The organism is Hymenobacter edaphi, from assembly GCF_003258365.1.
In the GTDB taxonomy this organism is placed as follows: Bacteria; Bacteroidota; Bacteroidia; order Cytophagales; family Hymenobacteraceae; genus Solirubrum; species Solirubrum edaphi.
This window is the reverse complement of the sequence record NZ_QHKM01000005.1, coordinates 226,241-283,911: the sequence shown is the minus strand read 5'-3', so window position 1 is coordinate 283,911 and position 57,671 is coordinate 226,241. Positions and strand designations below refer to the sequence as shown.

The following is a 57,671-nucleotide window of genomic DNA, read 5'->3' as shown; positions in this document are numbered from 1 at the left end:
CTCGTTGTCGGAGAACTTCGAGTGGTACACGCCCAGGCGCGAGCCAAACACCCGCATCAAGCGAGTCACAATCTGGGCCGTGAGGGCAATTTCGGGCAGCAGGTAGAGCACCTGCCCGCCGCCTTCCAGCGCCGAGCGGATCAGGTCGATATAGATTTCCGTCTTGCCCGCGCCCGTCACGCCGTGCAACAGCGTGATGTCCTTCTGCCCAAACGAGTCCATGATCTGGTCGCGAGCTGCGGTCTGGGCTTCGCTGAGCTGGAAGGGCATCTGATTCCGGTCGTTTTCATCGAGCGGAAAGCGCGACACAATCTGGTCGAACTGCTCCAGCACGCCGTTTTTGATGAGCGTGTTGACGGCCGAGGGCGAGAGGTGCGGGCTGCTGGTCAGCGCCGCTTTCTCAATACCGCCGTGGTTGAGGTGCTCGTTTTGGTACACCGGCACGCGCTGAATGTAGCGCATCAGCACGTCGAGCTGCTTGGGCTTCGCGGCCAAGCCTTCGAACAAGCCTTCCAGCGCCGCCTCGGCCACGAAATGGTGGGCCAGGCGCACTTTCTTCACCACCTTAGGCGCGTACTTATCGGCAATATGCTCGAACAGAAAGATAACGTCCTTCTGAATCAGCGACTTGATGACCTTGTGGAAGGAGTTGATTTCCAGGATTTCGCCGACCTCCGAAAACGTCAGCGCCTTGCCTTCCACCTTGTCCTCACCCGCGCCCAGCGCGGCCACGATTTTCTCTTCCTGCTCCGTCAGCGGGTAGGGCGTGCCTTCGGAGAGGTACTGCGGGTGCAGCTGCACCCGGGACTCCGAACTGAGCTTCAGGGCCGAGGGCAGGGCCGCGTTGATGACCTCGCCGAGGGTGCAGAGGTAGTAGTCGGCAATCCAGCGGAACAGCTTCAGCTGGGGCTGCGTCACCACCGGCGCGTCGTCGATAAACTCCAGGATGTACTTGGCCTGATAGTCCTTGGGCGGCGTCTCGTGCACCGCCGCCACGATGCAGCTCAGCGTCTTCTTGGCCCCGAACTGCACCAGCACCCGCCCGCCGATGACGACCTGGTCGTTCAGCTCGAAGGGCACGCGGTAGGTGTAGAGCTTGGGCAGCGGCAGGGGCAGCACCACGTCGGCAAACAACGTGACGCGGTCCGCAGGCGCGGCGCTGGGCTCGTCGGCAGGAAGGGCAAAGAGGTGAGTCTGGGACACGGTAGGGCAGGCGGCGAACCACAAAGATAGACCGCAGATGGCAGTGATGATCCGCTGATAACAGGGATACCCGGCAGTCAGTTACCGCATGAAAGCATGGCTATTTCAGCATGTTGCAACGGGTCAGGTCGTTGTAACCTCTTGTAGACCCGCGCCATAGCGCGGGCCTCGTGGTTACGTCTCCGTTCGCGTCGTTGAGGCGAGTAACGTTTTGGAGGAGCCGTCCAGCGTCACCGTTCAACGAAGCCCGCGCTATGGCACGGGCCTACGACGCGCAGGTTCGCGGGTTTATTCCGGTAGCTTGGCCGCCTGCAGCTGCGCCAGGGCCTCGGCCACGCTTGTTACCGGCCGCTGGCAAGCGTGATTGTAGCACACGTAGATGGTAGTCTGCCCACCGACGGCCCCGCGGCCCTGCAGCAGCGGCAACTCGCTCTGCGCGGTGGTGCCCGCCAGCACAGCATTGGGCAGCAAGTGGCGGCTCAGTTCCCGCCGAAATTCCTCCGCCTCCGGCCCGACAATAGCCACTTCGGCTAGGGGGGCGAGCAAACTCAGGTACAACGACGCCCAGCCGGCCAGGTGCTGGGGCTCTTTCACGGTCAGATCCTGCGCGGCGGCCAGCATAGCGGCGGCCCGCTCGCGCCACTGCGCTACGTCGAGCAGGGTGCCCAGGCGCAGCAGGTTGTGGGCCATGATGGAGTTGGAGCTGGGAATTACGTTGTCGAATAGCTCCTTTTTGCGCGCAATCAGCGCCTCGGCAGTGGCGTCGGTGTAGAAGAAGTGGGGCTCGGTCGGGTCGTGGAAGTTCCGGAGCACGTACTCGGTCAGCTCCCGGGCGCGCTGCAGCCAGCTCTCGGTGAAGGTGGCTTCGTAGAGCGCCGTGTACGCGTCGATGAGCAGGGCGTAGTCTTCCAGGAACGCCGGGATGGTAGCGCGGCCATGCTTGGTAGTGCGCCACAGCCCGCCGCCGGCCCGGCGCAGGTTCTGCTCGATGAATTCGGCGTTCTGCAAGGCCAGCTGCAGGTAGTCGGGCTGGTGGAAGGCACGGTAGGCGTCCACCAGGCCGCGCAGCAGCAGGGCATTCCAGCCGGTCAGGATTTTATCGTCGAGGCCGGGGCGCACGCGCTGGCTGCGGTAGGAGAGGAGCTGCTCACGCCAGCCCTGCACCAGCTCGGCCACCACGCCGGGCGTGAGCTGGTGGGCCTGGGCAAAGTCGTGGTCGGAGTGGCGGCGGTGCAGGATGTTGCGGCCGTGCTCCCAGTTGCCCACGGCCGTGCAGTGGTAGTAGTCGGCGGCCAGCGGGGCTTCGTCGCCCAGGGCCGCGCGCAGCTCGTCGAGGGTGAAGACGTAGAACTTGCCCTCTTCGCCCTCACTGTCGGCGTCGAGCGAGGCGTAGAAGCCGCCCTCGGGGCTGGTCAGCTCCCGCCGCAGCCAGGCCACGGTCTGGGCCACCACGTCGCGGTACAGCTCGTCCTGGCTGAGTTGATAGGCTTCGGCGTACAGACTGAGCAGCTGCCCGTTGTCGTAGGCCATCTTCTCGAAGTGGGGCACCAGCCACTCGGCATCCACGGAGTAGCGCGCAAAACCGCCGCCAACCTGGTCGTAGATGCCGCCCCAGGCCATTTCGCGCAGCGTCAGCTCGGTCTGGCGGCGTGCGGCGTGGTTGCCGGTCAGCGCGTGGGCGCGCAGCAGAAAGCGCCAGATGACGGGCATAGCAAACTTCGGGGCCTTGCCGGTGCCGCCCAGCGTGGTATCAAAGCGTTTTTCCAGGCTGCCCAGCAGCTTCTGCCACTGGCGGCGCGACAACCCCGCGGCCGCCGTCTGCACACCGTACTTCTCCAGGTCGCTGGCCCGCAGCACCCGCGCAAAATCCTCCGCCGACTTGTCAAGCGCCGGCCGGTGCTCCGCCGAGGCGTAGGCGTTGGACACCTGCTGCAGCAGCTCAAACCACTGCCGCGGCGGAAAGTAGGTGCCCCCGTAGAAAGGCTTGGCTTCGGGCGTCAGAAACACGTTCAGCGGCCACCCTCCGCCGACGCCCATGGCCTGCACGGCGTCCATGTAGACCTGGTCCACATCAGGCCGCTCCTCCCGGTCCACCTTGATGCACACAAACCGCTCGTTCATCACCCGCGCAATCTGCTCGTGTTCAAACGACTCGCGCTCCATCACGTGGCACCAGTGACAGGCCGCGTACCCGATGCTGACCAGAATCGGCTTCTGCTCGGCGCGGGCCCGGCTCAGTGCCTCCTCTCCCCAGGGAAACCAGTCGACGGGGTTGTGCGCGTGCTGCAGCAGGTAGGGGCTGGATTCGTGAGCGAGGCGGTTGGGCTGGGCGGTAGTAGTCATGAGCAGCGGGGCAAGGCAGATAAGGCAAAGCTGGTACGAGCAATGCCGTAAAAACAGTAAACCCGGCCGCGTGGGGCCGGGTTTGACTGATTAGCTGGCGGCGGGCTCGTCGGGCTTGCGGCGCGGCGGGCGGCTGTGTTTTTTCGGCGCGGCCGGGGCCGCTTCGGCGGCTGGTGCTGCTGGCGCCGGTTCCGGCGCGGCCGGAGCCGGAGCCGGAGTCGAGGCCGCTTTAGCGGCCGGCTTGCGGCGCGGGGCTGCTTTCCGCCGAGGAGCCGGGGCCGTCGTGGCCGATTCCGCGGAGGCGGGTTCGGCCGCCACGGGCTCGGGAAGAGCAGGCAACGCCGGCGGCTCGGGGGCCTCAGGCAGCGGCAAGGCAGCCACGGTGGCATCCACAGCCGACGTGGCTTTGCTGGGTTTGCGCGGGCTGCGGCTGGGGCGCGGGCGCTTGGCCGGTGGCGTGCCGGCGCCGGGCGCCGGGCCTTCAGCCGTTTCCGGGGCCGCTGAAGCTGCGTCCTGCGGGGCTCCAGTAGTCGGCGCTGCCTCCGCGGGCGCTACGACTGCCGGTTCCGCCGTGGGCTCTACCAATATCGGCTCGGCAAAGGTCGGCTCCGCAACAATCGGCTTCTCAACGGCCGCCATTTCTGCGGGCACGGGAACAACGACTGCTTCCGGCTCCGCAGCCGGACCCGGCGTGAGAACGGGTAGCTCCGGCGAAGGAACTGCCGGCTGATCAGCGTATAGCGCAGGTTTTTTTCGCTTCGAGCGGTTACGCCGCTTGGCGGCGGAAGAGAGGGTAGGGGCATCGGCCGCGGGCAGCTCTACCGGCGGCAGCGGCGGCTCCGGTTCCAGCAGCTCAGCCGCGTCGAATGCCGGCTCCACTGCTGCTACCGCTTCGGGTACCGTAGCCGGGGCAGTAGCCGCACTTTCCGGGGCAGGCAGCAGCTCGGCCGATTCGGCCTGCGCACTCGTGCTGAAGGCCGCGTCAGCGCCCTCAACGCCAGCTGCCGCGGCTTCTTCCGCTGCCGAGCGGTTCTTTTTCTTGTGCTTACGGCCGCCGCGCTTGCGTTTGCGGCGTTTGCCGGCGCCCGGCTCACCCGGCAGGGCGGCCTCGGCTTCGTTGCCGCTTACTGCCTCGTCGATGTCCTCGTCATCCGCTTCGTCGTCGGCTTCCTCCGCCGACAGGATTTCCGCCCAGGTCGGCTCGGCTACTTTCGGCGGCACTTCCTCCGTGGGTTCCACCGCCTTCGGGGCGGCGGGCCGCAGGGCGGCGTCTTCGTAGCCCACGTCGATGCGTTCCTCCCCGTCGTCCACATCCTCCGATTGCGCCGGCGGCAGCGGGGTCGGCAGCGCGTTGAGCCGGTCCTGCACGTCGAGCAGCTCCAGGCGCACGTCCACGTGTTGGCGCAACAGCAGCTCAAGGCGGCGCTGGGTTTGCTCCAGGAACTCGCGGTGTTCCGGCGCGCCCTCGTGCAGCGGCCGGTGGTTCAGCGCCCGCTGAATGCCCTTCCATTCCTGCGCAAACTGCTTGAAGCTCGGCTCGAAGTAGACTCCGGTGAATTTCTCCCACACGTACTGCTCCGCCGCGTTGGAGGGATGAATCATGTCGTCCCCGTAAAAGCGGTAGTCGCGCAGATCATCCAGCAGCAGCTCGTAGGCCGGGAAGTAAGAGGCGCCGGGCAGCAGCTCGCTCAGGTAGTGGCAGGCCACCCGCAGCACCGATTTGCTGACCGCGTTCAGCGGCAGCGTATCCTTCAGGTGCCGCACGGGGCTCACCGTCAGCACCAGCCGCAGCTGCGGGTTCTGCTGCCGCAGCAGGGCATACGCCTCCGTCACGGCCGATACGATTTCCTCCGCCGTCAGCAGCTCCTTCTCGAAGCGGTCGGCGGGCACCTTGTGGCAGTTGTTGACCACCTCACCGGTGTCGCGCAGCCGGTAGGCGAAGGCCGTGCCCAGCGTCCACACCAGCACGTCGGCGCGGCGGGCAAAGGCGGCCGTTTCGCGCACGGTTTCCTCGATGCGCTCCAGCAGGGCCGGAGGGGAGTCGGCGCCTACGCTGGCGTGCAGGTCATAGCTCTGCCAGCGGCCCCGGGCTTCCACCAGGTGCTGCTGCCAGTCGGTGTCCTCACCGGCCACGGCGCGGAGCAGCCGCGCGGCGGCCAGCGGGTTGAAAACAGTACCGAACGGGTTGACCAGCGTCCGGACCTTGTGGCCGGCCAGCTGGTCCCCGATGACGTCGGAGAAACACGACCCGATGGTGAGTACCCGCGCCCCCTGGGAGAGGGGCTGCGCGGCGGGTCGAAGGGATAATTCAGTGCGAAACATTAGCAAAAACAGTCCTGGCGGCGGCAACCCGGCAGCCAACCTACGCAACGGCAGGCGGAAGGCCAAATGCGGCGCCGACGCGGCCAAGGGCCAGCGGCACCGCCGGGGCGGGTTGCAGATAAAGCAGCGTACGCGCTTCCGCCTACGCAAGCTAAGGCTTATAAGACAAAAAAAGCCCTGCCGGGGAAGGCAGGGCTTTTCGAAGGCGTACAAATAGCCGCTGATTACTCAGCAACCACGTTTACGCGGATTTTGTGCTTCACCTCGCGGTGCAGGTCGATGCTGGCAGTGTACTCGCCTACGCTCGAGGGGTCCGAGTCAAGGCTGATGCGCTTGCGGTCTACGTCGAAGCCTTTGGCTTTCAGCGCTTCGGCAATCTGCAGCGTGGTCACGCGGCCGAAGATCTTGCCCGAATCACCCACCTTGGCGGGGATGTCGATGCTCAGGTCACCGATGCGGTCGGCCAGGCCTTGCGCGTCACCTTTGATCTTGTCAGCCTTGTGCGACGCCTGGCGTACGTTTTCAGCTACGATTTTCTTGTTGGTCTTGTCGGCTACTACGGCCAGACCCTGGGGCAACAGGTAATTGCGGCCGTAGCCGGGCTTTACCGTTACGACGTCGTTCTTATAGCCCAGGCCTTTTACGTCGTCTTTCAGGATAACTTCCATCTTGCGGAGTCGTCGTTAAGGGTAATGGACTATTTCAGCTGGTCAGCCACGTAGGGCATCAGGGCCAGGTGACGGGCTTTTGCCACGGCCTGAGCCACTTTGCGCTGGAATTTCAGGCTGGTGCCCGTGATGCGGCGGGGCAGAATGCGGCCCTGCTCGTTCACGAACTTCAGCAGGAAGTCCGGGTTTTTGTAGTCGACGTAGCGGATGCCAGCTTTCTTGAAGCGGCAGTACTTGGTGCGCTGCTCCTGCTTGTGGATGCGTTCGTTAGCGAGGCTCATCGGTTACTGGGCTACGGCTTCGGTTTGCTTTGCTTTCTGCGAGTTCAGTTCGCCCTTGCGGCGACGCTCGTTGTAAGCCACGGCGTGCTTGTCGAGCACCGTGGTCAGGAAGCGGATTACCCGCTCGTCGCGGCGGTAAGCCAGTTCCAGCACGTCGATTGCGCCAGCCGGAGCGGTGAATTCTACCAGGTAGTAGTACCCGGTCGATTTTTTCTGAATCGGGTAGGCCAGCTTGCGCAAGCCCCAGTTTTCCGTATTCAGGAGGTCGGCGCCATTTTCCTTAAGCACCTGCGTGAACTTCTCGATCGTCTCTTGAACCTGCGCGTCGTTGAGGACGGGCGTCAGTACGAAGACGGTCTCATAGTTTCTGTTAGCCATTGCGGAACAGAGAAAAAGTAAGTGAGACGATGAATGAGCCGGCAAAGGTAAGGCTTTTACCAATTCGACCGACCGGTTGCCAAGAAATATTTCCCTGAACTGGTTTGGCAAGCAATTGACTTTCAACCCGCAATCTGCGCTTCGCGTAGGGAGGAGCATGACGAAAGCAAGCCGGAGAATTGATGAGCAGTTGGATGTTTCGGAGTTGGTTCCGCCTGCACGCAGCAGCATTTGTTATTATAATAAGGTGTATAATAGGTTTTTTTAGAATCGTTCTAAGTAGATGGAATAGGCCGAAAATTAGCCAGCCTGGTTTGTTCTCTGGCGTTCCTAGGCTACATTTGTGGCCCTAAAGCACGCTGCTTTTACGTTTTTCCAGCACGTTTTGCAATGAGTAGCTACCGACTACGCTCTTTTTCACACTGGCTTCTTGCTCTGTTCCTGACGTTTACTGCCGTCGGCCAAGTGGCCGCGCAGGATGCCGCCACGGTGAGCAAAGAAGGTGTGACGCCCGGGGCCACGGCCGCTGCTGCCCCCGCGGCAGCCGCTGGCAGCGCCGCCGGAGCTGGCAGCGCCGAGGCCATAGCCGCCGGTGACGCCCTGTTTAAAGGCAACTGCGCCCAGTGCCACGCCGTCAACGACGTGGTCGTTGGTCCGGCCCTGTCCGGCATCGACAAGCGCCGCCCGCTGCCCTGGATCATCAAATGGGTGAAGAACTCCAGCAAGATGGTAGCCAGCGGCGACGAGTACGCGGTGAAAATCTTCAACGAGTACCAGAAGCAGCAGATGCCCAGCTTCGCGCTGAGCGACGCCGAAATCACCTCCATCGTGGCTTACGTGAAGTCGGAGGAAGGCAAGGGCGGCGGTGCTACTGCAAAGACTGACGGCGGCACGCCTGCCGTTGATGGCCAAGCACCGACTACTGGTGACGACGCCGCTTCCGGCAAGTACGTCAACGTGGTGCTCATCGTCCTTATTGTGGTGCTAATTGTGCTGGTGGTAACGCTGGTTATCATCGCCAACATCATGAAGGACGTGCTGCGGGGCCGCAAGGACCTCGACGGCCGCGACGTGGAAATTCTGGACCAGAAAACCGACTGGATGGGTGTCCTCAAGTCGGGCTGGTTCAAAGGCATCGTGGGCACGCTGTTCGTGCTGGTTGTCCTTTACGAATCCATCCAGGGCATTATGGCCGTGGGCCTGACCCAGGGCTACCAGCCCGCGCAGCCCATTGCCTTCTCGCACAAGCTGCACGCCGGGGAGCACCAGATCAACTGCGCCTACTGCCACACCTCGGTGTACAAGAGCAAGTCGGCTAACATTCCGTCGGCTAACATCTGTATGAACTGCCACTCGCAGATCAAGACGACCTCGCCGGAAATCAAGAAAATCTACCGCGCTATTCAGCGGCAGCAGCCGATCCAGTGGGTGCGTATCCACAACCTGCCGGACCTGGCTTACTTCAACCACTCGCAGCACACGCAAGTTGGTGGCATCGAATGCCAGACCTGCCACGGTCCGATCCAGAACATGGACGTGGTGTACCAGTACTCGGCCCTGACCATGGGCTGGTGCATCAACTGCCACCGCGAGACGCCGCTCAACACCAAGGGCAACGGCTACTACGACAACCTGGTGAAGCTGCACAACGAGGCTAACGCCGGCGCTCCGTTCACCGTGTCGTCGAACGGCGGCACCGAATGCTCGAAGTGCCACTACTAATAGGTTGATTGGAACTCAGGAGGCGCTGGCCTAGCTCGGCGCCTCCCGTTCCGCTTTCACGTCGAAACAGAGAAAAACTTGGGCCCTGTGACGGCCGCTTATACGTCACCGCGCAGTCCCTAAGTACCCATACACACATGCAAGAGTCGCCTAAGTACTGGAAGGGAATCGAGGAGCTCGAAAACTCGCCGGAGTTTCTGCATAACGCCCTGAGCGAGTTCGGCATCCCCATGAAGGAGAGCCGTCCCTCGTCGGACGATACGGTAGCTCCGCGCCGCGACTTCCTCAAGCTGATGGGCTTCGGCCTGGCTGCTGCTACGCTGGCCAGCTGCGAGGCGCCGGTGCGCAAAGCCATTCCGTACCTGAACAAGCCCGAAGAGGTTGATCCGGGTATTGCCAACTTCTACGCCTCGACCTACTTCACCGGTCAGGACTACAACAGCGTGCTGGTGAAGACGCGCGAAGGCCGTCCGATCAAGCTCGAAGGCAACCCCGAGTCACCGGTTACGCGCGGTGGTCTTTCGGCCCGCGCCCAAGCCTCGGTGCTGAGCCTCTACGACGGCGCCCGCCTGCAGTCGTTTGCCATCAACGGCAAGGCGGCTGACAAGGATAAAGTCGACCAGGAAATCCGCACGCGTCTGGCTTCGGCCGGCCGCATTGCCATCGTGTCGCACACGATTATCAGCCCGAGCACCAAGCGCGCCATTGCCGACTTCGCGGGCCGCTTTGCGGGCGTGGAGCACGTGCAGTACGACGCCAACTCGGTGTCGGCCCTGCTGCGCGCCAATGGTGGTGTAGTGCCGGGTTACGACTTCAGCAAGGCTTCGGTTATCGTGAGCCTGGGTGCCGACTTCCTCGGCACCTGGATTTCGCCGGTAGAGTACGCCGCGCAGTACATCGTGAACCGCAAGGTTTCGTCGGAGAAGCGCAGCATGTCGCGCCACATCCAGTTCGAGACGAACATGTCGCTGACGGGTTCCAACGCCGACGTACGCGCCGCGGTTAAACCCTCGCAGATGGGCACCATCGCCCAGCAGCTGTACAACGCAGTGGTGAGCGGCACCATGCCCGCCAAGCCGGCCGATCCGAAAAAGGATATCATGGCCAACGCGCTGTACCTGGCTGCCTCGGAACTGAAAGCGGCCGGCAACGGCGGTCTGGTGGTTTCGGGCTCGAACGACGCCAACGTACAGGCTCTGGTAGCCGCCATCAACGCTTCGCTGGGCACGGCCGCCATCAACGCCGCCGCTCCCTCGTACGTGCGTCAGGGCGACGACCAGCGCATGGCCAACTTCGTGAATGGTATCGGCAACTACGGCGCCGTTATCTTCTACCACGCCAACCCGGTGTACGACCACCCGATGGGTGACAAAGTCGCCGCAGCGCTGGCCAACAAAGGCCTGGTGTCGATTTCGTTCAACCACACGGCCGACGAAACCGGCGCGCTCTGCCAGTACCAGTGCCCCGACCACCACTGGATGGAGTCGTGGAACGACTACGAACCCAAGCGTGGCTCGCTGAGCCTCTCGCAGCCGGTAATCACGCCGCTGTTCAAGACTCGTCAGGCGCAGGAAAGCCTGCTGACCTGGGCCGGCAACCCCAACACCTACTACAACTACCTGCGCAACAACTGGCGCGGTATCCTGGGCGGTAACTTCCAGGCCGGTTGGGACAAGGCCGTGCACGACGGTGTAGCTACGGGTACGCTGCTGCCGGCTCCGGCCGCGCAGTTGGCCCCGGCTGGTCAGGCTACGGCTCCGACGGCCAAAACCGGCGGTATCGAGCTGGCCATCTACGAGAAAGTAGGCCTCGGCGACGGTTCGGAAGCCAACAACCCCTGGCTGCAGGAACTGCCCGACCCGGTATCGAAAGCTACCTGGGGCAACTACGTGACGGTGCCGCGCGCCATGGCCAAAGAGAAAGGCTGGGAGCAGGGCGACGTGGTGAAAGTAACCGCCAACGGCAAATCGGTGGAGTTGCCGGTGCTGATCCAGCCGGGTCAGGCGCAGGGCACCATCGGCATTGCCCTCGGCTACGGCCGCACCAAAGCGGGCATGGTGGCCGACAAAGTAGGCGCCAACGCCTTCCCGCTGGTGTCGCTGGCCGACAACGCTCTGAACTACGTTGCTACGGCGACGATTGAAGCCACCGGTTCGCGCGAGCCGCTGGCCCAGACGCAGACCCACCACACCATCATGGACCGCAAGCCGGTGGTGCAGGTCGCAACGCTGGAGCAGTACATTAAGAACCCCAAGGAGGTAACCGAGTACGACAAGATTGCCACGCCGGAAGGCCTGGAGAAACCCAGCAAGGTTTCGCTGTGGCAGGACTACGAGTACAAGAACCACCACTGGGCCATGGCCATCGACCTGAACTCGTGCATTGGCTGCGGCTCGTGCGTGGTAGGGTGCCAGGTGGAAAACAACATTCCGGTGGTCGGCAAGCAGGAGGTTATCAACCGCCGCGAGATGCACTGGATGCGTATCGACCGCTACTACAGCTCGGAAACCCACAAAGACTCCTTTGAGGACAAGGGCAAGCTGTCGACTTACGCCCTGATGGAAGACCCCTCGGACAACCCGCAGGTTATCTTCCAGCCGATGATGTGCCAGCACTGCAACCACGCCCCCTGCGAAACGGTGTGCCCGGTACTGGCTACCACCCACAGCACCGAAGGTCTGAACCAGATGACCTACAACCGCTGCGTGGGCACCCGCTACTGCGCCAACAACTGCCCGTACAAAGTGCGTCGCTTCAACTGGTTCTCGTACTACTCCAACGAGAAGTTCGAAAGCGTGAACGGCCATATGTTCACCGACCTGGGCCGCATGGTGCTGAACCCCGACGTGATGGTGCGCGCCCGCGGCGTTATCGAGAAGTGTTCGATGTGCGTGCAGCGCATTCAGCTCGGCAAGCTCGAAGCCAAAAAGCAGAAGCGTCGCCCGGTCGACGGCGAGGTGGTAACCGCCTGCGCCCAGTCTTGCCCGACGCAGGCCATCGTGTTCGGCGACCTGAAAGACCCGAACTCGCGCGTAGCCCAGATCTGGCGCCGCGAAGACGGCGAGCGGGGCTTCAAAGTCCTCGATGCCGTGAATACGCAGCCCAACGTTACGTACCTGACCAAGATCCGTAACAGCGCCACCAGCGAGTTTTTCGCGCCTGAGGTGGAGAAAGCCGAGAAAAAGGCCGAGCCCCACAACGCCTAAGTCAACACGAACCAATTAACCAACCAATATGCAGCACGTTTCGCCTGTACGCATACCGCTCGTAACCAGCGGGAAGACGTACCACGACGTCACCGAGGACGTGTGCCGCCAGGTGGAGGCCAAGCCGAACATCCGCTGGATGGCCGCCTTGAGCGTCGCCCTGTTTTTCCTTGGTGTATTCCTCTACTCGGTATACCGCACGCTGTGGTACGGCATCGGGGAATGGGGTCTGAACAAAACCGTTGACTGGGCCTGGGACATCACCAACTTCGTGTGGTGGGTCGGTATCGGCCACGCCGGTACTCTGATTTCGGCCGTACTGCTGCTGTTCCGCCAGAAGTGGCGGACCTCCATCAACCGCGCGGCCGAAGCCATGACCATCTTCGCCGTAATCTGCGCGGCCATGTTCCCGGTACTGCACATGGGCCGCCCCTGGCTCGCATTCTGGGTGCTGCCGCTGCAAAACACGTTCGGCTCGCTGTGGGTGAACTTCAATTCGCCGCTGCTCTGGGACGTATTCGCTATTTCGACCTACTTCTCGGTGTCGCTGGTGTTCTGGTACACCGGTCTGGTGCCCGACTTTGCTACCATTCGTGACCGTGCCAAGGGCCCCATCGCCCGCCGCGCCTACGCCCTGCTGAGCTTCGGCTGGAAGGGCGGTGCCAAGCACTGGTCGCGCTACGAAACGGTGTCGCTGATTCTGGCTGGTGTTTCGACGCCGCTGGTACTGTCGGTACACACCATCGTATCGATGGACTTTGCTACCTCGGTGGTACCGGGCTGGCACACGACCATCTTCCCGCCCTACTTCGTGGCCGGCGCTATCTTCTCCGGCTTCGCCATGGTACTCACGCTGATGCTCATCACCCGCGTGGTATTCAAGCTGGAAGATTACATCACGCTCGAGCACATCGCGCTGATGAACAAAATCATGATGATTACGGGCTCCATCGTGGGTGTGGCCTACATCACGGAGTTCTTTATCGCCTGGTACTCGCAGGTGGAGTTTGAACAGTACGCCTTCATCAACCGCGCCACGGGACCCTACTGGTGGGCTTACTGGTCGATGATGACCTGCAACGTGATTTCGCCCCAGCTGGTGTGGATCCGCCGCGTGCGCTACAGCATTCCGATGACCTTCATTCTGTCGATCATCGTGAACATCGGGATGTGGTTCGAACGCTTCGTAATCATCGTAACGTCGCTGCACCGCGACTACCTGCCGTCGAGCTGGGCTATGTTCTCGCCCTCCATCATCGACATCGGCATCTACGTGGGTACGCTGGGTCTGTTCTTCACCCTGTTCCTGCTCTTCGCCAAGTTCTTCCCCGTGATTAACATGGCCGAAGTAAAATCGATCCTGAAATACGGTGTGGACAACGGTCCGACCTACGGTGGCCCCAACACGGGCGCCCAACAGTCGGCCTACCGCCCCACCGGCGCTCCTGCCTCCGCCCCCGTAAACTACAACAAGCATGACTAAGCGTTACGCGCTCGGCATCTTCGAGGACGAAGACGTGCTCCTGCACGCCATTGAGAACGTCCGTGCTGCCGGCGTAAAAATCTACGACGTTTTCTCGCCCTACCCGGTGCACGGCATCGACGACGCGCTGGGTATCGAACGCTCCCGTCTGCCGATTGCCGCCTTCTTCTATGGCATGTGCGGCCTGTCGTTTGCGCTGTGGATGCAGATTTACATGCTGGGGTTTGACTGGCCGATGATTATCGGTGGCAAGCCCCACATTGGTCTGCCCGCGTTCATTCCGGTGTCCTTCGAGCTGACGGTACTCTTCTGCTGCCACGGCATGGTGATTACCTTCTACACCATCAGCGGCCTCTATCCCCGGATGAAAGTGCCGGTGATGGATGTGCGCTCGACCGACGACAAGTTTGTCATGGCCATCGAGCTCAAGGAAGATTCCGATCTGGGCAACCTGACCCAGCTGCTGCGTGCCAACGGGGCTTCCGAAGTGAACGAGAAAGAAATGACCAAAGAATAATGACGCACTCCTTTAAATACGGCGTCCAGGCTTCGGCCATTCTGTTTGCTTCGGTGCTGACTACGGCCTGCAACGACGCCAACAACCCCGGTCTGGAATACGCGCCGCAGATGTACGAGTCGCTCCCGTACGACCCGCTGCGCCAAGTTGATGCCAACACGGTGAACCCGATGGGTATCAACGAGCGCACCCCGGCGGTGGGCACGGTGCCCCGCGGTAAGCTCAACTACTTCTCGCACGTCGGCAAGGACAGCGTGGGTATTGCGGAGCGCGTGCTTCGCAATCCGCTGCGCTACACCAAGGCCAACCTTGAAGAAGGCAAAGTCCTCTACACCCGTAACTGCCAGCACTGCCACGGTGAGCAGGGCGACGGTCAGGGCCCGGTAGGGGTGAAGTTCAAAGGCGTTCCGAACTACGCCACGGGGGCTTACGCCACCATGAACGATGGTCACATCTACCACGTCATCCAGTGGGGCAAAGGCCGCATGATGCCGCACGGCTCGCAGGTCAACCCCGAGGAGCGGTGGAAGATTGCCATGTACGTTCGCGTGTTGCAGAAGGGCAAAGGCCCCGATGGCGTGAGTGAACTGGCACAATCGGACCTCCAACCTTCGGAGAAAACCAATCCTGAAAACACCGCTCCGCTCGGTCAGGCGCAAGCCGACAAGGCTTCGGAAACCCCGGGCCAGGGCGACCAGGCTCGTAACGGCTCGGCTCAGTAATTATGGCAGCAACGCATCATCATCATGAGCCGATTTCGGCGGAGTTCCTGGAGCTGTCCGCTTCGGCTCGTCGTCGGTTCATCCTGTTCATCGTCGCCGGGGTCGTATTGATGGCCATCGGTCTGATTGCCTCGGCCATGGGTTGGGGCGCGGGTCACCACGAAGTAGCCGGCGCGGCCCACGGAGCCGCCGCTGAGCACGGCGCCGGGGCTTCGGCCCACGGTGGGGAGCATGCCCCCATCTGGCTGCGCCGCCTGTTTGCTTCGCTCTGGCAGAGCAACGTGTTCTTCCTCGGCATCTCGGCCGTCGGCACGGTGTTCGTCGCTATTCACACGGTAGCCTACGCCGGCTGGTCCATCATGGTCCGCCGCATTGCCGAAGCCTTCAGCGCCTGGATTCTGCCCGGTGGCGTTATCATGCTGATTGTCTTCTTCGCCAGCGGCCACAACCTGTTTCACTGGCGTACCGAAGGCATCATGGATCCGGCCTCGCCGAACTACGACGCTATCATCGCCGGTAAAGCCGGCTTCCTGAACCTGGGCTTCTACGTAGCCCGCATGGTGATTTTCATCGCCATCTGGTGGTTCTTCTCCAAGCGCCTGCGCGACCTGTCGCTGCAGGAAGACCAGATCGGTGGTACCGGTTTCTGGGACAAGAGCATCAACGTATCGGCCATGTTCCTGGTGCTCTACGCCGTGTCGTCGTCGATGTCGGCCTGGGACTGGGTGATGTCGATTGACACGCACTGGTTCTCGACCATGTTCGGCTGGTACGTCTTCGCTTCGTGGTGGGTATCGGGCATTGCCGGCATCCTGCTGACGGCCATCTACCTGAAGCAAGCCGGTTACCTGCGCTTCCTGAACGCCAACCACCTGCACGATCTGGGCAAGCTGATGTTCGGCTTCAGCATCTTCTGGACCTACGTATGGTTCTCGCAATTCATGCTGATTTGGTACGCCAACCTGCCGGAAGAAGCTGTGTACTTCAACCAGCGCCTCGGCGGTTTTGATGGCAAGTACACCTGGCTGTTCTTCTTCAACCTGATCATCAACTTCGCCTTCCCCTTCCTGGTGCTGATGACCCGCGACGCCAAGCGTCAGATGATCATGCTCAAGATTGTGGCGACGGCGGTGCTGATCGGCCACTGGTTGGACTTCTACATGATGATCATGCCCGGAACGCTTCAGGGCGACAGCGGGTTTATCATCGAGATTGGCACGGGCCTCGTGTTCCTCGGCGGCTTCCTGCTGCTGATGACCAAGCGCCTGTCGCAAGCTTCGCTGGTACCGGTAAATCACCCCTTCGTGGAGGAAAGCGTGCATCACACCACGTAAGCTTCGCGCTGTTCGGACGACTGACTTTCACAACGTACAACTAATGATTGCTCTCGGTATCCTGCTGGCGCTGGTGCTTCTGCTGGTCGTTTTCGGCCTCCTGTTCCGGCTCCAGATTCTCACTTCCATTTTCTCGGGTAGCTACGTGCGCCAAATTGGCCTCAGCAACCGGGTAAATGCCATCTTGATGTTGGTATTCATGGTGGTCGGTATGGCGGCTTTCGCCTACTCCTTCATCGCCAACTTCGACAAAATGAACCCGCCGATTGCGTCGGTGCATGGTCTCCACACGGAGCGCATGTTCTGGATTACGATGATCATCATTGGCATCGTGTTCGTGTTGACGCAAGTGGCCCTGTTCGTGTACTCGTACAAGTACCAGTACCGCGAAGGCCGCCGCGCCTTCTTTTACTCGCACAACAACAAGATCGAAGTTATCTGGACGGTTATTCCGGCCATCGTAATGGCAGGTCTGGTGTTCGGCGGCTGGAAGGAGTGGACCAACATCATGGGTCCGGCCCCGGCCAACTCGGTCGAGCTCGAAATCATGGGCAAGCAGTTCAACTTCCTCGTGCGCTACCCCGGCCGCGACGGTAAGCTGGGCCCGATCAACTACCGCCTGATCGACGCGACCAACGAATTCGGTTTCAACCTGAACGATCAGCGTAGCCTCGACGACTTCACCGCCGGTGAGGTGCACGTACCGAAAGGCGTGCCGGTGCTGCTGCACATTCGTTCGCGCGACGTGCTGCACGCGGTGTACTCGCCCCACTTCCGGGTGCAGATGTACGCCGTGCCGGGCATGCCGACCAAGTTCTGGTTTATCCCGACCAAGACGACCGACGAAATGCGGGCGCAGACGGGCAACCCGAACTTCAACTACGAAATTGCCTGTAACCAGATCTGCGGCCGTGGTCACTTCGCTATGAAGTCGACCATCATCGTGGAAGAACCGGACGACTACGTAGCTTGGTACGCCCAGCAGAAGTCGTTTGCTGAACAGAACCCCGACGTACTGGCGGCCTTCAAGAACAAGAAGACGCCGGTGATTGAAGAGGTGCCCGCCGCTACCACGGCTGCGCCTGCTGCGACGGAAAAGGCTCAGGCCGCCCTCTAACGTAACCTAACGCACGCTTTTCTGATGGCTGCAACTAATATTCCGACGGGCGGGGCCCACGCGCAGGAAGCGCCGCACGTGCAACACCACGCCGCCGGTGACCACCACGACGAGCACGACCACCACGACCAGCATTGGCTGTTCAAGTACGTCTTCAGCCAAGACCACAAGTGGATTGCCAAGCAGTTCCTGATTTCGGGCATTGTCTGGGCATTCATCGGTGCCACGCTTTCGACGCTGTTCCGCATTCAACTCGGCTGGCCCGAGGCGCAGCTGACCTGGCTGGAGCCGCTGCTGGGCCGCTGGGTGGAAGGCGGTAAGCTCAATCCCGAATTCTACCTCGCCCTGGTGACCATGCACGGCACCATCATGGTGTTCTTCGTACTGACGGCAGGTCTGTCGGGCACGTTCTCGAACTTCCTGATTCCGCTGCAGGTGGGGGCCCGTGACATGGCTTCGGGCTTTATGAACATGCTCTCGTTCTGGTTCTTCTTCGTGGCCGGCGTTATCATGTTTATCTCGCTGTTCCTCGAAACCGGCCCCGCATCCGCTGGCTGGACAATTTACCCGCCGCTGTCGGCCCTGCCCCAGGCCATTCCCGGCTCGGGCGCCGGCCAGACGCTGTGGCTGGTATCGATGGCGCTGTTCATTGTGTCGCAGCTGTTGGGTGGGGTGAACTACATCACCACCATCATCAACCTGCGCACGGCCGGCATGTCGATGGCCAAGCTGCCGCTGACCATCTGGTCGTTCTTCCTGACGGCCATCCTGGGTCTGCTCTCCTTCCCGGTACTGTTCTCGGCGGCGCTGCTGCTGATCTTCGACCGTTCGTTCGGCACCTCGTTCTTCCTGTCCGACATCTACATCGGTGGTGAGGCGCTGAACCACGTGGGTGGTTCGCCCATCCTGTTCCAGCACCTGTTCTGGTTCCTGGGTCACCCCGAGGTGTACATCGTAATCATGCCCGCCATGGGTATCGTGTCCGAAGTACTGGCCACGAATGCCCGCAAGCCCATCTTCGGCTACCGCGCCATGATTGGCTCGCTGATCGGTATTTCGCTGCTCTCGTTCGTTGTGTGGGCTCACCACATGTTCGTAACCGGCATGAACCCCTTCCTCGGGTCGGTGTTTATGTTCCTGACGCTGATTATTGCTGTGCCTTCGGCCGTGAAGACCTTCAACTGGCTGGCCACGCTCTGGCGCGGTAACATCCGCTTCACCGCCGCCATGCTGTTTGCTATCGGCTTCGTGTCGCTGTTCGTGTCGGGCGGTCTGACGGGTATCATCCTGGGCAACGCGGCGCTGGACATTCAGATGCACAACACCTACTTCGTGGTAGCTCACTTCCACTTGGTAATGGGTTCGTCCGCCTTCTTTGGCATGTTCGCCGGGGTATACCACTGGTTCCCCAAGATGTTCGGCCGCATGATGGACGAGAAGCTCGGCTACGTGCACTTCTGGCTGACCATCCTGGCTGCTTACTTGGTGTTCCTGCCGATGCACTACGTGGGTATTGCCGGCTTCCCCCGCCGCTACTACGCTTACACGGCTTATGAGTCGTTCAACCAGTTCGGGGACCTGAACACGTTCATCTCGATTGCCGCCATCATGGCGTTCTTCGCGCAGTTCATCTTCCTCTTCAACTTCGTGTACAGTATCTTCCGCGGCCGCCGCGCTACGGAAAACCCCTGGAACTCGACGACCCTGGAGTGGACGACGCCGGTGGAGCCCGGCCACGGTAACTGGCCCGGCGCCATTCCCGCCGTGTACCGCTGGCCCTACGACTACAGCAAGCCCGGTGCGCCCGAAGACTTCATTCCGCAGCACATTCCGTACTCGCAGACCGTTTCGTCGAACCTGCCGTACGAAAAAGAAATGGAATAGTCCTGAACGGACAAACCTCTGGAGAAGGAGCCCCAAAAAAGGGGCTCCTTCTTCTTTTTCAGCCGTTTCCGTCGGACCTTTGCGGGGCGAAACGCTGTTGGAAACTCTGATGGAAATACCTGCTTTTGCCCGTCGCTTTCGTGCGACGGCAACGCTGACGGTGGTGGCCGTGTACGTGCTTATCCTGGTCGGCGGTATCGTGCGCAGCACCGGCTCCGGCATGGGCTGCCCCGACTGGCCCAAGTGCTTCGGGCAGTGGGTGCCGCCCACGGATGTCAGCCAGCTGCCGCCCAACTACAAGGAGGTGTACACGGCCCAGCGCGTGGCCAAGAACGAGCGGCTGGCCAAGACCCTCAGCAAGCTTGGGTTTGCAGAGGTGGCTGCCAACATCTTCGCGCACCCCACCCAGTACATCGAAACCGACTTCAACCCGACCAAAACGTGGATTGAGTACCTGAACCGCCTCACCGGTGCGCTGATTGGCGTGTTCATCTTCGCCACGGTGCTGGCCGCCTGGCCCTACCGCCGCCGCGACCCGGCCATCTTCTGGGTGGCGGTGCTGAGCTTTATCACCGTGGGCGTGCAGGGCTGGCTGGGTTCCTTGGTGGTATCGACCAACCTGCTGCCGGTGATGGTGACCATTCACATGGCCCTGGCGCTGGTGCTGGTGGCGCTGCTGATCTGGACCCTGGTGCGGGCCGATAAGGCGCCGCTGCGCGAGCCGCCAGCGGCGCCGCTGGCGCCGGGTATGACCATCGGGCTGGTGGTGTTGGTGCTGCTCACGTTCGGGCAGATTGTGGTGGGCACGCAGGTCCGGGAGGATATCGACATGATTGCCTTCGGGCTGAACTACCTGCACCGGGAGCAGTGGGTCGCGCAGCTCGGTGGCGCGTTTACGCTGCACCGCGTTTTTTCGGCGCTGCTGCTGCTGGTGAACCTCTTCGTCACCCTGAAGCTATACCAGACCGGCGTGGCGTCGCTCAGCCGGCTGGCTACGGCCACGATGGTCGTTATCGGCCTGGAAATCCTGGCGGGGCTGTTGCTGGCGTATTTTGCCATGCCCGCCGCGGCGCAGCCCGTTCACCTCACGCTGGGCACGCTGTTGTTTGGGGTGCAGTTTCTGCTGCTGGTGCGCTATCGGCAGGCGCTAAAAGCCAGCCGCACAGCCCGGTTTCCGGCCGTTGTTGCGTAACTTTGCGGCCCGATTTGGAGCCGAACGGCCGGCTTGACTGTTTTTGCTGCTGATGATCAAGGCCAGGGCCTATTTCCAACTTCTCAAGTTCCGCCTGTCGCTGACAGTGGCCTTTTCGGCGGCTATCGGCTACATGCTGGGCCAGCACGAGTTTGCGTGGCGCATGCACTGGGTCGGGGCTATTCTGGTGATGCTGGGCGGCATGCTCGTCACGGGCTCGGCCAACACCATCAACCAGATTTACGAAAAAGACCTCGACCGGCTCATGAAGCGCACGGCCAAGCGGCCGCTGCCCACGGGCGTGATTTCCGTGCCGGAAGCCTGGATATTCGTGGTAATCACGGGCTTGGCGGGGCTGTTGCTGCTCGGGTTGTATTTCAACCCGCTGACGGCTGCCATTTCGTTGCTTTCGCTGATCCTGTACGGCTTCATCTATACCCCGCTCAAGCGCATTTCGCCGATCTGCGTGGCCGTGGGGGCCATTCCGGGCGGGCTGCCGCCCATGATTGGCTGGGTAGCCGCTACCGGCATGATTACCCAGGAGGCCTGGATCTTGTTCGGCATTCAGTTTATGTGGCAGTTTCCGCACTTCTGGGCCATTGCCTGGGTGCTCGACGAGGACTACCACAAAGCCGGCTTCAAGATGCTGCCCATGGCCGGCGGCAAGGATTTGCGCACGGCCTTTCAGATCATGACCTACACCCTGATTCTGATTCCGCTCAGCCTGCTGCCGTTTTACTTCGGCATGACCAACCACATCTACCCGATGGTGGCCGCCATCTGCGGGGTATTGTTCCTGATGCAGACCTTTTACCTGATGCGCACGGTTAGCAAGAAAGCGGCTATGCGCATCATGTTCGGCTCGTTTCTCTACCTGCCCATCGTGCAGATAGCCCTGGTCCTCGACAAAATGTAAGCAAACGGGTGAATGGCTTAACGGTTAAATTGTTAACCGTTCTGAAACGACAGCCATTTAGCCATTCAACAGAACAATCAACATGCATCCTTCCGAGTCTTTGAATAATAAGCAGGTGGCGCTGAACGTGCACCCGCTGCGCTTCCTGCTCTGGCTGATGATTATCAGCATCACCATGATGTTTGCCGCTTTCACCAGCGCCTACATCGTGCGCCGGGGCGAGGGCAACTGGCTGGAATTTGACATGCCCACCGGCATGCTCATCAACACGGTCATCATCCTGCTGAGCAGCGCGACGATTCAGTGGGCGTGGTTTGCGGCCCGCAAAGACGAAATCGGCCGCGTAAAAGCGCTGCTGGTCGTCACCTTTGCACTGGGTGTGGCCTTCCTCATCGGGCAGTACCAAGTGTGGGGCGAACTGGTGCAAAACAAGATTTTCTTCGGCGGGGCCGACAGCAATCCGGCGGGCTCGTTCGTATACGTGCTCACGGGCGTACACGGGTTTCACCTGGTTACTGGCCTGATCTTCCTGACGATACTGCTGCTAAAGGCCTTCCGCTACAAAATCCACTCCCGCCAGATGATGGCCATGACCAACGGCACCATCTACTGGCACTTCCTCGGCGGGCTTTGGTTGTACTTGTATTTGTTCCTACTTTTGAACCACTGATTTCGCCTTTTTTCCGCTCCTTATGGCCAACCCGACCACGACGCTGACGAACTCGGCGTCCTACGAAGCTCCGCGTAGCGGCACCTGGGACGGCGGTAACGAACCCTTCAAGGTCAGCTATGGTAAGCTGATGATGTGGTTCTTCCTGCTGTCGGATGCTTTCACGTTCGCAGCGTTCCTGACCACCTACGGCATGGTGCGTCACCGCCACCTTGCCTACACGGGCACCGCCGCCGACTTCAAATTCAGCTCGGCCTACTGGCCCATTCCTGAGAAGGTATTCAACTCCTTCCCCGGTCTGCACGGCATGGACATCCCGCTGGCCTTCGTGGCCCTGATGACCATGATTCTGATTGTGTCGTCGGTGACGATGGTACTAGCCGTAGAGGCGGGCCACCGCATGGACAAGAACGACGTGCAGAAGTGGCTGCTGTGGACGCTGCTGTTCGGCGGCATGTTCCTTGGCTGCCAGGCCTGGGAGTGGACGCACTTTATCACCGGTTCCGACCACGGCCTGCTGATGGCGGACGGCTCGACGGTGTACGGCGCTAACCTGCAGGTAAACGAATACGGCCCGGTGCTCTTCGCCGACCTGTTCTTCTTCATCACCGGCTTCCACGGTACCCACGTATTCTCGGGCCTCTGCCTGCTGACGTACGCCTTCATCGCCACCACCAACGGCACCTTCCACAAGCGCGGCCACTACGAGATGATCGAGAAAATCGGTCTGTACTGGCACTTTGTAGACCTGGTGTGGGTGTTCGTCTTCACCTTCTTCTACCTCATCTGATTAGTGAAATGGTGAGTTGGTGAACTAGTGAGTTTGTCGTGCGACGCTCCCTGCTTCATCAACTCACCACTCACCATTTCACCATATCACCGCTCATGGCTCACCACGCTCCCGAACACGAGTACACCGCCGACGGCCACGCCGTGCACGGCAAAGCCAACGTCAAGCCGATTCTGAAGGCCCTGGCCTGGATTGTGGGCATCACCGCCTTCGAATTCCTGCTGGCCTTTACGATGGATGCCAGCACCCTGCGCAACAGCATCTTCATCATCCTGACCATCTTCAAGGCCTTCTTCATCGTGGCCGAGTTCATGCACCTGCGCCACGAAACCAAGGGCCTGATCTGGTCGATTCTGGTGCCGATGGCCCTGTTGGTCTGGTTGCTGGTGGCCCTGATTACCGAAGGCAGCGCCGTGGGCGAAGCCATCTTCGGCGCCGCTCACTAAACATGAGGCCGCAACAGGTTTTGATCCTGGGCCTCCTGCTGCTTGCGCCCGTACTGGCTTTTTTCTTCCTGTACGGGTTTGGTACCAACCATTTCGCGCTGCCTACTTACTACCCGGACCGTGTGGATTCCACGCAGGTAGGGGGGAAGTGGCAGCGCGATACGGTTTTTCACCGGGTAGGTGATTTTCGCCTGCAGACGCAGTCGGGCCAGTGGCTGAGCCAGCACGACCTCGACGGGGACGTGTACGTGGCCAGCTTTTTCTTTGCCACCTGCCCGCAAGTGTGCCCCCGGCTGAACGGGCAGCTGCAGCGCGTGCAGGAGAAATACCGCAAGGAGCCGCGGGTGAAGCTGGTGTCCTACACCGTCGATCCGCAGCACGACTCGGTAGCGGTGCTGGCCGAGTACGCCAAGCAGTACGGCGCCCTGCCCGACAAGTGGTTTTTCCTGACCGGCCCCAAGGACAGCATCAACCGCCTGGCCGTGCAGGAATATAAGGTGACGGCGCCCGGCCCGGCCATGATTGCCGGCACGCCCGGCCTGGTGCACAGCCAGCGCCTGCTGCTCGTCGACCGCGACAAGCACATCCGGGGCGTGTACGACGGGATGGACCCGAAGGAAATCGACCGGCTGATGACCGAAATCCGCATTTTGCTTTACACCTATGACCACGAATAACGCGGGTCTGAGCTCGGCTCCGGCCACGCCGCGCGCCTACAAAATCGGGATGCTGGCCCTGGGCCTGATCATTCCGGTGGCAGTGGCGGTGCTCTACTACTTCCCCAACGTGTTCCGCATCGAGGGGGCCGACGTGAGTTTTCTGCCGGCCGTCAACGCCGGGCTGAACTCGCTGACGGCCCTGATGCTGCTGCTGGGCTACTACTTCATCCGCCGCAAGGACGTGGTGAAGCACCGGGCGGCCATGGGCACGGCCTTCGTGCTGGGTGCCGTGTTTCTGGTGTCGTACGTGGTGTATCACTCGCAAGCCGAAACCACTCGCTTCGGCGGGGAAGGGTTGATCCGGGGCATCTACTACTTCCTGCTGCTGACGCACATCGTGCTGGCGGCCGTGACGGTGGGCCTGGTGCTCTTCACCCTGTATTTTGCCCTGACCAACCAGTTTGCCCGACACCGCCGCCTGGCCCGTTGGACGTTTCCGATCTGGCTGTACGTATCGGTGACGGGCGTCATCGTGTACTTCATGATTGCGCCGTACTACGCGCATTAGGTAGTAGCGCGAAGCCCTGCTTTGCGTATTGTTGAAACGGACACCGGACCGACAAGCAAAAAACCGGAACTCTGTCCCCCTGAAGCTGTTGAAAGAGGTATGAAAAAGACATTGACCGCGCTGCTGCCGTTGTGCTTTTTGCTGCTGCTGGCCCTGAGCCCGCGCCCGAGCCTGGCGCAGTGCACGCTCTGCAAAACCAACGTAGAAGCCTCGCGCACCGAGAAAGACGGCTACGATATTTCGGGCCTGAACAAGGGCATCCTCTACATGATGGCCGCGCCCTATATCCTGGGCGGCACGGTGGCCTTCTTCTGGTACCGCAACGTGCGCCGCAAGCGGCAGCCGGCGCCGGAGGCCCGCTAAACCAGCAGCTTCGCCGGCGGGGCTGGCGCTGCTGCCCTGCGGGGCCGGTATGCATGCATTCGGCCTGGAGCCTGACGGAGCTCGACGGGATGCCCGAGAACTGCGCGGCATGCGGGTAGCACTACGAGCCTGAAACCGGCTTCTGCTGAGGCGCCCTGTACATCAGCTACGGCCTGGCCGGTAACCTACCTACCGGGCCAGGATCCTTCGACCTGGGTGTACGTGAGCGTGGTAGCCAGCCTGATTCTGCTCACGCCGCCGCTGTTTCGCTACGTCCGCGCCCTGATGCTCTACGATTTCGGCAGCATCTGGCGAAACCCGACGGCGGCCCAGCGCCGCGTAAATCATCCGAGCGTTTAAATGCCGCCTGCTGGCGGCATTTTTGCTTATTGCCGGGCCTACTCTCCGCAGCAGGCCCTTGACCTCACCACTACTCGCCCGACCCCGCTACCCGTTCGTGACCAAGCGTTTTCTGCCGCTGGGGCTGTTGCTGCTGGCTTTGCTGTGTTTTCTGGGAGCTTACCTGAGCAACCACGCGGCCGCCCCCGGCGTGCTGGTGCGCACCGATGTGGCCCGGCTGCAGCAGCAGCTGACGGCAGCCGAGCGGCGGGCCGAGCACGATGTGGAGACGCTGGCCGTGCAATTGCTGCGCGGCCAGGGCAGCTTCGCCACGCTCCAGGCCGCTGCCTACCCCACCTTCGTGTTTCGCGACGGGCAGCTGCTGTACTGGTCGGAGCACATCATGCGGCCGGAAGTGGCCAACCTCGGGCAGCCCTTCCGCGACAAGCTGGTGGAAATGCGCTTCGGTAGCTACCTGGCCATCCGGCGGCCGGCGGGGCCCTTCGTTATTCTGAGCTACGTGCCCCTGCGGCGGAAGTACGGCATCAGCAACCGCTACCTGCGCGAAGGCGGCCGGGTGCTCTTCAAGGGACTCGACGTGAGCCTGGTGCCGAATGCCCAGAACAATCGCAGCCTGCCCCAGCTGTTTTCGCACGACGGGCACTACCTCTTCTCGCTGCGCAGCCTGCAGCCCGACCCCATCACCGGCAAGTACCTGCCGCTGGCCCTGCTGCTGCTGGGCACCGTGCTCTACGTGGCCGCCTGGCTGACCTGGGCCCGGCGGCTGTTTCGGCGCCGGCAGCCCTGGGCCGGGGCGGCGGCGGTGGTGCTGCCGCTGGCGTTTTTTCGGGCGGTGCTGCTGCATTTCAACCTGCCCTTCGCCTTCATCGAGCTGCCCCTGTTCGACCCCAAGCTGTACGCCGCCTCGTGGGTGTCGCCCTCGCTTGGCGACCTGCTCATCAATGCGGCCCTGCTGCTGATCATTGCCTGGTACGCGCTGCTGCTGTTTCGGCGCTACGGGATGGCGCGCTACGTGCGCCGCGTGCCCGGGCGCACGGGGCGCATGGTGGTGGCCAGCGCGGCCGGCCTGAGCTTTTTCGGCGGGCTGCTGATGCTGTACTCGTTTTACCTCAGCTCGGTGAGCAACTCCCAGCTGGTGCTCGACGTGTCGCAGAGCATCCAGTTCTCGGGCTTCAAGCTGCTGCTGTGTCTGGCCGTTGTGCTGCACTCTGGTAGTTACTTCATCGGCTTCTGGCTGCTCACGCAGCTGTACCTGGCCGCCGTGCCCGCCGAGCCGCAGCCGGTGCGCCTGCTCGTGCTGGGGGCGGCCACGCTGCTGGTGCTGCCGGTGGGCCTGGCCCTGGGCGAAACCACCGTAGTGCTGCTGGGCTTGGCGCTGCTGTTCTTCCTGGTGCTGCGCGTGGCCTCGCTGCGGCAGCTGGCGGGGGTGCTGCCGTTTCGGGTGGTGGTGTTCCTGTTTCTGATGCTGGGGCTGAGCGCCAGCGTGGGCTCGTTGGCCTTGTACCAGCACTTCAAAGAGCAGCTCATTCAGAACAAGCAGCGCCTGGCCGGCAACCTGCTCGTGGATAACGACCTGCAGGGCGAGTTTCTGCTGGCTGAGCGCGCCCACGACATTGCCGCCGACGGCGTCATTCGCACGCGCCTGGCCAACCGCTTCGCCAGCCAGGACGTAGTGCGCCAGAAGATTGCCAAGTACTACCTGCGGGGCCACTTCGATAAGTACGACGTGCGCGTGAGCCTCTTCGACGGGCAGGGCCAGCCGCTCAACGAAGCCGACGGCGTGCTGTCGTTGGCCGCCACGCGGGCCCAGCTGCTGCGCCAGGCCACGCCCACCGATTTGCCCGACCTCTACCTGGTGCACGGCAGCACCTTCTTCGACTCGCGCCGTTACGTGGCCTTCGTGCCGGTGCCCACCGTGGCCGGCAACACCGCCACCGTGCTGCTGGAGCTGACCCTGAAGAAGCTCACCGCCAACAGCGTGGTGCCCGAGCTGCTGGTGGACCAGAAGTACTTTCAGCCCGGCCTGGGCAATGAATTGAGCTATGCCGGCTACGAAAAGGGCCGCCTGGTGTACAGCGAGGGCGACTTCGACTACGTGAACGAGCTACCCGCCGCGGCCCTGCGCGACCCGCGCCTGTACGCCGACGGGCTGGTGCTGAGCGGTGCCCACCATTTTGGCGTGAAGGGGCCGCAGCAGCGCACCGTGGTGGTGAGCACGCCCACCTACGCGGCGGCCGAGTGGCTGGCCAACTTCTCGTTCTGGTTTTTGCTGCACCTGCTGGGCGGAGGCTTCGTGCTGCTGCTGCTGTTTGCCCTGCGCAATCCGCGGCGGCGCTGGTTCCGCACCACTTTCTCGGCCAAGATTCAGCTGTTTATGACGGTGGGCATCCTGGCCACCCTGCTGGTGGTGAGCCTGGCCACCGCCAGCCTCTTCACCGACAGCTACAAGCGCGACCTGCGCCGCAGCTACGAGCGGCGCGGGCAGCTGGCCCAGGCCAGCATCCTGCGTCAGCGCGGCCTGCTGGCCGACTCCACCAGCCGCGGCCGCCTGGGCCAGCTGGTCGACAACGTATCGGCCCTGACCGAAACTGACCTCAACCTCTACGACGCCCGCGGCGAGCTGGTGGTGAGCAGCCAGCCGCTCATCTTCGAGGCCGGCCTGATCAGCACGCTGATGAACCCCGAAGCCGTGGTGGCCCTGGCCGAGCGCGGGCAGCCGCGCATCCTGCTCACCGAGCGGACCGGTTCGTTGCAGTTCAACACGCTCTACCTGCCCATCCGGGCGCAGTCGGCCTCGCCGGGCGCGGGCGCGGTGCTGGGCTACGTGGGCATTCCGTTCTTCGATTCGCAGAAGGACCTGAACACCAAACTCACCGAGCTGACGACCACCATCCTGAACATCTTCACCGTGATGTTCATCGGCTTCCTGCTGCTGACCTTCGTGGCTACGCGGGTGCTCACGCGCCCGCTCAAGCTCATCACCGAAAAGCTGCGCCACACCACGCTCACGGGCAACAACGAGCCGCTGGCCTACGAGTCGAACGACGAGCTGGGGCTGCTGGTGCGCGAGTACAACACCATGCTCCACAAGCTGGAGGACAGCAAGCAGGAGCTGGCCATGCAGGAAAAAGAAGCCGCTTGGCGCGAAATGGCCCGGCAGGTGGCCCACGAAATCAAGAACCCGCTTACGCCCATGAAGCTCAGCCTGCAGTTTCTGCAGCGGGCCCTTACCGAGAAGCGCGGCAACCTGGAGGAAATGATCGGCCGCATCTCGCAGACGCTTATCACCCAGATCGACGTGCTCACCGACATTGCCACCTCGTTTTCCAACTTCACCAACCTGCCCGCCATGCGCCCCGAGCGGCTGGCCATTGCCCAGGTGCTGCGCCGCTGCGTGGCCCTGCACCAGCACGTGCAGCTGGAAGTAGGACCGGGTGCCGAGGAAGCCACCGTCTTTGCCGATGAAAACCTGCTGGTGCGCACCTTCAACAACCTGCTGCTGAACGCGCTGCAGGCCATTCCGGCCGACCGCACCGCCGAGGTGCACGCCCGCGTGGAGCTGCCCGCGCCCGGCACCGTGCGCATCAGCATCCAGGACAACGGCAGCGGCATCGACGAGGACGTACGCGACAAGGTGTTTCGGCCTAACTTCACCACCAAGGAAACCGGCTCGGGCATCGGGCTGGCGGTGGCCAAGCGCGGCATCGAAAGCGCCGGCGGCCAGGTGTGGTTTGAGACGGTAGTAGGGGAGGGCACCACATTCTTTATCGAGCTGCCGCAGGCGCCGGGGTAAAGGAGATGAAGCGTCTAGAAGTTTGTGAGTGGAAGAAGTGAAAATCAACTCTTACCCTCCCAAACTCTTACCCTTCTGAACTCTTGCCCTATGGCCCTTTCCCGCCCGGGATTTTTCCGCCCGGGCACGACGTTAGGCCGTCAAGCGTTATTTCGCCCTGTCGAGTGGCCCGACCAGCCGCGCTCTATGCCGTATTCCTTACGCCTGATTGTTTGCTCCCTGCTCTTGCTGGTCCTGCTGGCGGGCGGCGCCGTGGGCGTGCGGGCGCAGGTGCGGCCGGGCGCGGTGCCTTCGTCGAGGCGCTGCGCGTGGGTGCGCGTGCCCGCCGGGCGTGATACCACCGAGTTCAGCCTGGCCGATACGCTGACGGTGGTGCCCTCCTCGGTGTCGACGGACGGGCGCAGCGTGGCCTACGACGCCCGGCGCGACCGGTACCGCATCTTCTGGCCCAGCAGCCGGGTGGCTTCGCCCGAGCCGGGCCAGCCCGATCTGCGCCTGCCCACCAACCGGCCCGACTCGGTGCTGGTGTGCTACCGGGTGCTGCCGGTGCGGCTGGCGGCCCCGCGCTTCCGCCGCCCGCGCAGCCTCATGGACTCGCTCAGCTTCGAGAGCCGGCCGTTTACGGGCTACGCCGACCTAGGGCGGCAGGAGCAGATTCTGGCCACGCCGGGCATCAACAAAACCGGCTCGCTGACCCGCGGCATTTCCTTCGGCAACGCCCAGAACGTGTTCGTCAACTCGGCGCTGAACCTGCAGCTGGAGGGCAAGCTCACCGACAAAATCAACCTGACGGCCGCCATCAGCGACCAGAACGTGCCCTTTCAGCCCGAGGGCAACACCCAGCAGCTGCAGGAATTCGACCGCATCTACGTCACCCTGACGCACCCCCGCTGGGCCCTGACCGCCGGCGACGTGGTGCTGCGCAACAAGCCCGACTACTTCCTGCGCTTCTACAAAAACGTGCAGGGCGCCGCCGGCGACCTGTTTCTGGGCCAGCAGCTCGGCGCCACCACGGCCGCGCCCGGAGCCCTGCTGCCCAATCCGCTCAACCCCATTCCCATCGGCCCCGGCAGCCCGGGCGTGCCGCCGTACCCGGGGGCCTTGTCGGGCATTCCGGGCGGCTCGCCGGCCAATAACCCGGTGACGACCGTTACGGCCAGCAGCACGCCCACGCGGCTGGAAAGAGCCCTGGGCGGGGCGGTGCGCAGCTCCACCACCGTGGCGGCGGGCGTGGCCAAGGGCAAGTTTGCCAGCGTCACCGTCGAGCCCATCGAGAACGTGCAGGGGCCCTACCGCCTGCGCGGGCCCAATGGGGAGCAGTTCATCATCATCCTGGCCAACTCCGAGCGGGTGTACCTCGACGGCCGCCTGCTCGTGCGTGGCTTCGACAACGACTACGTCATCGACTACAACACCGCCGAGCTGACGTTTTCGCCCCGCCACCTGATTACCCGCAACTCGCGCCTCCGCGTCGATTACGAGTACTCCGACTTCAACTACGCCCGCTCGCTCTACCACCTGAACCACTACCAGGAGGCCGGCCGCCTGCAGGTGCACGCCAACTACTACCGCGAAGCCGACAACCCCGACAACTCGCCCAACCTCTCGCTGACCGATGCCGACCGCACCCTGCTGCGCAACATCGGCGACAACGTGGGCCTGGCTGTGACCGGCGGCGCTGACTCGGTGGCCTACGACCGGCGCCAGATTCAGTACAACCGCGTGCGCTTCACCGACGCGGGCACCGGCGCCACCCGCTGGATTTACGTGCTGCTCACCGACTCCACCCGCGGCGTGTACAACGTGCGCTTTACCGACGTGGGCCAGGGCGCCAGCGGGGCCGACTACGTGCTGAGCACCGACCCCACGCGGGTCAACGCCAACGGCCGCGTCTACGAGTTTGTGGCCCCGGTGGGCGGCATCTCGCAGGGGCGCTACCGGCCCGAGCGCCTGCTGCCCACGCCGCTGGAAAAGCAGGTCGTGTCGGCCGGCGCCAGCTTCCGCGTCGATTCCACCACCACGGTGTTTGTCGACCTGGCCTCCTCCAAGCTCGATCTGAACCGCTTTTCGCCCGAGGCCGACGAGGGCCAGGCCATGCGCATCGGCTACGTGATGGAGGGCCGGCCCATCGGGGGCGGGCTGAGCAGCTACCGCCTGGCCGACGGCCGCCCGGCCTACGCCCGCCGCGCCGGCCTGGCCGGGCAGCTGCAGGGCTACCGCCTCCGCTCGGCCCTGGACTACGAGTACACCAGCCGCCGCTTCGCGCCCATCGACCGCTACCGCGACATCGAGTTTGACCGCAACTGGAGCACCGCGGCCACCCAGCAGAGCAATGCCACTGGCGGGCGCATCTCGCGCGAGGACAACATCTTCAACTTTTCGCTGGGCCTAGTGCGCGACGTGAACAACAGCATCAACTACCGCGTGAGCCGCCGCTACCGGGCCGGGGAGGTCAGCGGGGTGCAGCACTGGCTGGACGCGGCCCAGCGCGTGGGCGACGTGGAGCTGCGCGGCTCCCTGTTTCTGCTCGGCGCCGATGCTGGCCGCCGCCGCAGCTCCTGGACGCGCGGCGAGGCGGCCGTGCGCTACCTGCGCGGCCCGGTGCTGCCCGGCTACGCCTACCGCTTCGACAAAAACCGGGTGCGCCTGCCCTCCGGCGACTCGCTCTCCACCGCCAACTACTTCGACGAGCACGCGCTGTTCCTCACCAGCCAGGACAGCGCCAAAACCAAGTTCCGCCTCGACTACACCTTCCGCCGCGACCAGACGCCCGCCGCCGACCTGCGCACCCTGCAGCAGCGCGGCCGGGCCCAGACCTGGCAGGGGCAGCTCAGCACCAAGCTGGGCAAATACCAGGACCTGAGCCTGCTGGCTACCTACCGCGACCTGGCCGCCCGCGACTCGGCCCGGCAGCGCACCGCCCTCGGGCAGCTGGGCTGGAACGTGGCCTTGCTGCAGGGCCAGCTGCGCTCCGAGCTGACCTACAACGTGGCCACCGGCCGGGAGCCGAAGCGCGACTACGTGTTCATCCCGGTGCCCGCCGGGCAGCAGGGCCAGGGCACGCACTACTACGCCGGCGACCTGAACGGCAACAACCGCCAGGACAAGGAGGAGTTCCTCGAAGCCGCCACGCCCGACGCCGTCTACCGCACCCACATCAAGGTCTACCTCTTCACCGATACCTACGTCACGGCCTTTACCAACCGCTTTGCCTACCGCCTCACGCTGGGCGCCCCGCGCCAGTGGCGCGACGCCAAGGGCTGGCGCGCCGTGGCCGCCCGCTTCAGCGCCGTGAATACCGTGAACCTGGACCGCCGCACCACCGAGCGCGACCTGCTGGCCCGCCTGAACCCCTTCGCCTACCAGACCGCCGACCAGCAGCTGCTGTCTTTGAGCAAGCTGCTGCGCAGTACGCTCTACTTCAACCGCTCCAACCCCATCTTCGGCGCCGAGCTGACGGTGCAGCAAACCCAGCAGAAAACCCTGCTGGCCCAGGGCTCCGACACCCGCAACCTCGCCAGCCAGGGCCTGCTGCTGCGCCGCACCCTCACCACGGGCCTCACCAGCCGCCTCGCGGGCACCCGCAGCATCCGCGAAAACCGCAGCAGCTACCTGGCCGAACGCAACTTCCTGCTGGAGCAGTACGAGCTGCAGCCCGAGCTGAGCTACCAGCCCACCGGCATCTGGCGCTTCACCGGCAGCTACCACCGCACCACCAAGCGCAACACCCTGCGCCTCACGCCCGACCCCGGCACCCCGCTGGCCCGCGGCGTGTTCGACGAGCTGAGCGTGGAAACCCGCGTGAGCCAGGTGGGCAAGCGCACCCTTTCCGGTACCGCCAGCCTGGTGCGCGTGGGCTTCAAGGGCACCGAAAGCTCCGTGGTGGGCCTGGAAATCCTGCAGGCCCTGCGCCCCGGCAACAACCTGACCTGGAACCTGAACCTGGAGCAGCGCCTCAGCAACGGCCTCAACATCACCCTCAGCTACGACGGCCGCAAGCCCAACGGGCTGAACGTGATTCACACCGGGCGGATGCAGGCGGCGGTGCTGTTTTAGGGTTGGCGCGGGTTACTGCAATCAAGGTTGCGGCAACGCATCTTCGAACCACACGAAGTCGTCGGAAGGCTGGGAGCCGGGCACGGCCAGAATCCACTGAATATCGTTCAGCAGGTTCTTGAGCTTATTCGTGGGTATTGGCCGGGCATAATGGGTACGCAGCTCCGAAATGGCGTTCAGGTAGTCGTTGTCCACTGCCTCACCGGAATCGTCAAAATCTACTGCCATCTGCGCAAGATTGCGCAGATACCAGGTCCGCAAACTGGCGGACTGCATTACTTCCCCGAGGCGCAAATCCAGGCAGGAAGTGCGCCGGTTGGCTACTTCTGAGCTGTAATGCCGGCACAGAGCAACGGCAGCTGCGTCGGGCTCCGTGGCCCGGGCGGCTTGGTTGAAGAACCACATATAGACGTACTGAATGCTGTCCGTGGCGCCAATGGTTCTTTCGGTATTAGCGTTCTGAGCGAACTGGAAGGAGTGAGCCATGCAGGCGCAATTGCGAGCCGAGTAAAGTCGCGAAGATTGATCCGGCCGCACTTAAAACGACGCCTTGTAAGTAGCAGTAGCTTACTACCACCGCCACGCCCGCGCCACCCGCGGCTTGTTGGCGCTGCCGATGCCCTTGGTCAGCTCGCGCTGCTTCAGGGCCCAGCGGAAGGGGTGGCCGCTGCGCAGGGCGCGGATGGCCAGCTCGGCGCAGGCCACGGCGTCGGAGAGGCTGTCGTGGTGGTTCAGGGTGAGGCCGAAGTGCGCGGCCAGGGCGTTGAGGCGGTAGGAGTCCAAGCCGGGGTGGCTGGCGCGCATCAGCTTCACCGAGCACAGGCTGTGGAAGTCGGGCACCGGCACGGCGTAGGCGCGCAGGGAGTGTTCGAGCACGCTCACGTCGAAGGGCGCGTTGTGGGCCACCACCAGCTGCCCCTCGACGAAGGGCTGCAGCAGCGGCCACAGCTCGGGCAGGGGCGCGGCCGTGAGCACCTGCTGCAGCGAAATGCCGTGCACGCGCTGGTTCATGGGGGCCATGCGCAGCTCCACCGGCCGGATCAGGTACTGGTGCGTGGCCGTGATTTCGCCGCCCTGCACCCGCACCAGCCCGATGGAGCAGGCGCTGTCGCGCCGCTCGGTGGCCGTTTCAAAGTCGATGGCGGTGAAATTGACCTCGTGCAGGTCCTGGAGGATGCGTTGCGGCATGGCGGGCAGGGGCTAAACGCCCGCAAGGTACGACGCCGCAAGGCAGGGCCGTAGCGCGCACGTTCAGTTCGCGTATTTCGGAGCGACCCGCAGCGGGCACAGTGAGCCGGGCCGGGGCGTCGTGACCAGTGCGCGTGCTTCGGAAAGGGCAGCACCGCTGGCGCCCGCAACGACGCACGTCCCGGGGGCGCGAACTGAACGTGCGCGCTACCTTACTTCTTCAGCTTGTGCGTTTTCAGGTAGGCCTTGGCCTCCTTCTGGTTGGCCGATTTGTTGTCGGCAATGTCGGCCACTTCGGTGTAGTAGCGGCGGGCTTCCTTGATGTCGCCGGCCTTGTCGGCCATGCGGGCCAGGTTCAGGTTGGCGTAGAGGTAAAAGCCGCCGCGGGTGTCCTCGGTGCTTTCCGAAAACACGATGCAGCGCTGGTAGTAGTCCTTGGCCTTGGCCTGGTCCTTATACTTGTTCTGCATCAGCCAGCCCAGGAAATAGGTGGCGTAGCGCCCGCTGATGCCCTCGTAGCCGGGCATGCCGCGGTTGATTTTATCGAGGATTTCGCGGCTCACCCGCTCGCAGTCCTTGAACTCGCCCTCGTTGAAGCTCAGCAGGGCGTAGAAGCGCTGAAAGTAGCCGTTGTCGGGGTATTTGGCCGCCAGGTTGCGCGCAATGGGCATGGCCTGCACCGGGTTGCCTTCCTCGTTGTTGAGGATGCGCATCAGGAATACCTTGGCCTCGGGGCCCACGTACACGCCGTTGTCGGCCACGTTGCGCAGCTGCTGCAGGCCCCGCTGCTTGTCGCCCTTCGGAAAGAGCAGCAGCACCGGCTTAAGCAGCGGGTAGTTGTCGGGAATCCAGACGGCGTAGTAGTTGAACAGCGCCTGCCCGAACAAAAACTCGGGGCTCAGGCCGTTGGCTTCCTGGCTTAGCTCCAGGTACTTCAGGGCCCGCCGGGCGCTGACGGTGGCCTTGGGCCAGCTGCCGCGCTCGGCCTGCAGGCGGCCGGCAAAGCCGTAGGCGGCGGAAAGAAAAAAGCAGGCTTCGTAGTTCTTGCTGTCCTTCTCGTACAGGGCTTCGGCCTTGGCAATGGTCGTGTCCATGTAGGCGTAGAAGGGCTTGTCGTACAGCTTGGTCTGCACGTTGGTCGGCACGATTTTCCACCAGGTGCTCAGGCCCATCAGGAAGTAGGGCATGGGGTGGTTGGGGTAGCGCCGGCGCAAGGAGCGGAATTGCCGCTCGGCCTTGTCGTACTTGAAGTTGTAGAGGTTCTGTACGGCCCCGTCCAGCTCAATGGCAATGTCTTGGTTGAGTAGCAGCCAGCCCTTGGTGTCCACTGCGCCGGGCGCCACGTCGATGTTGTCGAGGGTAACGTCGCGGATGGGTTTGGGCCTGCGGACGGTGTCGGGCGTTTGCGCCTGCGCAGCGCCGGCCAGCAGCAGCAAACCGAGCAGCAGCCCGATGCAGTTGCCGGGGGCGAAACGACGGAGGCGGTTCATCAGGTTCAAAATAGGATTCTGCCGGCGGGTAATGACTCTTCTCGTACGTAAAGCTACGCGTTCAGGTGCAGTTCGGCGCAGGCGAATTTGCAGCGGGGCCCCCGGCCGCTGCCGGCCCACCCGCCCGCGCCGGGGGCTAAACTACGTCACTGCCAGCTAGTAGCCGTTGATTTTTCTGCATAAGCTTCCCAAAGACGCTTGAGGTTCCGATTCAGGCTTATTTAAGCTTGCTGACAAAGATAAGTCATTAGTAATATGTGGTTTAATGCTCGGTTTTTTTGTACTTCCTGTCGTTGAGGCAGCGGCTTGGGAGCTTTGGCTCCCGGGTTTTTACGGGTGAGCCAGCCGGTCGGCGGCCAGCTCGCCTACCCGCTCCAGCGGCTTGCCGGTAAACTGCGCAATCAGCTGCGCCACGGCCAGATCCTTGCCCTTGGCCAGCCCTTCGCCGATGACCAACCGCCCGCGGGCCGGCGCGGCCACGTAGAGCAGGTAGCCGCAGAAGTGGTCCTCGGTGTCGTGCACGGCCTCCAGCACCACCCGGCTGATGTCGTCGAAGGAGCAGAACGGGGCCTCCTCGTTGCGGCGTACCACGCCGCGGCCGCGGTCGAAGATAATCCGGTCGCGGGTGAGCAGCTGCCGGCGCAGGCGGCGCAGCAGGCCGGCCAGCAGCACCAGCACCACCGCGCCCAGGGCCACGGCCCCGAGGCTGAGGTAGTCGGGCGCGGGCTCGCGCAGCAGCGTCACGAACTCCACCAGCAGGCAGCCGGCGGCCAGCAGCAGGGCCAGGCCCAGCCACAGCATGTCGCGCCGCAAGGATTTCTTGGTGCGCCCGATGGCCAGCACCGATTCCGGCCCGGCCAGCACTTTGAGGCGACGAATCATGGCAAGCAGGAATAGGAGTAAGTTATTCGACTAAACGCGGCAGCCCACGCTGTGGAGACGCATGGTTGCGTCTCGTCGTCCGCGCCGGGTGGGCGTCATCGTTCAACGACGAGACGCAACCATGCGTCTCCACAGTCCGTCGGGCCAAACCAAGGCCCTACGCCGGCTGCTGGCGGCGGCCCTGCAGGATGCGGTAAAACGAGCGGGACTGAATTTCCTCGGTGGTCAGGCCGGTAGCCAGCACTTCCTCCTCGGTGATGGCGCCGCAGTTGAGGGCGCGCAGGAAGAAGTTGAGCAGGCCCTGCCCGGTGGCCGCGTCGTCGAAAATGTCGCCGGTGAGGGTGCTGATGGCGGCGCGCTCCACGAAGGTCTTCAGGCGGTGCAGCGCGTCCGAGTAGCTGCTCAGGAAGAAGGTGTAAGTAGCCGCGTAGCGCATCGGCAGCTGGGCCGGGTTCAGGTCCCAGCCTTGGTAGAGGCCGTTGATGAGCGAGTGAGTGGTGTGATGGAAGCCCTGCCGCCAGGCGTTGTGCACCGATTCGCGGTTTTCGCGTAGCTGTTCGTAGCTCAGCGCCTCGCCGCGGTGCGGGCCGATGGGCATCACGTTGGTGGCCCCGTCGGAGAGGAAGATGCCGGTGCCGCCCAGCGCCACCTTGGTCATGTGGTGGGCAAAGTCGCAGACGGGGTGGGCCATGGTCTGGTACCGCGCCGTGATGCCGGCCGAGGCCGTGTAGTCGTAGGTGCCGAAGTGGGCGGCAATGCAGCGGCCCTCGCTGGCGCGGATGATGCGCATCAAGGGGTTGCGGCCCTCCTCGTCCATGATAATCTGGGTGGCTTCCACCATCGTTTCCATGCGCAGGGTGCCGGCCGGCAAGCCGTTGGCCTGTTCCAGCAGCTCAAACAGGCGCACCATGGTGGTCATCTGCTCAGGGATGGTCACTTTGGGCAGCATCACCACGAAGTTGTCGGGTAGCCGGCCGCCGGTTTCCTGCAGCAGCGTGGTCAGGAAGATGTCGAGGGTGCGCACGCCGCGCTGCTTCAGGTCCTCGGTGAAGGGCTTGATGCGGATGCCGATAAAGGGCGAAATGGTGCCCTGCTGCAGACCCTTGGCCAACTCCTTGGCGGCCTGCACGGCGGTGGCGTCCTCTTCGTCATCGGGGCGGTTGCCGAAGCCGTCCTCGAAGTCGATGCGGAAGTCTTCGACGGCCTCGGTCCGCAGCTTGCGCACGACTTTGTTGTAGACCGAATAGGCCAGCCAGGCGTGCTCCTTCTTGCGTTCCTCCTCGCTCATCGCGTCGAGGCGGGCGGTGAGGTCGGCCACGTCGGCGGCCAGGGTGGGCAGGTGCTCGTGGCCTTCGAGGCGCAGTACCCGGGCCAGCTCGGCGAAGTTGGGCGCGTAAGTTTGCAGGCTATTGAGGGCAATGTCGCCCATGCGCTGGCAGGTATCGGCCTTGAAGAGGTTGGCCCCACCGTAGACGGTGTGCACCGGCTGCCGGTCGGGCCGGTCGCCGGGGTAGGTGCGCTGAAACTTCAGGTTGGCGGTGCCGAGCTGCTCCAGCAGCTGCTGTTTATCGGATTCGGGAAGGCTGAGGTGCATGTGGGAGGAAGGAGCTGGAAGCTAGGAGTTAAGAGCTGGAATTGTCATGCAGAGGTACAGCCGAACCGAAGGTGGACGTAGTCAGGCATCTGGGTCAGGATACTCCCTGGTTTGTTCACCCAGATGTCTCGCGTTGCTCGACATGACAGGAGGCGTCAGCTGCCGCGGTAGGTGCTGTAGCCGTAGGCATTCAGCAGCAGTGGCACGTGGTAGTGGCTGCCGTCGGAGACGGTGAAGACGATTTCGACGTAGGGGTAAAAGGTGGTGGCGTTGGTGCGCTCGAAGTACTCCTGGGTGAAGAATTTCAGCTTGTAGGGGCCCACCGGCAGGCGCATGGTGGGGGAGAGCAGGTCCGGAACGCGGCCGTCCTGGTTGGTCACGCCGCGGGTCATTTCCAGCCACCCGTCGCCGGGCAGCGGGGTGTAGAGCACCACCGTTACGTCGGTGGCGGGGCGGCCCTTGGTGGTATCGAGGATGTGGGTGGTGAGCTGACTCATAGTAGTGCTTGGTGCTTGATACTTAGCGCCTGGGTGGTAGTGCTTAGGCTGTTCTTGCACGAACCTAAACACTACGCCCCAGGCACTAGGCACTGAGAAGCTTTTCCAGCCGCAGCCGGGTGATTTTGCGCTGCTCGTCGGCGGCAAGCAGGATTTCGTCGTCGGGGTCGTTGAGCAGGCGGGCCTGCAGGATGTGCAGCATGTCCTCGGCCGATTTGCCCGAGGCCGATACGATGAAGATGTAGCCGAATTTCTGCTCGTAGGCCGCGTTGCCCTCGGCCAGGGCTTGCAGGATGTCGTCGGAGGCCTGGCGCACGGCGCCTTGCTCGCCCTCGGCCCAGGCGCTGGTGCTGGCAAACTTCTCGCGCAGCGCGTTCAGGTCGCCGATTTTGGGGTGGTGGGTGAAGGCTTCCCGGTAGTCTTCGGGGCCCAGGTTGTTCCAGATGCTATCGGCGTGGTCGAGCAGGGTTTCCTTGTCCGAGGCCGGGAAGACGTCGAGCATCTGCTCCACCCAGCGCGCGGCGCCGCAGCATCGGCGCAGCGCCGCGGCCAAAGCAGGCCGGTCGAGGTGGTTGAGTTCGTCGAGAGTCATGGGTGGGATGGTTGAACGTCTATCTGAACGTCATGTCGAGCTTGTCGAGACATCTCGCGTGCTGACGCTAGAGAGTATCTGACGATTGGAGCTACTATGCTACATCAGTCAGCGAGATGTTTCGGCTGTGCTCGGCGTGACGTTCGGGAGGCCGTCAGATTACCGTCGGGAAGCGGTTCACGTTTTTGTAGTAGATGTACACCGAGGGCTCCTGGCCCATGGCGGTGGCCCACTGCTGGCAGTAGGGCGCCATCCAGATGGAGTCGCCCTTCTTCACCGGGTACCACTGCTGGTCGAGCATGTAGATGGCCTGGCCCTGCAAATACATCAGCCCGTGCTCCATGATGTGGGTTTCCACCATGGGCAGGTGGCCGCCGGTGCCGTAGGTGAAGATGTTCACGGCCATGTCGAAGCCCAACTCGTTGGGCAGCAGTTCCTGAATGCGCAGGGCCTCGTCGTTCATGTAGACGGGCGCCTTGCTCAGGTCCCGCTCGCCGAAGTACACGCCCGGCGCGTCGTGGCCTTCCAACGGCTCGTACACTTTGTGGAAGGTGAGTACCTGCGTGCCTTCGGCGGGCTGCTCGAAGCGGTATTCCTGCCCGGTGGGCACGTACACGTACTGGCCTTCGGTAAGCTGGCGCGTCTGCCCGTCGACGGTGACTTGCACCTGCCCGCCGACCACGTAGAAGAAAATCTGGCTGGCTTCGGTGCGACCCAGCAGCTGCCCGCCCTCGCGCAGGGTGATGAGCGTCTGGCAGAGACGGGCGCCCATCTGCTCGTTGATGATGACGTTGACGGTGCAGTTGGTCCAGCCCGGCACGTTGCTGTTGATGTAGCCATCGGGGGCAATGATGGCGTGGTTGCGCTTGACGACGGACCGGGTAAGGGCGGAAATTTCCATGGAAGGCGTGAGGTGGGAAAGAGGAGCTGTCATGGCGAGTGCAGCGAGACATCTGGGTGGAGGCGTTCCAACGAAACCAAGCCAGATGTCTCGCTGCACTCGACATGACAAGGGGAATACAAGTAAGCGGTTTAGCCGGCAGAAATCAGCCCGGCCAGAAATTGCTCGGCCACCTGCAGGGCGGCGGCCAGGTCGGCGGGCTCCACGTTTTCGAGCGGGTTGTGGCTGATGCCGCGGTAGCAGCGCACGAAGAGCATGGTAGCCGGCGCCACCTGCGACACCGGCACCGCGTCGTGCCCGGCCCCGCTGACTAGCTCGATAACCGGGTAACCCGCCCCGGCCACGGCCTCGCGCAGCCCGGCGTTCAGAGCCGCGTCGCAGCTGACGGGGGCGGTTTGCTGCACCAGGTGCCAATCGAGGGTGAGGCCGCGGCGGGCGGCCAGGGCTTCGGCCTGCTGGCGCAGCTGCTCGTAGGCAGCGGCCAGCTCGGCTTCGTCGGGGCTGCGCAGGTCCAGGCTGCAGACGACCTCGCCGGGAATCACGTTGCTGGCCGCGTGGGGCACCTGCAGCTTGCCCACCGTGGCCACCAGGCTGCGGCCGTGGGCGCGGGCAAACTGCTCGGCCAAAAGCACAAACTCGGCGGCGCCGGTCAGCGCATCCTGGCGCATGGTCATCGGCACGGTGCCGGCGTGGCCGGCCATGCCGCGGAACGTCAGCTCCACCCGCCGCTGCCCGGCAATGGCCGTGACGACGGCCACCGGCACCTGCTGCTCCCAGAGCACCGGTCCCTGCTCGATGTGCGCCTCGAAGTAGCCCCGCCACTCGGCGGCGGGCAGCACGTCGGCGGCCAGCTGGGTGGGGTTGCCGCCCATTGTGGTAATGGCTTCGGCCAGCGAAATGCCGGCGGCATCGGTGCGGCCGAGCAGGGCGGGTTCGAAGGCGCCGGTCAGCACTTTGGAGCCTAAGTAAGTGGTGTGAAACCGCACGCCTTCCTCGTCGCTGAACGCCAGCAGCTCCAGGTGAAACGGCAGCTCGGCGCGGCGGGCGGCCAGCTGCTCCAGCAGATCCAGCCCCAGCAGCACGCCCAGCGGCCCGTCGAAGCGGCCGGCATTCACCACCGTGTCAATGTGCGAGCCGATGACGAACGTCTTGGCCCCGGGCCGGGCGCTGGCCAGTCGCCCGCGCAGGTTGCCGATGTTGTCGACGCGCACCTGCAGGCCGGCCTGCTGCATCCACTGCTGCACGAGGTTGCGCCCCTGCACGAAAGCCGGGGTGCCGAAGGTGCGCGTGACCACGCCCGCTTCTTCGCTGATGGCGGCCAATTGCTCGATGCGGCGCATGAGCTGCGCCGCGCGTTCCGGATAGTTGCTCATGAGCGGCTAGCGGGTAAGAATCCGGCCCTGGTTGAGCCGTACAAAATCGGGCCGCTGATAAGCCAGCTCGCCGGCCAGGTAAGTCTGCTCCACCACGCCGCGCAGCGTCTCGCCCACGTAGGGCGACACTTTATGCCGATGGTGTAGTCCGGCTTCGGTCACGGTAAACGTCGCGTCGGCGTCGAGCACCAGCAGGTCGGCGTCGTAGCCCGCTTCGATGCGGCCCTTGCGCCCGGCCTGGCCGATGAGCTTCGCCGGATTTTCGCTCAGCCAGCGCACCAGGTCCGATAAAGTGGCGCCGCGCCGGTGGGCGGCCGTCCAGAGCGCGGGCAGGGCCAGCTGCAGCGAGGCAATGCCGCCCCAGGCGGTGGTAAAGTCGCCCGTGTCGATCTGCTTGAGCGCGGGCGGGGCGGGCGAGTGGTCGGTGGCCACGAAGTCGATGAGGCCGGCCTGCAGGGCCTGCCAGAGCTGCTCGTTGTTGGCCCGCTCGCGGATGGGCGGGGCGCACTTGTAGCGCGTCTGGCCGTCGGGCAGGTCCTCGGCGTTGAAAAACAGGTAATGCTGCCCGGTTTCCACCGTCAGCGGCAGGCCCTCGGCTTTGGCCGCCGCTATCTGGGCCAGCGAATCGGCGGAGGAGAGGTGCACGATGTGCGTGGGGCAGCCGGTGTCGCGGCACAGCCGGATCATCAGCGCCACGGCCTCGTCTTCCCAGTGTTTGGGGCGCGAGGCCAGGTAGTTCAGGTAGGAGCGCGGGTCGCCCTGCTTCCAGGCGTCGTTGTCTTCGCTCAGCTCGCAGTGCACCAGCAACGGCACCCCGTGCCGGGCCAGCCGGGGCATAACGGCGCGCAGGTCGGCTTCGGTGGCGTTGGGGAAGTCGTCGATGCCGGAGTGCGTGAGGAAGGCCTTGAAGCCGAGCACGCCGCGGGCCAGCAGCGGCTCCACCTCGGCCGCGTTGCCGGGCACGATGCCGCCCCAGAAGCCGCAGTTGACGTGCAATTTGCCGGCAGTAGCAGCCAGTTTCTGCTCGAAGTTGGCCACCGAGGTCGTTACCGGGCTGGAATTCAGTGGCATATCCACCAGCGTGGTCAGCCCGCCGGCCAGCGCGGCGCGGGTGCCCGTGTCGAAGCCCTCCCAGTCGGTGCGGCCGGGCTCGTTCAGGTGCACGTGCGGGTCGATGACGCCCGGCAGCACGGCCCGCTCTCCCACGTCGGCAAGGGGGCCGCCGACGGGCTCGTGTTCGGGCAGCACGGCGGCAATCCGGCCACCTTCGATGCGCAGCACGCCGGGCCGAATACCCGCCGGCGTGACAATTTTTTTACTTTTTATTGCGAAATCTGGCATGAAGGCAGGGATACTGTGCTACAAAATGAGAATATTTCAAACACGAAGCACTGCCACCCACCGGTTCTTCGCCCGGAAAAGTTGAAAATGAGCGTCGCGGCCAGCCAACGTGCTGACTGCTAGTTCATATGCTTCAGCCTTGATGACGGTGCCCGATCAGCAAGTCCGTGCTGTTCAAACGCTATCATCTTGAGCGCAGCCGAAGAACCTTCCTCGCACCCTGCACTGAAGGTTAAATCCTGGTGATGACGTTCTGACGAAAGGGCGTTGGTGGCTGCGCTTCTCGGTTGGTGCAGGGTGTGAGGAAGTTCCTTCGGCTACGCCTCAGGATGACAAACGCCCCATAACTTCCTGAATCGGTCCGCTTTGTTTCTCGCAGGTGCCGCTTTGGGCGCCCGATGTTTCTCTCAGTACCAGGTTCTGCCGCGTCAGGGCCAAGCTTACGCGTTTATGGTTTCCCTTCTCGTTTTGGTGGTTGTGCTGGCGGTGTTCCTGGTTATCATCGGCGTCAGTGCGTTTCTGCACCGGCTGGCCCGGGGCCACAGCCGTGGCGGCGCCCTCGGTGAGGGTGGCCTGACCATGCAGGGCTTCGCCTACGCCCTCACGGTGCTGGCCGTGCTTTTTCTGCTCGCCGTGGGCTACAACTTCGCCGCCGGCTCGGCCTACGAGGGTCACCTGATGGAATGGCTCAACATCGTGGTGCGGCTGATGCACGTGACCTTCGGCATTGCCTGGATCGGGGCCTCGTTCTACTTCGTGTTCCTCGAAAACGCCCTGAACCGCACCGACAACGTGCGCGAGGAGTTGGCCGGCAACCTCTGGGCGGTGCACGGCGGCGGCTTCTACTACCTGGAGAAGTACAAGCTCGCGCCCAAGGAAATACCCAAGGCCCTGCACTGGTTTAAGTACGAGGCCTACTTCACCTGGCTGACCGGTTTCAGCCTGCTGTGCGTGGTGTACTATTTCAACCCCTCGGCCATGCTCATCGACCCGCAGGTGCTCGATATCAGCCCGCTGGCCGGGGTGGGCATCGGCATCGGCTCCTTCGGGGTGGCCTGGGTGACGTACCACCTGCTTTGCCGCACGCCGCTGGTCAAAAACGGCCCGCTGATGGCCGTGCTGGGCTTGCTGATCTGCACCGCCTTTGCCTGGTTCTACTGCCAGGTGTTCAGCGCCCGGGCCGCTTACCTCCATTTCGGGGCCATGCTCGGCACGCTGATGGTCGGCAACGTGTTTTTCATCATCATTCCGGCCCAGAAGGCCATGGTGAAGGCCGCCACCGAGGGCCTGCCGCTGAACCCCGAGCTGGGCAAGCACGCCGGGCTGCGTTCCTTGCACAACAACTACTTCACCCTGCCGGTGCTCTTCGTGATGGTCAGCAACCACTTCCCGAGCACCTTCGGCCACAGCTACCCCTGGCTGGTGCTGGCCGCCATTGCCCTGGGCACGGCCGGCATCAAGCACTGGCTGAACCTGCGCGAGAAGCACCAGGCCACCGGCATCGTCTTCCCGCTGGCGGCCGGGCTACTGCTGGCCGTGGCCTTCGTGACGGCGCCCAAAACCGACGCCGGAGCGGCGGTCAACTGTACGCCCAACGTATCGATGGCGCAGGTGCAGGGCATCGTGCAGCAGCGCTGCCTCCGCTGCCACTCCGCCACGCCCACCGACGACGTGTTCAAGTCGCCGCCGAACGGGGTGGTCTACGACTCGCCCACGGACATCATCCGCCTCAAGGACAAGATCATGCAGCGCGTGGTCGTCACCAAGACCATGCCCCAGAACAACAAAACCGGCATGACCCAGGAGGAGCGGAACTTGATTCGCTGCTGGATCGAGCAGGGCGCCAAGGCCGAGTAAGCCGGCTAGCGGCGGCGCACCAGGGTGTAGTGCAGGCGGGCGGGCTGCAGGTTGATGTGCTCCGCGTCGGGGCGCACGGCGTAGAGGCGCAGGGTGTCGCGGCTGAGGCGGTAGGCCAGGGTGCGCTGCTGGGCGGAGTAGGGGTTGAACAGCAGCGTGTTCAGGTTGCTTTCGGGCCCGATGAAGTCGATGCTGACGTCGTAGGAATGAAAGGGCGGCAGGCCCGTCACGCGGCCGTCGGCGGCCAGCTGCACCTGCACGGGGCGGCCCACCGAGTCGCGGCCGGCGTACTGGCCGGCCAGCACCGCCTGCCGCACGGCGCGCTCCAGGCCCTGGTTCAGGGCGGGCTCGGCGGGCGAGTTGGTCGGGCGGAAGCGGATGCGGCGGTAGGGCACCGACTGGCGCAGGCGGTTTTGCAGGTCGTACTTATCGAGGCGCAGCACGGTGTCGCCGGCTTGCAGACCGTAGCTCAGCTCGTAGCGGCTGCCCTCGTCGTTGTAGTCGATGTAGCTGACGGGCAGCGACTGGGCGCGGCGGCCGGGGCGCAGGTACACCTGCAGCGCGCCGCCCTCGTGGTTGTTCAGGATGGCGTCGAAGGCCACGCTGTCGGCGCGGGGGCGGCTCACGTCGATGGCAAAGGCGGTGATGTCGGCTGCGGCGGGCGTGCGGGCCACGGCCTGGGGCGAGCGGGTGCGCGTCAGCGCGTCGAGGTAGGCGGCTTTCACCCACACCCCGTTGATGAGCGGGCTAACCTGCCGGGCCAGCTTGGCCGGCGCTACCGCGGGCGCCGGAGTAGCAGCTGCCGCGGTATCGGCGGAAGCTTCGGTGGTGGGGTTACGCTCGGAATCGGGCTGGCCGGTCTGGCAGGCGGCCAGGCCCGCGAGGGCCGCCAGGGCAACAAAGGAAAGGCGCATAGCAGGGGAAGGGTAGGCACGTCGGCCGCCGCAAGCTACGGCCGGCGCGGGGTTTCCGTTCGATAACCCGCCCGATTGGCCTTGGCAGCGGCAGTTCTTACGGCTGCGCCCACAGCAGCTTGTCCAGCCTGGTGGCCAGGGCCAGCTCGGCCTGCCCGGCAGGCTTTTTCGCCGTTTCCAGCTGCTGTTGCGCCGCCGTCAGCCACTCCGCCGCGGCCGGCTGGCCCTTTTCCAGCTGCTCCAGCCGCTGCAGCAGCAGGGCCGAAACCACCGTGAGCTGGGCGGAAAGCGGGGCGTACTCGCGCAGGTCGGCGTTGAGCTGCAGGGTGGGCTGCACGCGGGCGTCGTTCTGCTGCCAGGTTTTCAGCCGCTGGCGCAGGTAGGCCAGCTGCCGCCGCGTGGCGGGCGTGCGGGGCAGCTCGGTGAGCTTGGCCCGCGGCGCCTTCAGCAAGGAATCCAGCGTGGCGTGAAACACCCGCGCCACCTCCGATTCCGACGGCGCGGCGTCGACGAGGCGGTTCAGGGGCGTTTGCGGGGTGTAGGTGCGGCCCTGGAAGTGGCGCTTGTATTCCTTCACCGGCTCCAGCACGGCGGCCAGCGTCTGCAGCGGCTCCACCGGCTGGCCGGCGGCCATCATGGTCAGGAGCTGCTGCGGGGCGCGGCGGTGCTGCAGGCCCAGGGTTTCCAGCTGGGCGGCCACCACCTGCAGGCGGCGGTACATATCGGGTACGTCCGTCACGGTGCCCGGCGACCAAAGCCGCTCGGCCACGGCGGCGGCCCGGGGCCAGATGCGCGCGTCGAGGACCACGGAATCGGCGTACTCGGCCCACATGGCCGCCTCGCCGCCGAGCACGCGCTGCTTTTCCTCGGCCGTGAGCGGGGCGTCGGCGGGCACCGGGTCGGGGGCGTAGTGCGAGGCGGCGGTCAGGTTCAGGTCGAGGTAGTAGCCGCTGGAAAGCAGGGCCTGGTGGCCGGCCTTCACGGCGGCGTAGAGCGACTTTTTGCCCTGCCAGCTCTGGATAACGGCGTCGGGCGGCAGGCCGGGTCCCAGGATTTCGTCCCAGCCCACCATCTTTTTCTGGTACTTGGTGAGCATGGCCAGCACGCGGCGGTTGAACTGCGTCTGCAGCGCGTGCTTGTCCACCGTGCCGTCGCGCTTCACCATGCCGCCTGCGCGCATGTACTGGGCAATGCGCGGGTTGCGCCGCCACTGCCGCCCGTCGTTTTCGTCGCCGCCGGCGTGGAAGTACGGGTCCGGAAACAGCGGCGTCAGCTCGGCCAGCAGCGAATCGAGGAAGCTGTAGGTGGTTTCCCGGGTCGGGTCGAGGGCAATGTGGCCGAGGCGCCAGCTCTGGTAGGGCGGGTAGATGGTATCGAGCGAAGCCAGGCGCGGGTAGGCCACCTGCCAGGCCGTGGTGTGGCCGGGCATGTCGAACTCGGGCACCACGCGGATGCCCCGGGCAGCGGCGTAGGCCAGCACGTCCTTGATCTGAGCGGCCGTGTAGAAGCCGGGCGTGGTGTTGCCGGCCCGGTGCAGGCGCGGAAACACCTTGCTTTCCACCCGAAACGCTTGGTCGTCGGAGAGGTGCCAGTGGAGCACGTTCAGCTTCACCGCCGCCATGCCGTCGAGGTTGCGCTTGATGACGGCCACGGGCATGAAGTGCCGGGCCGCGTCGATGAGCAGGCCGCGCCACACGAAGCGCGGCTGGTCCCGAATTTCCACTTCGGGCAGGACGGAAAGCTTGTCCTGGCGCTGGGGCAATTGCTCCAGCGTGGCCAGGGCGCGCAGCACGCCCAGGGAGGTGGGCGCATCGATGGTGACGCCCGCCGGCGTCACGCGCAGGCTGTACTGCTCGCTGTCGAAAGCCTCCGGGCTGCCCAGCCGGCCGTAGTTGATCTGCAGCGGCCGGCCCGTCGCCGTCCGCGCCCGCGCCGACGGGATGAGGCGCGCAAGGGTACGCTCCACGGCCGCCTGCACGGCCGGGCTGGCCGGCCCCGTAAGCTGCGGGCGCAGCGGCAGGGGGCAGGATTTCTGGCCCCACCTGACCTCCGCGGGCACGGGTATCAGCTGGCGGGTATCGGGGCGGGTGGCAGGCTGGGCAAGGGCCGCCAGCGGCAGCACCAGCAGCAGGAAAAGCAAACGAAGCATGGGGCGAGTTTACGGGGAATCCGCCCAGTCGACGCAAATTCTTTGCCGGGCCCCGCCACGGGCGGGAGCCGCCACGGGCCGGCCCCGCCGATTTTCAACCCGGCCCGCGGCGGCTGGCGGATTTTGGAATAATTTGCCGGGCCATTCGACCGGCTTATCCTTTTGCTGATGCCCCTGCGCAAGTCTCTTTCCTTCTGGACGCTGCTGTTCTGCGCGGCCTTCGTGCTGCTGACCTCGTTCGTGTACTATCCCAAGTGGAGCAAGCCGCAAACCGAAGCCCTCATCAGCTGGGACGCCTCGGGCTACTACATGTACCTGCCGGCTGCCTTTATCTACCAGGATCTGAAGCAGGTAGCCTTCCTGCCCGACGTCACCCAGAAGTACAACCCCGACCCCGGCCAGAACCAGGCCTACCGCGACTCCCTCAGCGGCAACCGGGTGATGAAGTACCCGCTGGGCCTGGCCCTGCAAAGCCTGCCCTTTTTCGCCGCCGGCCACTTGGCCGCTAAGGCCCTGGGCTACCCCGCCGACGGCTTTTCGGCGCCCTACCAGCTGAGCCTGCAGCTGGGCTGCGAGCTGGTGGCGGTGCTGGGCCTGCTGCTGACGTGGCTGGCCCTGCGCCGCCGCTTCAGCGAAGGCGCCACGGCCCTCACCCTGGTCGTGCTCACCCTGGGCACCAACTACCTGAACTACGCCGCCATCGACGCGGCCATGACGCACAGCTGGCTGTTCACGCTCTACGCGGCGCTGCTGCTGCTCACGCCCGCCTTTTACGCTCGACCCACTCTGGCCAAGGCCCTGGGCATCGGTGCCCTGGTGGGCCTGATGGCCCTCACGCGCCCCACCGACATCCTGGCCGCCATCCTGCCCATTCTCTGGGGCCTGCGCCCGAGCTGGCCGAGCCTGCAGGCCCGGCTGGGCTTCTGGCAGCAGCACTGGCCGAAGCTGGTGGCGGCCGTGCTGGCCGTGGCCGCCGTGGGCAGCCTGCAGCTGTTCTACTGGCACCACGTGACCGGCCGCTGGCTGGTGTACAGCTACGAAGACCAGGGCTTCAGCTGGCTGCACCCGCACCTGTGGGACGGCATCTTTAGCTTCCGCAGCGGCTGGCTGATTTATTCCCCGCTGCTGATTACGCCGCTGCTGGGCTTCTGGCCATTGTACCGCCGCCGGCCCGAGGCCTTCTGGGCTATGCTGGCCTACACCGGGCTCTTTATCTACGTCACCTTCGCCTGGGACATCTGGTGGTACGGCGGCTCGCTGGGGGCCCGCGCCCTGGTGCAGGGCTACGCCGTGCTGGCCTGGCCGCTGGCCGCGGCGCTGGAGTGGGTGCTGGCCCGCCGCAGCTGGACGGTGGCCTACGCCGCCTTTCTGCTGGCGGGCATCTATTACAACCTCTGGCTCACCCACCAGGCCCACGGCGGCAGCAGCCTGCTGGCCGCCGGTGAGATGAACCGGCCGTACTTCACCGCCATTGTGGGGCGCAACGCCGTGCCCGTGGCCACGCGCTGGCTGCTCGACAACGGCGAGCAGCGCGTCGACGACTCGCGCCGCAAAAACGTGCGCGAGCTGTGGCACACCGATTTTGAGCAGGACACCACCGCCGGCTGCGGCCGCCCCGCCCTGCAGGGCCGCTGCTCCCTGCTGCTCGACAAAGACCACCAGAACAGCCCCGAGTACCGCATCAGCGCCACCCCGGCCGACGTGAAGTGGGTGCGCGTGCGCGCCCGGGCCCGCTGCGTGCAGAAGGAGTGGGACACCTGGAAAATGACCCAGCTCGTGGTCAGCTACCGCCGCGGCGACGAGCGGGTGAAGGAGGGCATCATCCGCCTGCAGCGGGTGGTCGACCAAGACTGGCCCAGCGAGGTGTACCTCGACCTGCAGGCCCCCGCCGAAGCCTTCGACAACGTGCGCGTGGCCCTTTGGAATGCCGACGGCCCCCAGCCCATCCTCATCGATGAGCTGCGCGTGGAAGCCTTCGAGGAATAACCGCCCTGCCATGCCGCCGCTGCGTAAGTCCCCGTCGTTCTGGGCGCTGGTGCTCAGCGTTGCCTTCCTGCTCAACACGGCCTTTTTTCCGCCCTGGCCGCGGGCCGTGCTGCCCGATTCGCTGACCTGGGACGCCTCGGGCTACTATATGTACCTGCCGGCCGCCTTCATCTACCAGGACTTGAAGCAGGTGGCCTTTCTGCCGGAAATAACCCGCAAATACAGCCCCGACCCCTACCAGAACCAGGTGTTCCGCGACTCGCTCAGCGGCCACCAGGTGATGAAATACTCGATGGGCCTGGCCGTGCAGAGCCTGCCCTTTTTCGCCGCCGGGCACCTCGCCGCTAAGGCCCTGGGCTACCCCCCGGACGGCTTTTCGCGCCCCTATCAGGCGGCCATTATGATCGGGGGCGAGCTGGTGGCGGTGCTGGGCCTGCTGCTGACGTGGCGGGCCCTGCGCCGCCGCTTCGGCGAGTGGCCCACGGCCCTTACGCTCGTCGTCATCGTGCTGGGCACCAACTACCTGAACTACGCCGCCTTTGCCCCCGGCATGACGCACAGCTGGCTGTTCACGCTCTACGCGGCGCTGCTGCTGCTCACGCCCGCCTTTTACGCCCGACCCAGTGCGGCCAAGGCCCTGGGCATCGGCGTCGTCTGCGGGCTGATGGCCCTGACGCGCCCGACGGAAATCCTGGCGGTGCTGCTGCCGCTGCTGTGGGGCCTGCGCCCGGCGCGGGCGGCCCTGGCTGAGCGGCTGGGCTTCTGGCGGCAGCACTGGCCGAAGCTCGTGGTGGCCGCGCTGGCCGTGGCCGCCGTCGGCAGCCTGCAGCTGTTCTACTGGCACCACGTAACCGGCCGCTGGCTGGTGTACAGCTACCAGGACCAGGGCTTCGACTGGCTGCACCCGAGCATTCGGGAGGGGCTGCTGAGCTACCGCAGCGGCTGGCTGATTTACTCCCCGCTGATGCTGACGGCGGTGCTCGGCTTCGGGGCGCTGCGGCGGCGCCGGCCCGGGGCTTTCTGGCCCATGCTGGTGTTTATGGTGCTTTTCATCTACGTCACCTTCGCCTGGAACGTGGCCTACGGCGGCCTCGGGGCCCGCGCCATGATTCAGAGCTACGCCGTGCTGGCCTGGCCGATGGCGGCGGGCCTGGGCTGGGTGCTGGCGCGGCGCTGGCGCACGGCGGCCTACTCGGTTTTTCTGCTTTTGGGCATCTACTTCAACTTCTGGCTGACCTACGAAAGCTACGCCGGCAACCACCTCGTGGAGCCGGGCGGGCTGAGCTGGCAGTACCTGCGCCGGGCCGTAGGCCGCAGCGCCGTGTCGCCCGATACGCGCTGGCTGCTCGATAACGGCGACCAGGTGCTCGACGACACGGAGCGCCGGAACGTGCGCGAGCTGTGGCGCAACGACTTCGAGCAGGACACCACCGCCGGCTGCGGCCGCCCCGCCCTGCAGGGCCGCTGCTCCCTGCCGCTCGATGCCGAACACCCGCGCAGCGCCGTGTACCGCGTGCCCCTGAACCCGGCTGAGGTGCAGTGGGTGCGCGTGAAGGCCCGGGCCCAGGTCAGCGGCCCGCGCGGCTATACCGACAAGATGGACCGCCTGATCGTGCGCTACTGCCGCGGCGAAGAGGTGCTCAAGCAGAAGGACATTCGCCTGCAACGGGCGCTGGAAGAAGGCTGGCCCCGCGAAATCTACCTCGACCTGCACGCCCCCCGCGGCGAGGACTACGACAACGTCACCTTCCACTTTGAGCACTTCGGCAGCGGCCAGCGCCTGCTGCTCGACGAAGCGCGCGTGGAGGCGTTTGAGAAATGAGCCCAAGGCACCACAACCGGCCGCCGGCAGTACTGGCCGTCCTTGCGAGCAAAGCGTGGCAAGGCGTGGCAAGGCGTAGCCAATCGGTGCGGGCCAACGTGCTGACCCCAACACCAACATGAGCACCGCCCGAAACCGGTAACTCCGGTTTCGGGCGGGGTCGTTTTCGGTTGCTGCCAGCTGTAGCGGCGGTGCGACTGGAGAAAGGGTTGGCTACGCCTTCCTGCGGCTGCTTCGTCCTCGCAATGACCGCGGGGTGAGCCGTCAGATCAGCCCGCGGGCCTTGAATTCCAGGTAGCGGTTGATGGTGTTGGCCGTCAGGTTTTGCGGCGCGGTGAGCAGGGCCTGGATGCCGTAGCGCTGCAGCTCCAGCACCATGCGGCGCTTGTCCTGGCTGAACTTGTCGGCCACGGTCTGCTCGTACAGCTCCTCGGTGGTTTCGGCGGGCTTGTCGAGCACCTGCTGCAGCTCGGTGTTTTCGAAGAACACGACCAGCAGCAGGTGGCGGGCGGCCAGGCGACGCAGGTAGGGCAGCTGGCGCTGCAGGCCGTGCAGGCTCTCGAAGTTGGTGAAGAGCACCAGCAGGCTGCGCTGCTTGATCTGGCGCTGCACCAGCGCCGCCAGCCGCTCGTAATCCGATTCCAGAAAGCGCGTCTGCTGGCGGTAGAGCACTTCGAGCAGGCGCGGCAGCTGTCCGCGGCGGCGGTCGGCGGCCACCACGTCGCCGGGCTCGTGGGCGAAGGTGATGAGGCCGGCCCGGTCGTGCTTGATCAGGGCGATGTTGCTGAGCACCAGCGCGGCGTTGATGGCGTAGTCGAGCAGGGCCAGGCCGGCGAAGGGCATGCGCATCACCCGGCCCTTGTCGATGACGCAGTACACTTGCTGGGCCCGCTCGTCCTCGAAGTGGTTCACGAGCAGCGCCTCGCCCTGGCCGGGGCGGCGGGCAGTGGCCTTCCAGTTGATGCGGCGCGGGTCGTCGCCGAGGGCGTAGGGACGGATGTGGTCGAATTCCAGGCTCTGCCCGATGCGGCGGATGCGCTTCACGCCCACCTCCGTCAGCCGGTTCGACACGGCCAGCAGCTCGTAGCGCCGCATCTGCAGAAACGAGGGGTACACGGCCACTGTCTGGTCCTGCTCGCCGAAGCGGTAGCGGCGCTGCACCAGCCCCAGCGGCGAGCGAACCAGCACGTTGGTTTGCCCGAACACGTACTCGCCGCGGCGCGTGGGGCGCAGCTGGTAGTGCAGCGTGGTGGTGTGCCCGGCGCCCAGCCGCACCGGAAACAGCAGGTCGCGGCGCTGAAACTGCACCGGCACGTCGTCGACTACGTCCAGCCGGGCCGGGAAGGGGTAGCGGTTTTCAAGCACCACCTGGATGTCGTTGTCGTCGCCGTTGGAGAGGCGCTGGCCCAGCAGGCGGCGCGCAAACACCCCGCCGCCCCGGCCCAGCCCGAACAGCAGCCCGGCATCGAGCAGGGTGAGCAGGGCCAGCAGCAGCGTGAGCACCTGCGCCGGCCCCAGCAGCACCGGCCAGAAGTGCGCCACTGCCAGCAGCACGACCACGGCCGCCAGCGCCACAAACAGGCGCGGCGGCAGCAGCAGGGCGCGGAAGAATTCTTTCATAGAGGTGACACGTAACACGTGACAGGTAACAGGTGCGTGGGTAGGTGAGGGGGGAACATGCTACAGGATAGTGGATTCATAACAGGGCCAGGAGCAAGCTTAGCACGCGTTACCTGTCACTCGTCACCCCCCAAAACCTGTCACGTGTTACCTGTCACCTGTTACCCAAATTACCGCGGCACTTCCACTTGCTGCAGCAGCTGGCGCACGATGTCGTCGGGACCGAGGCCTTCCAGCTCGCGCTCCGGGGTGAGCTGAATGCGGTGGCGCAGCACCGGCGGGGCCAGATGCTGCACGTCCTCGGGCGTCACGAAGTCGCGGCCGCGCAGGGCGGCCAGGGCCTTGGCACCGTTCAGCAGCGCTATTGAAGCCCGCGGCGAGGCCCCCAGATACAGCGACTTGTGCGTGCGCGTCAGGCCGACGAGCTTGGCCACGTACTCGAACAGGCGCGGCTCGACGTGCTGCTTTTGCACCTGGGCGCGCAGCTCGGCCAGTTGCGCGGCGGCCAGCACCGGCTTCACGTCTTCCAGCGGCAAGCCGCCGGGGCCGCTGTGGTGGCCCTGCAGGATGAGCACTTCCTCTTCCTGGGTGGGGTAGGGCACCAGCACTTTGAAGAGGAACCGGTCCAGCTGGGCTTCGGGCAGGCGGTAGGTGCCTTCCTGCTCGATGGGGTTCTGCGTCGCCAGCACCAGGAAGGGCGCCTCCAGCTGGTGCGTCACGCCGTCGTAGGTCACGTGGCGCTCCTCCATCACCTCAAACAGCGCCGACTGCGTCTTGGCCGGGGCGCGGTTGATTTCGTCGATGAGCACGATGTTGGAGAAGATGGGGCCCTGCCGGAACTCGAAGCTGCCGCGGGCGGGCACGTACACCGAGGTGCCGAGCACGTCGGAGGGCATCAGGTCGGGGGTGAACTGGATGCGGCTGAACGGCACGGCCAGCGTACGGGCCAGCAGCTTGGCCGTGAGCGTTTTGGCCACGCCGGGCACGCCTTCGAGCAGCACGTGGCCGTCGGCCAGCAGGGCCACCAGCAGCAGCTCCATCAAATCGTGCTGGCCCACGAGCACGCGGCCCACCTCGCGGCGCACCGCGTCGGTGGTGCCGGCCAGCTGGCTCAGGTCGGTGCGCTGGCCGAGGCCGAGGGTATCCGGGGTTGCCGGGGCGGCGGGTTGGGGTTGCGGAGCGGTATCGGGGGTGTGGTCGGGAGTCGGTTCCATGTGAAAAAGCGGGGCCTGCGGCAGTAGAAAGCGTCGGGCTATTCAGGCGAAAGAAAGAGAATTCAGTAAAGATGATCAGGCAAGTACGCGGGGCGTTGCTGGGCGAGCAGGCAAGCTGGCAGGTGAGTGTGGTCAATGCCAGCGCAATTCCGAAGGCCTGTTTGAGGTGAACAAGGTCGCTTTAGGTGCCGGCGCCGGACGAATCGACCACAAAATCCGCGAACCGAAGGAAGGCGTAGCCAAAGCCGTCAAATCCGCAGTAATCCGTGGTCAGCCTTCGGCCCGCTGGCGAAAATCGGTGAGCAACTGGTGCAGGCGGTGCAACTCGGCTTCGGCGACCTGCTCGGCGTCGAGGTAGCCGTGCAGGCGGGCCAACAGCGTGGTCACTTCGGCCTCGGGCACGCCGGTGCGCAGGCTCAGCCGGTGCGGGTAGCTGCCATCGATGCCGGCGGGCACGGGCTCCTGGAAGCGGGTGCGCAGGTAATCGAAGAACAGGCGGATGCGCAGGGCGGCCAGCGGCTGGTGGTTGCGGCCCTGGCGGTAGAGGCCGGCCACGGTGCGCGCAAACTGCAGGCTGGTGTTGGGCAGGGGCCGCAGCGTGGGCACCGGCCGTTGCCGCCGCCGGGCCCCGAGCAGGGCAAACAGCACGCCGCCAATCAGCAAACCGTACCAGGCCCAGGCCAGCGCCGGGCTGCGGAGCACCACGCGCAGCAGGGACTCGTCGCCGCCGCGGCCCTGCTTGTAGAACTCGTCCCAGAGCACCTGGCCCTTGGGCAAGTACGACAGTGCCCCTTCGGCAAAGCGCACGTTGCGGCCATGGAGCAGGCCGTAGTTGCTCAGCAGGGCCGGCGCGGTGCACAGCAGCAGCTGGCCCCGGCCCACCGGCAGGCGCACCAGCACCGGGCGCCGGCGCTGGTCGGCGGCCAGCACCACGGCCGCGGCCCGGCGCTGCACGGAATCCTTGCCCTCGAACACCAGGCGGCCCAGCGAGTCGCGCTGAAAGCTGCTGCCGGCCACGCGCTGCGGCACGCCGGCCACGCGCCCGCGCAGCACCGGCGCCGTGAGGGAGCAGCGCACCGTGTCGCGCAGGCCGTTCAGGGCGAAGTCGTCGTCGAGCAGGGGCAGGCGCCAGAGGCTGTCGGCGCTGGCGCCCAGGCCGATCTGGTCGGCGGCCAGCCAGATGGTGCCGCCGCGCTGCATGTAGCGGTGCAGGGCGCGGGCATCGGCGGGGCCGGGCCGGAAGCTGCTCTGCAGAAAAAAGTACGTGGCGGGTACCGTCGCCGAGTCCTGCAGCACCTCGTAGGGCGAAAGGCGGGTGGCGCGCACCGCGCCGCCCGTGAGCGTGGGCAGCAGCCGGTAGAGGGCGTAGGTGTCGAGCGGGTTTTTGTGGTCGTTGCGGTACGTGGGCGTCCAGTCGAGCTGCTTGGGCGCGGCCAGCAGCACCAGCACCCACACCACGGTGAGGGCCCCGAGCACCGTCAGGGGCCAGCGGAGGGAGCGGAGCATCAGGCGGCGAAGTTGCGGGTGGTGAGGGTCGTGAGAAAGGCCCGGCGCTCGGCCTGCACCTGCCCGTACTGCTCCCGGGTCAGGGCAAACTCACCGTACCACACGTACTCAAACTGCCAGGTCAGCGCCCCGAAGGCCGGGGCCAGGGCGGGGCCGCGCTGGCGCAGCTCGGCGTCGTAGTGGTGGTTGGTTTTCTGCGGCTGCCAGTCGATGAGGGCGCGGTCGGTGAGCTGCTTGAGCACCAGCAGGTAGCCCAGGCGGGTGGCCAGGCGCCATTGGCCGGCTTCTTCGGCCGCGCGCAGGCGGTCGGGCAGGGTTTCCTCGTGCACGTCGTCGGCCTCCAGGGCGTAGGGCACCGGCACGCGGCGGCCCCGGCCGCGCAGCCACTCGCCGGGCTTCAGGCCCAGCAGCTGCAGCACCACCAGCACCAGGGCGCCCACGGCCAGGGCGTAGAACAGAATCTTCCAGTAAATGCCGCTTTCGGGCGAGAAAACCACCCGGAAGATGCGCCGCAGCAGCTGCTGAAACCAGCGCAGCACCGGGTTATCGGGCGGCGGGTCCTGGCGGTACTGCAGGTCGTCGTCGGCGCGCAGGCGCTGCAGCTCGGCGGCGCTGAAACGGCGCACGGCGGCGGGCGCCGGGCCGGGCGGCAGCACCGCCGGGGCCCGTTGCGTGGTTTTGGGCCGGGCTTTCTGCGCCGGGGCGGGCAGGGGCACTGCGGCCAGCAGCAGCAGCGCCAGCAGCCCGCCCGCCGCGCGGTGGCCCGAAAAGCGGAAGCGGAACAAGGGCATCAGAGGGCTTGGTCGCCGTAGCTGGGGCGGAACAGGGAGTCGTCGGGACCAGCGGGGCCGGTGGGGCCGCCGGCCGGGCCGGGCGTCTGGCCCAGCTGCTCGGCGCGCCACTGCAGGCTCACATGGTCGCGGCGTTCCACCAGGTTGAAGTACTGAAACATCAGCAGCACGTAAATGATGGGCGTGAGCAGCAGGTTGATGCTGATCTGCATGGCCTGGGCCACCGCCAGCGTGGTCATGGCCGCGTCGCCGTCCGCCGATTTTGCGCCGAACAGGGCCGTAATAATCGTGAGCACGGCGCCCAGGCCGGCCGCGAGCATCCACATGGCAATGCTGGCCACGACGTAGAGCCCGAAGGTCGACCACCATTTGCCCCGGATCAGCTGCAGGCAGCGGCTGAGGGTGCTGCCCAGGTCAGCTTCCTCGAACACCACCACGCAGGGCAGCAGCAGCACCGCAATACTGAGGTAAATGCCCGGCAGCACGAGCAGAAAGTACCCGATCATGACGAGCACGCCCGCCACGATGGAGTAGCCAATCATGGGCAGCAGGTAGCGCTTGCCCTCGTCCCAGGCCTCGCCGGCGCTGATGGTGGCCGTGGGGTCGGGCTGGTGCATGCGGCGCTTCACGAAGCCGTAGAGCATGGCGTACTGCACCAGCAGCGCGGCCAAGCCCAGCACCACCAGGCCGAAGATGGCCGGCGACATCAGCGCCAGGCTGATCTGGCTGCCCTGGCCCATTCGGCCGGGAAACTGGCCGAAGCGGAAGCTGCGCCCGAACAGCACCATCAGCGCGGCCAGCGGCACGATGGCCCCCAGCAGCGGCAGCAGCATGATGCGGTACAGGTTGCCGCCGTGCCGGCGCAGAAAGGCCGACGTGGCCTCGAACTTCTGGCCGAAGTCGCGCAGGCGGTAGTAGTCCGAGGGCGTGGCGAAGCTGCGCTGCGCGTCGGACTGGTAAG

45 protein-coding genes (2 of these 45 running past the window's edge) are annotated in these 57,671 nt (G+C 64.6%); 22 read left to right on the top strand and 23 right to left on the bottom strand.

Translation table 11 applies throughout. The features are described from left to right. The 6 genes from priA to rpsF form a co-directional block, all read right to left on the bottom strand. Positions 1 to 1,203 carry the beginning of a replication restart helicase PriA gene (gene priA / locus DLM85_RS17155; protein ID WP_111479342.1) on the bottom strand. The gene continues 1,365 nt to the left of window position 1, outside the view, so the window shows 1,203 of its 2,568 coding nt (coding positions 1–1,203); it begins with the start codon at positions 1,201 to 1,203; its stop codon lies beyond the left edge, outside the window. Between the two features lie 288 nt (positions 1,204 to 1,491). Next, entirely contained in the window at positions 1,492 to 3,546 is a 2,055-nt protein-coding gene (locus tag DLM85_RS17150; RefSeq protein ID WP_111479341.1) for a thioredoxin domain-containing protein, read from the bottom strand. A gap of 90 nt (positions 3,547 to 3,636) precedes the next feature. Further along, entirely contained in the window at positions 3,637 to 5,868 is a 2,232-nt protein-coding gene (locus DLM85_RS17145) for a GSCFA domain-containing protein (RefSeq protein WP_111479340.1), read from the bottom strand. A 224-nt stretch (positions 5,869 to 6,092) separates the two neighbouring features. Beyond that, positions 6,093 to 6,536, bottom strand: coding sequence for a 50S ribosomal protein L9 (rplI, locus tag DLM85_RS17140; RefSeq protein ID WP_111479339.1), 444 nt, complete (start codon positions 6,534 to 6,536; stop codon positions 6,093 to 6,095). A gap of 29 nt (positions 6,537 to 6,565) precedes the next feature. Then, positions 6,566 to 6,817, bottom strand: a complete 252-nt coding sequence (rpsR, locus tag DLM85_RS17135; RefSeq protein WP_078012240.1) for a 30S ribosomal protein S18 — start codon at positions 6,815 to 6,817, stop codon at positions 6,566 to 6,568. A 3-nt stretch (positions 6,818 to 6,820) separates the two neighbouring features. Next, positions 6,821 to 7,195, bottom strand: coding sequence for a 30S ribosomal protein S6 (gene rpsF, locus DLM85_RS17130; protein WP_078012241.1), 375 nt, complete (start codon positions 7,193 to 7,195; stop codon positions 6,821 to 6,823). Between the two features lie 465 nt (positions 7,196 to 7,660). On the opposite strand from rpsF, the gene DLM85_RS17125 reads away from it, so the two are divergent. The 19 genes from DLM85_RS17125 to DLM85_RS17040 all read left to right on the top strand — a co-directional run bounded on the left by DLM85_RS17125 (position 7,661) and on the right by DLM85_RS17040 (position 32,993). Continuing rightward, positions 7,661 to 8,917: a cytochrome c3 family protein gene (locus DLM85_RS17125; protein ID WP_243636011.1), complete on the top strand. Its 1,257-nt coding sequence runs from the start codon at positions 7,661 to 7,663 to the stop codon at positions 8,915 to 8,917. A 137-nt stretch (positions 8,918 to 9,054) separates the two neighbouring features. Next, positions 9,055 to 12,123 (top strand): TAT-variant-translocated molybdopterin oxidoreductase, encoded by a 3,069-nt coding sequence (locus DLM85_RS17120; protein WP_111479337.1) that lies wholly within the window; start codon positions 9,055 to 9,057, stop codon positions 12,121 to 12,123. Between the two features lie 28 nt (positions 12,124 to 12,151). Further along, positions 12,152 to 13,606 (top strand): NrfD/PsrC family molybdoenzyme membrane anchor subunit, encoded by a 1,455-nt coding sequence (nrfD, locus tag DLM85_RS17115; RefSeq protein WP_243636009.1) that lies wholly within the window; start codon positions 12,152 to 12,154, stop codon positions 13,604 to 13,606. Then, a complete protein-coding gene (locus tag DLM85_RS17110; protein WP_111479336.1) occupies positions 13,599 to 14,123 on the top strand; it encodes a DUF3341 domain-containing protein in 525 nt (174 codons plus the stop codon). The genes nrfD and DLM85_RS17110 overlap by 8 nt, the downstream gene beginning before the upstream one ends. Further along, positions 14,123 to 14,845 carry a c-type cytochrome gene (locus DLM85_RS17105; RefSeq protein WP_111479335.1) on the top strand — a complete coding sequence of 241 codons (723 nt, stop codon included), beginning with the start codon at positions 14,123 to 14,125 and terminating at the stop codon, positions 14,843 to 14,845. The genes DLM85_RS17110 and DLM85_RS17105 overlap by 1 nt, the downstream gene beginning before the upstream one ends. A 2-nt stretch (positions 14,846 to 14,847) precedes the next feature. Continuing rightward, positions 14,848 to 16,179, top strand: a complete 1,332-nt coding sequence (locus DLM85_RS17100) for a quinol:cytochrome C oxidoreductase (RefSeq protein WP_243636007.1) — start codon at positions 14,848 to 14,850, stop codon at positions 16,177 to 16,179. Positions 16,180 to 16,222: 43 nt separating this feature from the next. Then, entirely contained in the window at positions 16,223 to 17,296 is a 1,074-nt protein-coding gene (locus tag DLM85_RS17095) for a cytochrome c oxidase subunit II (protein ID WP_111479334.1), read from the top strand. 24 nt (positions 17,297 to 17,320) lie between these two features. Continuing rightward, entirely contained in the window at positions 17,321 to 19,180 is a 1,860-nt protein-coding gene (locus tag DLM85_RS17090; protein ID WP_111479333.1) for a cytochrome c oxidase subunit I, read from the top strand. A 109-nt stretch (positions 19,181 to 19,289) separates the two neighbouring features. After that, on the top strand, positions 19,290 to 20,372 hold the full coding sequence (locus DLM85_RS17085) for a COX15/CtaA family protein (RefSeq protein ID WP_111479416.1): 1,083 nt from the start codon (positions 19,290 to 19,292) through the stop codon (positions 20,370 to 20,372). A 52-nt stretch (positions 20,373 to 20,424) separates the two neighbouring features. Then, positions 20,425 to 21,288 carry a heme o synthase gene (gene cyoE, locus DLM85_RS17080; RefSeq protein WP_111479332.1) on the top strand — a complete coding sequence of 288 codons (864 nt, stop codon included), beginning with the start codon at positions 20,425 to 20,427 and terminating at the stop codon, positions 21,286 to 21,288. Between the two features lie 100 nt (positions 21,289 to 21,388). Beyond that, on the top strand, positions 21,389 to 21,958 hold the full coding sequence (locus DLM85_RS17075) for a cytochrome c oxidase subunit 3 (protein ID WP_341537777.1): 570 nt from the start codon (positions 21,389 to 21,391) through the stop codon (positions 21,956 to 21,958). A gap of 22 nt (positions 21,959 to 21,980) precedes the next feature. Next, entirely contained in the window at positions 21,981 to 22,748 is a 768-nt protein-coding gene (locus DLM85_RS17070) for a cytochrome c oxidase subunit 3 (protein WP_111479330.1), read from the top strand. Positions 22,749 to 22,843: 95 nt separating this feature from the next. After that, positions 22,844 to 23,194 carry a cytochrome C oxidase subunit IV family protein gene (locus DLM85_RS17065; RefSeq protein ID WP_111479329.1) on the top strand — a complete coding sequence of 117 codons (351 nt, stop codon included), beginning with the start codon at positions 22,844 to 22,846 and terminating at the stop codon, positions 23,192 to 23,194. Between the two features lie 122 nt (positions 23,195 to 23,316). Further along, the gene (locus tag DLM85_RS17060) at positions 23,317 to 23,871 is read left to right on the top strand and encodes an SCO family protein (RefSeq protein ID WP_165822180.1); all 555 of its coding nucleotides are present in this window, start codon (positions 23,317 to 23,319) and stop codon (positions 23,869 to 23,871) included. Further along, positions 23,858 to 24,421 carry a DUF420 domain-containing protein gene (locus DLM85_RS17055; RefSeq protein ID WP_165822179.1) on the top strand — a complete coding sequence of 188 codons (564 nt, stop codon included), beginning with the start codon at positions 23,858 to 23,860 and terminating at the stop codon, positions 24,419 to 24,421. The genes DLM85_RS17060 and DLM85_RS17055 overlap by 14 nt, the downstream gene beginning before the upstream one ends. Before the next feature lie 99 nt (positions 24,422 to 24,520). Next, on the top strand, positions 24,521 to 24,784 hold the full coding sequence (locus DLM85_RS17050) for a hypothetical protein (protein WP_111479327.1): 264 nt from the start codon (positions 24,521 to 24,523) through the stop codon (positions 24,782 to 24,784). Between the two features lie 222 nt (positions 24,785 to 25,006). Then, on the top strand, positions 25,007 to 25,144 hold the full coding sequence (locus tag DLM85_RS25545; protein ID WP_165822178.1) for a hypothetical protein: 138 nt from the start codon (positions 25,007 to 25,009) through the stop codon (positions 25,142 to 25,144). Positions 25,145 to 25,241: 97 nt separating this feature from the next. Then, positions 25,242 to 28,937 carry a sensor histidine kinase gene (locus DLM85_RS17045; RefSeq protein WP_111479326.1) on the top strand — a complete coding sequence of 1,232 codons (3,696 nt, stop codon included), beginning with the start codon at positions 25,242 to 25,244 and terminating at the stop codon, positions 28,935 to 28,937. Positions 28,938 to 29,123: 186 nt separating this feature from the next. Then, complete coding sequence (locus DLM85_RS17040) at positions 29,124 to 32,993, top strand: hypothetical protein (protein WP_133257116.1); 3,870 nt, start codon at positions 29,124 to 29,126, stop codon at positions 32,991 to 32,993. A gap of 21 nt (positions 32,994 to 33,014) precedes the next feature. Here the strand turns inward: DLM85_RS17040 and DLM85_RS17035 are convergent, their stop codons facing one another. From DLM85_RS17035 to allB, 10 genes are all read right to left on the bottom strand, one after another. After that, positions 33,015 to 33,479: a hypothetical protein gene (locus DLM85_RS17035; RefSeq protein ID WP_111479324.1), complete on the bottom strand. Its 465-nt coding sequence runs from the start codon at positions 33,477 to 33,479 to the stop codon at positions 33,015 to 33,017. 84 nt (positions 33,480 to 33,563) lie between these two features. Next, entirely contained in the window at positions 33,564 to 34,181 is a 618-nt protein-coding gene (locus DLM85_RS17030; protein WP_111479323.1) for a 3'-5' exonuclease, read from the bottom strand. Between the two features lie 212 nt (positions 34,182 to 34,393). After that, a complete protein-coding gene (locus DLM85_RS17025) occupies positions 34,394 to 35,671 on the bottom strand; it encodes a tetratricopeptide repeat protein (RefSeq protein WP_111479322.1) in 1,278 nt (425 codons plus the stop codon). Positions 35,672 to 36,001: 330 nt separating this feature from the next. After that, positions 36,002 to 36,553 (bottom strand): hypothetical protein, encoded by a 552-nt coding sequence (locus tag DLM85_RS17020; protein ID WP_111479321.1) that lies wholly within the window; start codon positions 36,551 to 36,553, stop codon positions 36,002 to 36,004. A 157-nt stretch (positions 36,554 to 36,710) separates the two neighbouring features. Continuing rightward, positions 36,711 to 38,147, bottom strand: coding sequence for a DUF6986 family protein (locus DLM85_RS17015; protein ID WP_111479320.1), 1,437 nt, complete (start codon positions 38,145 to 38,147; stop codon positions 36,711 to 36,713). Positions 38,148 to 38,302: 155 nt separating this feature from the next. Then, positions 38,303 to 38,644, bottom strand: a complete 342-nt coding sequence (gene uraH / locus DLM85_RS17010; RefSeq protein WP_111479319.1) for a hydroxyisourate hydrolase — start codon at positions 38,642 to 38,644, stop codon at positions 38,303 to 38,305. 85 nt (positions 38,645 to 38,729) lie between these two features. After that, positions 38,730 to 39,236 carry a 2-oxo-4-hydroxy-4-carboxy-5-ureidoimidazoline decarboxylase gene (gene uraD, locus DLM85_RS17005; RefSeq protein ID WP_111479318.1) on the bottom strand — a complete coding sequence of 169 codons (507 nt, stop codon included), beginning with the start codon at positions 39,234 to 39,236 and terminating at the stop codon, positions 38,730 to 38,732. A 154-nt stretch (positions 39,237 to 39,390) separates the two neighbouring features. Continuing rightward, a complete protein-coding gene (gene allE / locus DLM85_RS17000) occupies positions 39,391 to 40,137 on the bottom strand; it encodes a (S)-ureidoglycine aminohydrolase (RefSeq protein ID WP_111479317.1) in 747 nt (248 codons plus the stop codon). A 131-nt stretch (positions 40,138 to 40,268) separates the two neighbouring features. Continuing rightward, on the bottom strand, positions 40,269 to 41,510 hold the full coding sequence (locus DLM85_RS16995; RefSeq protein WP_111479316.1) for an allantoate amidohydrolase: 1,242 nt from the start codon (positions 41,508 to 41,510) through the stop codon (positions 40,269 to 40,271). Positions 41,511 to 41,516: 6 nt separating this feature from the next. Further along, entirely contained in the window at positions 41,517 to 42,851 is a 1,335-nt protein-coding gene (allB, locus tag DLM85_RS16990; RefSeq protein WP_111479315.1) for an allantoinase AllB, read from the bottom strand. A gap of 450 nt (positions 42,852 to 43,301) precedes the next feature. Here allB and DLM85_RS16985 point away from each other — a divergent pair, with 450 nt between their 5' ends. Then, positions 43,302 to 44,708, top strand: coding sequence for a urate hydroxylase PuuD (locus tag DLM85_RS16985; protein ID WP_207891047.1), 1,407 nt, complete (start codon positions 43,302 to 43,304; stop codon positions 44,706 to 44,708). 5 nt (positions 44,709 to 44,713) lie between these two features. Here DLM85_RS16985 and DLM85_RS16980 read toward each other — a convergent pair whose 3' ends face one another. Together DLM85_RS16980 and DLM85_RS16975 are read right to left on the bottom strand one after the other, a co-directional pair. Next, a complete protein-coding gene (locus DLM85_RS16980) occupies positions 44,714 to 45,622 on the bottom strand; it encodes a hypothetical protein (protein ID WP_111479314.1) in 909 nt (302 codons plus the stop codon). Positions 45,623 to 45,719: 97 nt separating this feature from the next. Then, entirely contained in the window at positions 45,720 to 47,771 is a 2,052-nt protein-coding gene (locus DLM85_RS16975) for a beta-N-acetylhexosaminidase (RefSeq protein WP_111479313.1), read from the bottom strand. A gap of 168 nt (positions 47,772 to 47,939) precedes the next feature. On the opposite strand from DLM85_RS16975, the gene DLM85_RS16970 reads away from it, so the two are divergent. Both DLM85_RS16970 and DLM85_RS16965 read left to right on the top strand, forming a co-directional pair. Continuing rightward, on the top strand, positions 47,940 to 49,757 hold the full coding sequence (locus DLM85_RS16970; RefSeq protein ID WP_111479312.1) for a hypothetical protein: 1,818 nt from the start codon (positions 47,940 to 47,942) through the stop codon (positions 49,755 to 49,757). Between the two features lie 10 nt (positions 49,758 to 49,767). Continuing rightward, positions 49,768 to 51,579 (top strand): hypothetical protein, encoded by a 1,812-nt coding sequence (locus DLM85_RS16965; RefSeq protein ID WP_111479311.1) that lies wholly within the window; start codon positions 49,768 to 49,770, stop codon positions 51,577 to 51,579. Positions 51,580 to 51,843: 264 nt separating this feature from the next. On the opposite strand, the gene DLM85_RS16960 is transcribed toward DLM85_RS16965, so the two are convergent. The 5 genes from DLM85_RS16960 to DLM85_RS25540 all read right to left on the bottom strand — a co-directional run. Beyond that, complete coding sequence (locus tag DLM85_RS16960; protein ID WP_111479310.1) at positions 51,844 to 53,199, bottom strand: DUF58 domain-containing protein; 1,356 nt, start codon at positions 53,197 to 53,199, stop codon at positions 51,844 to 51,846. Positions 53,200 to 53,369: 170 nt separating this feature from the next. Beyond that, positions 53,370 to 54,413 (bottom strand): AAA family ATPase, encoded by a 1,044-nt coding sequence (locus DLM85_RS16955; protein WP_111479309.1) that lies wholly within the window; start codon positions 54,411 to 54,413, stop codon positions 53,370 to 53,372. A 270-nt stretch (positions 54,414 to 54,683) separates the two neighbouring features. Then, complete coding sequence (locus tag DLM85_RS16950; RefSeq protein ID WP_111479308.1) at positions 54,684 to 55,919, bottom strand: DUF4350 domain-containing protein; 1,236 nt, start codon at positions 55,917 to 55,919, stop codon at positions 54,684 to 54,686. Then, positions 55,919 to 56,710 carry a DUF4129 domain-containing protein gene (locus tag DLM85_RS16945; protein WP_165822177.1) on the bottom strand — a complete coding sequence of 264 codons (792 nt, stop codon included), beginning with the start codon at positions 56,708 to 56,710 and terminating at the stop codon, positions 55,919 to 55,921. The genes DLM85_RS16950 and DLM85_RS16945 overlap by 1 nt, the downstream gene beginning before the upstream one ends. Continuing rightward, on the bottom strand, positions 56,710 to 57,671 hold the 3' portion of the coding sequence (locus DLM85_RS25540; protein ID WP_165822176.1) for a hypothetical protein. The gene runs 25 nt beyond the window's last position; 962 of the gene's 987 nt are visible here — the last part of the coding sequence; its start codon lies beyond the right edge, outside the window; the stop codon is at positions 56,710 to 56,712. Before DLM85_RS25540 ends, DLM85_RS16945 begins: the two co-directional genes overlap by 1 nt.

Bases quoted from the DNA above. Each gene is read 5' to 3' on its own strand.
- DLM85_RS17150 (WP_111479341.1), bottom strand. From the start codon at position 3,546: ATGACTACTACCGCCCAGCCCAACCGCCTCGCTCACGAATCCAGCCCC.
- DLM85_RS17145 (WP_111479340.1), bottom strand. From the start codon at position 5,868: ATGTTTCGCACTGAATTATCCCTTCGACCCGCCGCGCAGCCCCTCTCC.
- rplI (WP_111479339.1), bottom strand. From the start codon at position 6,536: ATGGAAGTTATCCTGAAAGACGACGTAAAAGGCCTGGGCTATAAGAAC.
- rpsR (WP_078012240.1), bottom strand. From the start codon at position 6,817: ATGAGCCTCGCTAACGAACGCATCCACAAGCAGGAGCAGCGCACCAAG.
- rpsF (WP_078012241.1), bottom strand. From the start codon at position 7,195: ATGGCTAACAGAAACTATGAGACCGTCTTCGTACTGACGCCCGTCCTC.
- DLM85_RS17120 (WP_111479337.1), top strand. From the start codon at position 9,055: ATGCAAGAGTCGCCTAAGTACTGGAAGGGAATCGAGGAGCTCGAAAAC.
- nrfD (WP_243636009.1), top strand. From the start codon at position 12,152: ATGCAGCACGTTTCGCCTGTACGCATACCGCTCGTAACCAGCGGGAAG.
- DLM85_RS17110 (WP_111479336.1), top strand. From the start codon at position 13,599: ATGACTAAGCGTTACGCGCTCGGCATCTTCGAGGACGAAGACGTGCTC.
- DLM85_RS17105 (WP_111479335.1), top strand. From the start codon at position 14,123: ATGACGCACTCCTTTAAATACGGCGTCCAGGCTTCGGCCATTCTGTTT.
- DLM85_RS17100 (WP_243636007.1), top strand. From the start codon at position 14,848: ATGGCAGCAACGCATCATCATCATGAGCCGATTTCGGCGGAGTTCCTG.
- DLM85_RS17095 (WP_111479334.1), top strand. From the start codon at position 16,223: ATGATTGCTCTCGGTATCCTGCTGGCGCTGGTGCTTCTGCTGGTCGTT.
- DLM85_RS17090 (WP_111479333.1), top strand. From the start codon at position 17,321: ATGGCTGCAACTAATATTCCGACGGGCGGGGCCCACGCGCAGGAAGCG.
- DLM85_RS17085 (WP_111479416.1), top strand. From the start codon at position 19,290: ATGGAAATACCTGCTTTTGCCCGTCGCTTTCGTGCGACGGCAACGCTG.
- cyoE (WP_111479332.1), top strand. From the start codon at position 20,425: ATGATCAAGGCCAGGGCCTATTTCCAACTTCTCAAGTTCCGCCTGTCG.
- DLM85_RS17070 (WP_111479330.1), top strand. From the start codon at position 21,981: ATGGCCAACCCGACCACGACGCTGACGAACTCGGCGTCCTACGAAGCT.
- DLM85_RS17065 (WP_111479329.1), top strand. From the start codon at position 22,844: ATGGCTCACCACGCTCCCGAACACGAGTACACCGCCGACGGCCACGCC.
- DLM85_RS17055 (WP_165822179.1), top strand. From the start codon at position 23,858: ATGACCACGAATAACGCGGGTCTGAGCTCGGCTCCGGCCACGCCGCGC.
- DLM85_RS17050 (WP_111479327.1), top strand. From the start codon at position 24,521: ATGAAAAAGACATTGACCGCGCTGCTGCCGTTGTGCTTTTTGCTGCTG.
- DLM85_RS17040 (WP_133257116.1), top strand. From the start codon at position 29,124: ATGCCGTATTCCTTACGCCTGATTGTTTGCTCCCTGCTCTTGCTGGTC.
- DLM85_RS17035 (WP_111479324.1), bottom strand. From the start codon at position 33,479: ATGGCTCACTCCTTCCAGTTCGCTCAGAACGCTAATACCGAAAGAACC.
- DLM85_RS17030 (WP_111479323.1), bottom strand. From the start codon at position 34,181: ATGCCGCAACGCATCCTCCAGGACCTGCACGAGGTCAATTTCACCGCC.
- DLM85_RS17025 (WP_111479322.1), bottom strand. From the start codon at position 35,671: ATGAACCGCCTCCGTCGTTTCGCCCCCGGCAACTGCATCGGGCTGCTG.
- DLM85_RS17020 (WP_111479321.1), bottom strand. From the start codon at position 36,553: ATGATTCGTCGCCTCAAAGTGCTGGCCGGGCCGGAATCGGTGCTGGCC.
- DLM85_RS17015 (WP_111479320.1), bottom strand. From the start codon at position 38,147: ATGCACCTCAGCCTTCCCGAATCCGATAAACAGCAGCTGCTGGAGCAG.
- uraH (WP_111479319.1), bottom strand. From the start codon at position 38,644: ATGAGTCAGCTCACCACCCACATCCTCGATACCACCAAGGGCCGCCCC.
- uraD (WP_111479318.1), bottom strand. From the start codon at position 39,236: ATGACTCTCGACGAACTCAACCACCTCGACCGGCCTGCTTTGGCCGCG.
- allE (WP_111479317.1), bottom strand. From the start codon at position 40,137: ATGGAAATTTCCGCCCTTACCCGGTCCGTCGTCAAGCGCAACCACGCC.
- DLM85_RS16995 (WP_111479316.1), bottom strand. From the start codon at position 41,510: ATGAGCAACTATCCGGAACGCGCGGCGCAGCTCATGCGCCGCATCGAG.
- allB (WP_111479315.1), bottom strand. From the start codon at position 42,851: ATGCCAGATTTCGCAATAAAAAGTAAAAAAATTGTCACGCCGGCGGGT.
- DLM85_RS16985 (WP_207891047.1), top strand. From the start codon at position 43,302: ATGGTTTCCCTTCTCGTTTTGGTGGTTGTGCTGGCGGTGTTCCTGGTT.
- DLM85_RS16980 (WP_111479314.1), bottom strand. From the start codon at position 45,622: ATGCGCCTTTCCTTTGTTGCCCTGGCGGCCCTCGCGGGCCTGGCCGCC.
- DLM85_RS16975 (WP_111479313.1), bottom strand. From the start codon at position 47,771: ATGCTTCGTTTGCTTTTCCTGCTGCTGGTGCTGCCGCTGGCGGCCCTT.
- DLM85_RS16970 (WP_111479312.1), top strand. From the start codon at position 47,940: ATGCCCCTGCGCAAGTCTCTTTCCTTCTGGACGCTGCTGTTCTGCGCG.
- DLM85_RS16965 (WP_111479311.1), top strand. From the start codon at position 49,768: ATGCCGCCGCTGCGTAAGTCCCCGTCGTTCTGGGCGCTGGTGCTCAGC.
- DLM85_RS16960 (WP_111479310.1), bottom strand. From the start codon at position 53,199: ATGAAAGAATTCTTCCGCGCCCTGCTGCTGCCGCCGCGCCTGTTTGTG.
- DLM85_RS16955 (WP_111479309.1), bottom strand. From the start codon at position 54,413: ATGGAACCGACTCCCGACCACACCCCCGATACCGCTCCGCAACCCCAA.
- DLM85_RS16950 (WP_111479308.1), bottom strand. From the start codon at position 55,919: ATGCTCCGCTCCCTCCGCTGGCCCCTGACGGTGCTCGGGGCCCTCACC.
- DLM85_RS16945 (WP_165822177.1), bottom strand. From the start codon at position 56,710: ATGCCCTTGTTCCGCTTCCGCTTTTCGGGCCACCGCGCGGCGGGCGGG.